The sequence below is a fragment of the Thalassotalea sp. 1_MG-2023 genome (genome assembly GCF_030546745.1).
Taxonomy (GTDB): Bacteria; Pseudomonadota; Gammaproteobacteria; order Enterobacterales; family Alteromonadaceae; genus Thalassotalea_C.
Map to the genome: position 1 here is coordinate 1 of NZ_JAUOPD010000022.1, position 57,076 is coordinate 57,076.

The window sequence follows — 57,076 nt, forward strand, 5'->3', positions numbered from 1 at the left end:
TTCGATGCTCAGAGACGGTGTAATGTGGGAAGCGCCAAAAGTGTAAAATTAACTATTGACGCCATAGTCTCTTGTTAAGCTAGCCACCTTGATAAAGAACGAGTAAAATACGCCCCCTGAAATTCTCTAGCATAAACTAGAATCAATTTTAATCGATAATAGGCATTTAAAAATGAGCAAGAAGTTATTCATCAAAACCTGGGGTTGCCAAATGAACGAGTATGACTCGCAGAAAATGGCAGATTTACTCGACTCAACACATGGCTTTTCACTAGCAGAAGAAGCTGAAGACGCCGATGTTATTCTTTTGAATACTTGCTCTATCCGAGAGAAAGCCCAAGAAAAAGTATTTCATCAACTTGGCCGATGGAAGAACCTTAAAGATCAGAAACCTGATTTAGTTATTGGCGTTGGTGGCTGTGTAGCCTCGCAAGAGGGTGATGCTATTCGTGCCCGTGCACCTTATGTTGACATGGTGTTTGGCCCGCAAACATTACACCGCTTGCCTGAAATGATCCAACAAGTAAAAGGTGAACGTAGCCCTGTTGTGGATGTAAGTTTTCCAGAAATCGAAAAGTTTGACCGTTTGCCTGAACCAAAAGCTGAAGGCCCTTCTGCATTCGTTTCTATTATGGAAGGTTGTAGTAAGTACTGTACTTTCTGTGTTGTTCCTTACACACGTGGTGAAGAAGTTAGCCGCCCGTTAGATGATGTATTATATGAAATCGCTCAACTTGCTGAACAGGGTGTGCGTGAAGTAAACCTACTTGGTCAGAATGTAAACGCCTACCGCGGTGATACCCACGATGGCAGCATTTGTCGCTTTTCTGATTTGATCCGCTTAATTGCAACAATCGATGGTATCGACCGCATTAGATATACCACTTCACATCCTGTTGAATTTACTGACGACATCATTGATGTTTATACCGATGTACCTGAGTTAGTAAGTCATCTTCATTTACCTGTTCAATCAGGCTCTGATCGAATACTCATGCAAATGAAACGCGCACATACGGCGTTGGAATATAAATCTAAAATTCGTCGTTTACGTAAGGCAAGACCAGATATTTGCATGTCTTCTGACTTTATTATTGGTTTTCCAGGTGAAACTAACGAAGATTTTGAAGCAACAATGAACTTAATCAAAGACATTGATTTTGATTTAAGCTTCAGCTTTATTTACAGTGCTCGTCCAGGTACACCAGCAGCTGATTTACCTGACGATATAACAGAAGACGTGAAAAAACAGCGCTTAGCGATTCTACAAGATCGTATTAATCAACAAGCTTTACGTATTGCACGCCAAATGTTAGATACTGAACAACGTATATTAGTTGAAGGACCCTCTAAGAAAAACCCGATGGAGCTACGTGGCCGTACTGAAAATAATCGTATCGTTAACTTTGAAGCACCGCATTCAGTAATCGGGCAGTTTGTTGACGTAAAAATTACCGATGTTTATGCCAACTCATTACGTGGCGAATTAGTGCGTATGGAAAAAGATATGGGCTTACGTATTGCACATTCACCTGCTGATATTTTGTCAAATAGTCACCATAAATCAACAAATACTACTAACACTCGTATTGATGAACTAGGTGTAGGTACTTTCGCACCATAATTTTCACAGATAATAGCAACAAATAGGATACTTTTTTGAGCAATATAGTTACCGAAAACCTCATATTAGAACCTGTTGATAACAGCAGGCAAGCTAACCTATGTGGGCCGATGGATGATAACCTTAAAGCCATTGAGCGCCGTTTAGGTGTGGAAATAAGTTACCGTAGCAATAACTTTAAAGTTGTTGGCGAGCCAAAAAGTGCTGAAGCCGTTATAAAGCTATTAAAAGATTTATATGTTGAAACAGAAACGGTAAAAGGTAAGCAACAAACCATCACTGATGAAATGGTACATTTAGCGATTGTTGACGCTAACGTATTAGAACAGGCACCATCAAAAATTGACGTTGACTACGAACAAATGGTGACGATTAAAACCAAACGCGGTTTAATTAAACCACGTAATAAAAATCAATCAGCTTATGTTCAAAATGTATTAACCAATGACATTAGTTTTGGTATTGGCCCTGCTGGTACCGGTAAAACATATTTAGCAGTTGCCTGTGCCGTTGACGCGCTTGAACGCCAAGAAGTAAGGCGTATTTTATTAACTCGCCCTGCCGTTGAAGCAGGTGAAAAATTAGGTTTTTTACCGGGTGATTTATCACAAAAAGTAGACCCTTACCTACGCCCGCTTTACGATGCATTATTTGAAATGCTGGGTTTTGAAAAAGTTGAAAAATTAATTGAACGTAGTGTTATTGAAATCGCTCCTCTTGCTTACATGCGCGGTAGAACATTAAACGACGCTTTTATCATTCTTGATGAAAGCCAAAATACCACCGTAGAACAAATGAAAATGTTCTTAACCCGTATTGGATTTAACTCTCGTGCGGTTATTACCGGTGATATTACCCAAGTCGACTTACCGAGAGGACAAAAATCAGGGTTAAGACACGCCATTGAGGTGCTCGATAACATACCCGGTGTTAGTTTCAACTTCTTTATGTCTAAAGATGTTGTCAGGCACCCTGTTGTCGCAAGAATTGTAGAAGCTTATGAAGCACACGAAACAAAAGTGAATCGTATTCGTGAGGCCAAAAAGCAACAAGCTGAGCTTGAAAAACAACAGCAAGCAACGCAGGATAAAAACGATTAAATGTCTCACCTTGTCGATTTACAAATAGCTTGCGATGAAAACAACCTACCTCTAACTACAGAGTTTCAAACTTGGGTTGATACCGCATTAAGTCATGTGAACAATAATTATGAACTCACCATTCGACTTGTTGATGAGGTAGAAAGTCAGCAATTAAATTACCAATATCGGGATAAAGATAAACCAACAAATGTTTTATCTTTTCCTTTTGAAGTGCCTGATGGCGTTGATATTAACTTACTTGGTGATCTTATTATTTGTACCTCTGTGGTTGAACATGAAGCTAAACAACAGCAAAAACCCTTAAACCATCATTGGGCACATATGGTGATTCATGGATGCTTGCATTTATTAGGCTTCGACCATATATCTACCGAAGAAGCCGAAGAAATGGAAGCAATAGAAATAGAAAAGCTTGCTACACTAGGTATTAACAACCCTTACATTATTAGCGAGTCATAAACTGTTATTAGCTATGCTGCACTTTAACATAGCGATGTAACATAAATTTTTCTTGAATTGTTTGCTAATTAAATAGACACTTAAAAACCGAGTTATATAAGGAATACAGATTGCTCTATGAGCGAAGATAGCCCCCACTCTAGTAACGGTTCTGCAAATAAATCGCTGATTGATAAATTCGTTCAGCTTTTTACTGGGGAACCGCAAAATAAAGAAGAATTGGTTGAGGTATTAAATGATGCCGAAGACCGTGAACTAATAAAGCCTGAAACCAAGCTTATGATCGAAGGCGTGTTAGAAGTTTCAGATATGCGCGTTAGGGATATAATGATCCCTCGTTCACAAATGATCACCCTCGATATTAACACCCCACTTAATGAATTACTCCCCGTTATTATCGATTCAGGACACTCTCGTTTTCCTGTCATAAATGAAGACATTGATCATATAGAGGGTATTTTATTAGCAAAAGACTTACTCGCTTATGGTTTCGAGCAACAAGCACCGTTAACCTCTTTACAAGAAGTGATCAGACAAGCGATTATCGTGCCTGAAAGCAAACGAGTAGAGCCCCTGTTAAAAGAGTTTCGTTCTCAGCGTTACCATATGGCAATTGTTGTTGATGAATATGGCGGTGTATCTGGTGTCGTTACCATTGAAGATATTCTTGAATTAATTGTTGGTGAAATAGAAGATGAAACCGACGATGAAATTGAAGAAGATATAAAATATTTAGCCGGTAATGTTTATCAAGTAAAAGCATTAACAGAGCTCGACGATTTTATGGAATACTTTAATTGCCAACTTGATGAAGGGGATTCTGACACCATCGGTGGTGTTGTACTTCATACCTTTGGACATATGCCTCGGAAAGGTGAAGAAGTGACAATCAACAAATTTGAATATAAAGTAACCTCTGCTGACAGTCGTCGTTTACAAACTTTGCAAGTTACTGTACCTAAAAACCATAAAGTAAATGGTAAACCCACCGAATAGCACCAATGCTTAAAACGTTTTTCAGCAAATTAGGTACCACACGCATTGGTGCCATGCTATCTAATATATCGCTTTGGATAAGCGCGCTACTTGGCGCTAGCTTGGTTTTTGCTTATGCGCCCTTTTCGCAATGGTGGTTAAGTTGGCTTGTTTTACCTATTTGGTTTCTTTATGTAAATAAACAGTGTACGAATAGCTCCACTTTCCTCAAAGATTGTACTAAACATGGTTTTGCTTTTGGTGTTGGTTGGTTTTCTGCTGGCATTAGTTGGGTGCACGTCAGTATTGCTGAATTTGGTGGTATGCCGTTAGTTGTCTCTGTCGCTATTATGTTTTTGCTTTGCTTATATTTAGCGATATACCCTGCTCTGGCGTTATTTCTCACGGCCAAAATATCAGTGCTGATACGTACACGTATTCAATGGTGGTTATTAGCACCCATTTGGTTATTTACAGAGTATTTACGCAGTGTAGTGCTCACAGGCTTTCCTTGGCTTTCTATTGGCTACACACAAATTGATGCTCCTGTTGCGACGCTCGCCCCCATGATAGGCGAAATAGGCCTATCATTTATTATTTTATTCGTCGCAGGGTTAACAGCAGATTTCATTACAGCAAAGAAAAAACAATATATTGTGCTGCCATCAGCTCTTTTAGCTATCGTTGTTTGGTATAGCCAGACCATTGAATGGGTCACTGTTACAGGTCAATCTAAGCGTGTTGCCTTAGTACAAGGAAATATTGCCCAATCAATAAAATGGGAACCAGAACAGCAATGGCCTACCATGCTTAAGTATTTAGATTTAAGTCGAAAGCATTATGAGGCAGAAATTATTATCTGGCCTGAATCTGCAATTCCAGCGATAGAAACCATGAGTAGTACGCAAGAATTCTTAGATATTGCCAATCAATCGGCAAGTATGAATAATGCGGCAATAATCACTGGGATTATTAATTATCATTTTGAATCAAAGCAATATTTTAATAGTTTAGTTGTGCTTGGCAATGAAGCGGCTAATGATCAACAAGGTGGTTATTATTACAATCACAAAAACCGTTACGATAAGAATCATTTATTACCCATTGGCGAATTTGTACCTTTTGGTGACTTACTCAGACCATTAGCACCTTTTTTTAACTTACCCATGTCATCATTTACCCGTGGCGATTATGTTCAACAAAATTTAATCGCACATGACACTCATTTACTGGCATTAATTTGTTTTGAAATTGCCTTTGCCGACCAGCTTCGTGCAAACTTTTCAGCAAACAGTGACTTTTTACTTACCGTTAGCAATGATGCATGGTTTGGCAATTCTCACGGTCCGCACCAACATATGGAAATAGCACGAATGCGCGCACTAGAATTTGGTCGCCCGTTACTTCGTTCAACAAATACAGGGATCACTGCAATCACTAACCATTTAGGTGAGATCACCAGCATATTACCGCAATTTACTCAAGACGTTTTAAAGCAAGATGTGGCATTAGTCACAGGATTAACGCCCTATAGTCGTTTTGGCAATACGCCACTTTATATAGTTTCTTTGCTAATAGTGCTATGTGCGCTGATACGAAATTTACGTATGAGTAAGTCATAACTGATCCCCACCACACTATAATTTCTGCTAATTCCTGTTAAGATAAAAAAACGCACTCTTACTATATATAATAAAAACATGAAATATACACAGTTAATCGCACTGAGTTTAACCTCTGTGTTAAGCACGTTTACATCTGCACAAACAACACTAATTACCAATATAAATGGCTATACCATCAATAATGATACCGTGACACGCTTTGCGGCTATAAAGTTTAAAGATGATACCATCGCACAAATTTATCAAAAAAATCATCAACCTATTAATTGTAACGGTTGCACCGTTATTGATGGAAAAGGCAAAACTATGCTACCTGGCTTAATTGATGCTCATGGGCATGTATTAAGTTATGGTGAAAGTTTAATGCAGGCAGACTTAACATCAGCAAAAAGCGAAAAAGAAGCTGCTGAAACTACGCTCGCCTATGCCAATAAGAATAAAAACTTAACGTGGATCAAAGGCAGAGGCTGGAACCAAACACAATGGTCAAAAAACGCTTTTCCAACCGCAGCATCATTAGATAAATTGTTTCCTAACAAACCTGTTTGGCTAAGACGTGTTGACGGACATGCTGGCTGGGCAAATAGTAAAGCAATGGAGTTAGCAGGCATTACTAAACAGACCAAAGCACCGCAAGGTGGTGAAATTATTCGCGATGAAAATGGTATTGCTACCGGTATTTTCATTGATAATGCCATGAAACTCATTGAAAAAAATATTGCGCCGTTGACCCTAGCTGAGCAAAAAACAATATTAGCAAATGCAATGAATTCACTCGCGGCACAAGGATTAACCAGCGTACATGATGCCGGCATTGATAGTAAAAACCTCGAAGCTTATTTGCAAATGTCAGGCAATAATAATATGGCAATTCGCATTAATGCCATGCTATACCTCCCTTCTCCTGATTGGCAACAAACACTAAAATACGGCACATTTAGCACTGACAATGATATGCTGCAATTTAATAGCGTAAAAATTCAAGCTGACGGTGCGCTGGGCAGTAGAGGGGCAGCACTAATTGAAGATTATTCAGATCAACATGGTCATCGCGGTCTGCTATTGCATACCCAAGAAGATTTCGAGCGGTATGTAAAAACTGCGATGAAAGAAGGTTTTCAAGTCAACACACATGCCATTGGTGATAATGCGAATAAAATTGTATTAGACTATTACGAAAAAAATATTGCTAACAGCAAAACTCAACATTTACGCCACCGCGTAGAGCACGCCCAAGTACTAAGATTAGTCGATATTCCACGTTTTGATGCGTTAAACGTTATCGCGTCCATGCAAGCAACACATGCAACCTCTGATAAAAATATGGCTGGCGACCGACTTGGCGAAGATAGAATTAAAGGCGCATACGCATGGCGAAAATTACTGAATGCTAATGCTATTATCGCCGCTGGTTCAGACTTTCCCGTTGAATCCCCTAACCCGTTTTTCGGCTTACACGCTTCAATTACCAGACAAGATAAGCAAAACTTACCCGAAGGTGGTTGGATAAAAGAAGAGAAGATGACGAGAGAAGAAGCATTACGAAGCTTTACCGTTGATGCTGCCTATTCAGGCCATCAAGAGGGTATCATTGGCTCACTAAGTAAAGGGAAAAAAGCCGACTTCATTATCATTGATAACGACTTCTTTACCATGCCAGAACAAGATATTTGGCAAATAAAAGTATTAGAAACCTGGGTTAACGGTAAAAAAGTCTACGCAGTTGATAGCAACTCAGATAAAATCTAACACACACATGCTTAAAAGAGAGTTACCTGATTCAATCAAAACATGAACAAAGGTAACTCTTTTATCAAGCATATATTAATTAGACTCTTACTTGTCCTGTTCCATTAACGAGAAACTTTTCAGTGGTAAGCGATTCAATACCCATTGGGCCGTAAGCATGAAGTTTAGTCGTAGCAATACCAATTTCAGCACCCAAACCTAGTTCAGAGCCATCAGAAAAACGAGAAGAAGCGTTAACCATAACAACTGAAGCATCAACTACTTGTTGGAATATAGCTGCTGTTTCGTTATTCTCGGTACAAATCACTTCTGTATGGTTACTGCCAAAGTCATCAATGTGCTTAATTGCCATTTCAAGACTATCAACAACTTTCACCGCAATTTCTAAGCTGAGATATTCTTCACCAAAGCCAGTATTTTCGATCGGTTTAAATGAACTAAAGTACTGGCTTATATTACTTTCTCCATTTACCGTAACCTGCTCTTTTTCGAAGATTTCATTTACCATTGGAAGAAAACGCTCTACGATATCTTTATGCACCACTAAACCTTCAAGGGCGTTACAAACGCCAGGTCGTTGAGTTTTACCATTAACAAGAATATTAAGCGCTTTTTCTAGATCCGCATCTTTATCAACATACAAATGGCAAACGCCTTTATAATGTTGAATAACGGGTATTTTACTGTTTTCGCTAACAAAATTAATTAACCCTTCACCGCCCCTTGGGATGACTAAATCAATATACTGATTTAAGGTTAATAATTCGTTTAACAGCGCTCTATTCGGATCAGGAATAACAGAGACAATAGACGTTGGTAGATCATACTTTTTCAACACACCTTGCAATGTATCAGCAATTGCTAAGCTAGAACTTAATGCTTCTTTACCACCACGTAAAATTACAGCATTACCTGATTTAATACATAATCCAGCTGCGTCAGCAGTCACATTTGGTCTAGCCTCGTAAATCATACATATTACGCCTAATGGTACGCGCATTTTTTGAATATCTATGCCATTCGGTCGCGTTTCTATCAGTCGAGTGCTGCCGACAACGTCTGGTAAATGAGCCACAGTTTCTAGCCCAACAGCCATATCTTCAATACGCTGAGCCGTTAACGTTAAACGGTCAACCATGGCTTCAGATAAACCATTTTCGCGTGCATTCGCTAAATCTTCACTGTTGGCGTTTAATATTTCATCTTGTCTTACTCTTAATGCATTAGCCATGTCACTGAGTAATGCTTTTTTTAGTTCTGAAGATTTAGTTGCAAGCACCTTTGCGCCGATTGCTGCTTGCTCGGCAATATTTGTAATTAAACTCATTATGCTCCTAATAACGTAATATATTGTTTGGAAAGTATCGGTTCATCAGTATTGTCTAATTGCTCCGAAATATGTTCGCTGTTTTGAGTAGCAACGAAATTAAGTAAACAACTACTGTAATTCGTTTTGACTTTAGCTAATTTATCGCCATTATCTTTTCTCACCAGCACTACATCGCCCGCTGAAAACTCACCGCTCACTTCTAAAAGATCTTGAGGTGAAAGTAGATCGCCCGTAGAGTCTTTCTCCATCATAAAGGCATCATCTACAACTAATTCACCTTGAATTTTAGTCGTATGCTTCATCCAATGATGTGTATCTTGCATGGGTTTTGTATGCGGATGAAAATGTGTACCAGGGCTGCTGCCAGCCAATAACTCATTAAAACTCGCTTCATTAAAGCCGTTAACGATATAGGTATCTATGCCATGAGAAACAGCTTTATCTGCGGCTTGAATTTTAGTTTTCATACCACCAGTACCAACATCACTCGTTACTCCACCCGCCATGTTATAGATACCGGCATTAATTTCATAAACATCGGTAATAAGCTGAGCGTTTGTATCTATTTTTGGGTTAGCATCGTAAAGGCCATCAACATCCGAGCAAATAACTAACGTATCAGCATTAGCAGCACTCGCAACCATAGCAGATAAGTTGTCATTATCACCTACTTTCAACCTATCTGTTGCTACGGTGTCATTTTCATTAATAATCGGCAGAATATTGTTGTCGAGCAATTCTTCGATAGTATCTCTAACACTAACATAGCGATCTCTGTTTTTAAGGTCAGCATGCGTTAACAATATTTGCGCGGTATTAAAATCAAATAATCTATCCCACGTTGCCATCATTTCTGATTGACCAGCGGCGGCCATAGCCTTCTTTATTGTAATGGGTGATGTATCAACCCCCTTGAATAAATGAGCACCCGCAGCTACTGAGCCAGAAGAAACCAGTACGACTTGGGTTCCTGACATGCGACAGCGAACGATAAAATTTGCAATGCTTAATAAATATTGGCTACTACAGCCATTTCTATTGGGAGCGATAAGCGCACTTCCAACTTTAATGACAATTCGTTGCCATGGTAATGATTTAGAATCTACATTCACTTTTTATACTCCATTGAGCTGTTATTCGTAGCAAAAAGCTACGCCTTGCCTGCTCTGTCGGCTGTTTTTTTTGACTATCAATAACAAGTAGTCACTAATTTAAGTGGGTGTTTTTACATGGCATTGAGCCTGTAAATATCAGTAGCACACATTGAAGAGCCATCGATTATTCGGTGTAAAAACGTACTAATAACAACGTATTTGATAACGCGCTGATATTAGATTTAGAGGGTTATGTTTTGTTTGCGAAGAGGGTGTTTAAGTTTTTGAAGCCTGAAGAAAGTAACGTCAGGCATAAGCCCAAACCTAGTATTAAATAGAAACATATATAATCAGAAATGTCGGTTTTCATAAACTCTTAAAATCAATTCGTATATTAATGGTTAGTACTCTAATCATTTTCACACTAATTATCAAGTTTAAATTTTGAGCAACAGTATAAAATTCACACTTGAAAACCGAATTTTGCACAACTTAAATTAGTAACACTTCAACTTCCATATTAATAATGTCTTTTGTTTTCAAACAAGTAACACAAATGTAAGCAGCACTTATTTCAGTAATCATTTATCACTAAAAACAATTAGTACAATAAGTAATTTATAAATAACAATAGTAAATAAAGAGCGGTTACCGTTGTAAATGAGTAAATAATGTCAACTAAATGTGATTTTGCTTAGATCCTCTAAGCAAAGGTGGGAAGACAGTAAATCAATACATCTCTACATTAAAGTGTTATATACAGTACTTGCATGTCCTAACAACAATATAACAAACCCATTCAGCCTGCATAAAGTCATGTAATTATTTGAAAAGTTATAGATTGGAATAAAAAAGTGGCTATGCAAAGTACATAGCCACAGTTGTTTTAGTTAGAATAGCGAATGTTCTGTCTGTGCATTTGTTATATTTCCCCTTAAGCTTAAAGGGCACACTGGCTTTATATTAATCGTCTACGCGAACGCCCCAAACATCGTGTTCATCAGCGTGAATGATTTGCACCCAAAGTTGGTCGCCAGGTTCAGCGTCATAATCATCAGACAGATACACTTTACCGTCAATCTCTGGTGCATCCATGTAAGAACGTCCTACAATTCCTAAGTCATTCACTTCATCAACAAGTATTAAATACTCTTGACCAATACGCGCTTGTAACTTCTCGGCGCTGATCCTTGCTTGAACCGCCATAAAACGTTGTAAGCGTTCTTCCATCACTTCTTCAGAAACATGATCAGGCAAATTATTCGCCGTAGCACCTTCAACCGGAGAGTATTTAAAACAACCGACACGGTCTAATTGCGCTTCAACTAAAAAGTCTAATAATTCTTGAAACTCTTCTTCAGTTTCACCAGGAAAACCAACGATGAAGGTTGAACGAATAACTAATTCAGGACAAATTTCTCGCCATTTTTTTATACGTTCAAGCACACGATCAGAACTACCAGGACGTTTCATTAACTTTAAGATACGCTTATTAGCATGTTGGAACGGAATATCTAAATACGGGAGTATTTTCCCTTCGGCCATTAAGGGGATAATTTTATCGACATGTGGATAAGGGTAAACATAATGCAAGCGCACCCAAACGCCCTGCTTTGCTAACTCTTCACAAAGTTGCTGCATATGTGTTTTAACCGGCATTCCTTCATAGAAATCAAGTTTATGTTTAACATCAACACCATAGGCAGATGTGTCTTGCGAAATTACCAATAATTCTTTAACGCCGGCATTCACCAGTCGGCTTGCTTCACCTAACACATCACCAACTGGACGAGAGTCTAAATCACCGCGCATAGAAGGAATAATGCAAAACGTACAACGATGATTACAGCCTTCAGATATTTTTAAATAAGCAAAATGTTTAGGGGTAAGCTTTACGCCTTGATCAGGAATTAAATCAACGAACGGGTTATGTTTCGGTTTTTCCAAATGTTCATGAACTTGGGTTAGCACTTCATCGTATGCATGTGGACCAGTTACCCCCAATACATTCGGATGCAATTCAATAATTTCATCTTTCTTTGCACCTAAACACCCTGTCACTAGCACTTTACCGTTTTCTTTAAGCGCTTCACCAATGGTATCTAAAGATTCCTGTACCGCTGAATCGATAAAGCCACAGGTATTCACAATCACCATATCGGCGTCGTTATAACTTGGTACTACGTCATAACCTTCGGTACGCAATTGCGTTAATATGCGTTCGGAATCTACAAGGTTCTTAGGACAGCCTAACGATACAAAACCAATGCGCGAGCCTTGCGTTTTACTATGATCAATATGACTAGCTTGCTCTTCTATCACCTTATTTGGTGTGTTTAAGGTAGTTGTTTCTTTTGCTATATCAATAGCTTGAGAAGAATTACTTGGATCAAATTGTTGAACAGTCATAAAACGCCTTGTATAAAACAGCAGTAATCAATAAAAATCACAGATGATTTTGGGTGCGCGAATTATACAGGATTCACTGGTGATAGTGAATTAAAGTGCCTATCTGGATATTTATATACTTAAAGTGAGTTTCAAATGCCTCGCTCTAAGAACTTCTACGTGCTTTAACGCTATTAATCGGTTCTAATTTTAAGGCGGTTATTCGTATCTCTACTATTTCTAATAAGTTCATCACCTTTATTAATACCAGACGATTTCGCTAACCGATCATAAAGAACAACATTCGCTGTTGCAGCTAAATTTAAGCAATCTTTTGTCGGTATATAAACAACATGATCAGCTTGATCAATGAGCGACTGGCTAATAGAACCATCTTCGGGGCCAAAAATGTACAAAGCGCGATCTGGGTGAGAAAACTCCGTCAGTGACGTTGCACCAAGGCACAGCTCAACACATACAACTTCCATATTTTCGGATTTTTTACTGATCAAGCAGTCTACTTGAGTAAAAGGAATTTTATTTCTGGATTTATGTGTATCGGTATTGGTTTTTACTTCATATTGGGCAGCCCGCGCATAACGGGTACCCGTGTATAATACTTCGTTTGCATTAAAGCACCCTGCTGCCCGCATTATTGTGCCGACATTACTTGGCCCTTTAGGGTTAACTAGGCCGATTATTACCTTTGACTGACTCATTTTATGAAGTTGATATTTAGGATCTGTTGATATTTCAAGATTAAATTTTGTTCGAACTAAACGCTTTTTGGTTAGCATACCTTAAAAAATGCTCTAGTAATAACACTAGAACACTAAATAACAATTTTACCTCGCTATCGGTAGAACGATAAGTGATAAAACAATGCATTTATTAAGCAAAGCTGATAACAGCAAGTTGATAGATATAACAATTAACGTTTAGCTTTCGGTACATAGTTTAAAACCGATATTGGAACGGTTTTTTTAACCGGAAACTCATCAAAAGTTTTCCGCGCAAGAACGTGCCCTAACCGACTTTCAATGGCACAAAGTTCACGAAAATTATCTTTTGATACTAAAGAAATAGCTTCGCCTCTTGCACCGGCTCGACCAGTTCGGCCTATTCTATGAATATATTCATCAGCTTGCGCTGGTAAATCGTAATTAATAACGCGTGTTAAATTACCAATGTCGATTCCTCGAGCAGCGATTCCTGTAGCGACCAACATTTGTATTTTACCGGCTTTAAAATCAGCTAAAATTTTCTCTCGTATTGCTTGCGTTCTACCACTATGAATACACTCAGCTTTAATATCACGTTTTGCCAATTGACTCACTAACTTAGCAGCACCATGCTTTGTTTCAATAAAAATAAGCGCTTGTTGCCATTGATACGTTTGAATTAAATGACTCAATAGCGCTGACTTTTTATCTTTATCTACTGTCACCAGCCATTGTGTTATTTTAGGTTTAGCGGTTTTATTTGACTCAATCGTGATTTCTGTCGGGTTTTCCATACTTCGCTTTGCTAAGCAGCGAATTTCATCAGAGATTGTTGCAGAAAAAAGTAAATTTTGTCGTTGTGTAGGTAACCGTTCAATGATTTTGTTAATATCATCAATAAAGCCCATATCAAGCATGCGGTCAGCTTCGTCAATGACTAACATGGTCAATTCATCAAAATGAAAAGCGCGCTGGTGCGCCATATCTAGAAGTCTACCCGGTGTTGCCACCAGTATATCAACGCCCCAAATTAATTGCTGTTTTTGCGTCTCAATATCTACACCACCATACATTGCCATGCTGGTTAGTGAAACATGCTTTGCATATTGTTGGATGCTTGCTTCTATTTGTATCGCGAGCTCACGCGTAGGTGCTAAAATAAGTGCACGAATTCGTTTACCTCGTACCGATTTACCATTATCAAGCAGTGCTAACATTGGTAAAACAAAGCTCGCTGTTTTTCCAGTACCAGTATGAGCAGCAGCCACCACATTTTTGCCTGATAAGATAACAGGAATGGCTTTTTTTTGTATCGTTGTTGCTGTGTGGTATCCCAGTTCATCAACGGCTTTAATAATTGATGCTGGTAATCCAAGTGTTGAAAATGACATACTTTACCTTTACCCCGCCTAAACTAGCCAAACACCGTTTATGCAATGAACTGCTTACTGTCGTTGGCCATCATACTTTTAGCATGAAGTTCCTGCTCGCTGGGCAAGTATTCATCCAAAGAACCTTGAAAGTTAATAATTTTTTTATCTTTAATATCAATGATCCGTGTAGCTAAACTTGAGACAAATGCTCGGTCATGACTGACAAAAATCAGCGTGCCTTCAAACGCTTTCAACGCATTATTAAGCGCATCGATAGCTTCAATATCCATATGGTTTGTTGGCTCGTCCATGATCAATACATTAATATCTTGCATCATCAACATGCCAAAAAGTAAGCGGTTTTTTTCGCCGCCTGAACAGTTGCGGGCTTTTTTATTGGCGTCGTCTTCAGTAAAAAGTAAACGCCCTAACATACCACGAACCATTAAATCATTATGACATGGTCTACGCCACTGAGACATCCAATCCATCAAGGTTAAATCATTATCAAAAAAGTGACCGCTATCTTGAGGACAATACCCTACTGAGGCATTTTCAGACCATTTCACAACACCGGCTTTTGGGGTGATTTCATTCATTAAACAGCGTAGAAAGGTGGTTTTACCTACACCGTTTTCTCCGATAACTGCGAGTTTTGCGCCCGCTTCTAATAATAAATCACCCTGTTCAAACAACATTTCATTATCAAAACTATGTGAAAGGTTTTCGAGCTCTAACGCTTGTCGGTGCATTTTTTTGCCCGATGTAAAAGCGAGATTTGGTGTGATACGACTTGAAGATTTAACTTCATCTAGTTTAATTTTGTCCATTTTCTTAGCACGAGAACTGGCTTGTTTGGCTTTAGATGCATTAGCACCAAATCGATTAACAAAATCTTGTAGTTCTTCAATTTCAGCTGCTTTCTTGGCATTTCCTGCTAATAATTGTTCTCGTAATAAACTAGATTGCGCGAGAAAGTATTCATAATTACCGGGATAAATGCGTAATTCACCATAATCTATATCTGCCATATGCGTACAAACTGCATTTAGAAAATGTCGATCATGGGAAATAATAATCATGGTACATTTGCGTTTATTTAGCTCGCCCTCTAACCAGTTAATCGTATGAATATCTAGGTTGTTGGTAGGTTCATCTAGCAATAAAATATCTGGGTTAGCAAACAATGCTTGGGCCAGCAAAACTCGAAGCTTCCAGCCCGGTGCAACCTGCTCCATTAAACCATAATGTAATGATTCTTCTATGCCTGCTTCTAATAAAATTTCACCGGCTCTGCTTTCAGCACTATATCCGTCCATTTCTGCAAACTGGCTTTCTAGATCACCAACACGCATGCCGTCTGCTTCGCTCATGTGCTCCTGTGCATAAATGGCATCTCTTTCTTGTTTTATTTTCCATAAAGCGACATCTCCCATGATCACAGTATCAATGACACTGTATTGCTCAAAAGCGAATTGATCTTGGCTTAAAGTACCTACTTTGTTGCCTGAAGCCACTGAAACATTACCCGATGTAGGCGTTAACTCACCGCTAAGAATTTTCATAAAAGTTGATTTTCCACAACCATTAGCACCGATCAAACCGTAACGGTTGCCGTTGCCAAATTTAGCAGAAATATTTTCAAATAACGGCTCGGCGCCAAATTGCATGGTAATATTTGATGTAGTGATCAAAAGGAACTTCCTAGAATAAACGAATAGAATTGAACGGCAGGCTGTAGATAAAAACGATAAACAAAGAACATGCTGACTCAAAATAATAAGGTCGCGCATTATACAGCATTAAACGCTTTCACCCTATTATTTTGCACCTTTTATTACCGTTTTTAGCTAAAACTCATAAATGGGGTCAGGTACATTAATCATCGTAGCGATGACTTCATTACTGCAACTAAAGCTGTTTTGTTAGTTCTGCTATATGTTCTAAATTAGCTTTATTGCTAAAGTTTGAAGTTCTGTAAACCACTTGATCATTCTTCAGCAAGATTAATGTAGGGTACTGTTTAACGTTATATTGATGAAATAAATGATTACTTTTATCAATTTTGATCAAATGTTTAATGTTATATTTTTTCTTGTATTCTTCTAAATCAGCTTTGCCTGTCCATAATCGTGAAACAATTCCGTGCCAATTAATCTTGGTAAACTTTTGAGAAAGCTGGTTCATATTTTTTTGTCCATCGATGCAGTTTTTAGATACTTCAGGACGAGTTTCAACAAGGTACCAATCACACCATGTTGCGGTAAAATATAACGCGTGTAATTGGCCATTGTCAGCGTCAATATCAATACTAATTTCAGTATTTTTAATGTTGTCCGAGGGTAGTTGCACTAAAGATGCTGATTGCGACAATAACGATAATTTATTATCAAGAGATTCATTTGCTTGGTGACCTACATGCACTAAATTCATTTGTTTATCAAAGAGTAAATGATATGGCGTACCAACAAAATTAAAGGCTTTAGCCAAATCACCGCTATCATCTATGGCTGTAGGCATTGTTAACGAAAACTTATCTATTAACGCTTTAACAGAGGCTTCATCATCATGTATTCCCAGATTAATTCCAATGGTTTTAATTGATGTGTTGTATTGTTGTTGAACATGTTGAAAGTGTGGCATTTCTTTCAAACACGGCTGACACCAAGTGGCCCAAAACTTTAAATACACAGCCTGTTTATCTTTATAGTCGATTAATGATATTTGCTCTCCAGATAATAGCGTTATCGGCATGTTCAATAATTTATCAGCCAAATTACTCGACCAAACGTTAAAGGCACTCAACATGAAAAATGACAAAAGAACTAACGTCAGACAATGTTTTCGCATTGACTTCTCCTTACTTGTAAAAATAAAAATATTGAGAGTTAAACCAGTAAACTAGCTAAACCGACCAAAGACACTAGAGAAAATAATGTCGTAGATGGAAATCTCAACGGGTGAATTTTTCCTTTCATTGCCACTGCTACACTCAAACACGCAAAGCAGCTATTTAATAGCGTTAGGAAGATCACTAATTCAATTTTATCCGGATTTAACGCAACAAAGGCATAACCACCAGACATCAAAAAGGTATAAATAGTGACGATATGCCAACAATAGTAATTCAACCATTTTGAAGCTAATGGCAACGTAGTATCTTCCAATAGAGGTGTTGCAACCCTACTGCCACCAACAAAGGTATGAATGACAAAAGTAACACCACTGATTAACACTGCAATCCATAATAAATCAACTTGCATCACCAACCTCTTTAAGCTTTTAAAATTGAATTAAATTCATAGTCTATAAAACTTTGCCTCATTATTATTCGCGTCAAAATAGTCAATTAACGTTTAAGACAACAATGTTAATACACTAATAAGCGTTAGTACTACCCAACCTGGGTGTTTACCTTTTGTTGCAAATAATACTAAAAGAGCACTGCAAAGCATGATTGCGGCAATGTTATAAGTAATCATGCCAATGACATCTACATGAGAAGAGCTTGCAAAAGCAATGGTCCATAATATTGCACCTAATGACCAACCAAATAACGTGACTAAATGCCAACTTGCCCACAATATTCTAAGTTGTCTAGCCGCGAGTAAACTGCCTCCCTGTGTAGGCACAACCGTTTTATGCCTAAGCTTTTTAAAAATAAGTAATTCACCTAAAATTGAATGTATTACCCCAAGTAAGATAGCAAAAACTCCTGCCGCAATAAGCATGCACATTCCCTCGTATTAATATTTCAAACGCTAAGTAATGAACTTGCCACTAGTATAACGGATAAATTATTTGCCAGAAGTGCCACTTGTTCATTATATTGATGAATATAATTCATATAAGGATAGTCATATGGATAAGTTCAGAGCAATGACGCTTTTTGCAACCACGACTAAAACAGAAAACTTTACTGAAACAGCAAAACTACATGCAACTGATCCATCCACCGTCAGTAAAGCAATAAAGCGCCTTGAGGAGCAGCTCGGACTGCAATTGTTTAATCGCTCAACTAGGCAATTAAAGCTAACCTCTGCAGGTAGCCGTTATGCTCAAATGGTTGAAGAGTTATTGTTAAAGCTTAAAGCGCATGAAGAAGAATTACGACAAGATTCTCGCGATATCAAAGGCACATTAAAAATCAATCTGCCAGTATCTTACGGCCGCCAATACGTATTACCCATGTTGTGTGAGTTTAGAGAAGCTTATCCGCAATTACAGTTAGATATAAATTTTAGTGACGAATATGTGGATATGATCAAAGAGTCAATTGATATCTCCATTAGAAGCGGCACCATAGCCGACAATCGACTTGTTGCTCAGAAACTCAGCCCGATCAAATTTGTACTTTGCATTGGCAGTAATGCAGATATTACGAATAATATTGAAATAACACAGGAATGTTTATCTTCTTATCCTTGGATACTGTTTCGATTTAAGCAAACAGGTAAAACCATGCCAATTGATTTTAATTATAAGGGTAAGCGCATCTCCTTAGAGCCAACACAAAAAACAATAGTAGATGATGGTGAAGCAATGGCAGAGCTCTGCGCCGCAAACGCTGGTATTGCCTTGATGCCCCATTTCATTGCAAAACAATGGGTAAAAACAAATAAGGTAAAAATTATTGCAACACTGGATGAATCACAATCTGTAGCATCTGGAGTTTATATTATCTACGCCAAGCGTGAGCATTTACCGAAAAGAAGAAGAGTTTTTATCGACTTTGTGAAAGCTTACTTAGTAAAACTGGGGGAATCTCCTCGTAAAACTTGGCTAGATTAGCCTTCAAAACTACTGATAAATGGGGTCAGGTACATTTTTACTTCTTGAAATTATCCATTGGCAAATACGTTAAAATGCAAAAATACAGTAGTTTATTTAAGGTTGATAAGTCTGGACGATTGCCACACGTCGTCCAGACTTTACTAATTTACTCGCCAAGCAGAAAGCCGTTTTTAATATTGCTCAATTAAGTTACCACTTATAATAAACGTTATTTAGCATTTTCTTTGATAAAGTGCTGATAATCCGCCACGTGAGGCTTGTCAATTAGCACTTTACTCATAGGGTCAATGATCACTAAATCATTAGGTAACACCTCTATCGTTTGAGGATGAGTCAAGTCGAGTGTTAGCATTTTTCCATTCACTGATACATCTAAAGGTAATGGGAAAGGCAAATCATTTGGCGTTTTCCACTGCAATGTTAAACGATTATCAGTTTTGGTTTGCATGATTTCAGGTAACTTAGCTTGATAGAAATAAACATCAAAAAACCATTTAAAATCTTTGCCCGTTAAGCGGTTAACAATACGAAGAAAGTCTTCAGTATCAGCAAGTACCGGTTTGAAATTACCAGGGGTTGGCTTTGCTGTGCCATACACTAGTTCAGTAGTTGCATTGAAAAAGTGTTCATCACCAATAATGTTACGTAAAGTATGTAATACCCAGGGTGCTTTCGCGTAAATATCTGCTCCTGGACCACCTTTTTCTTCTTGGTAAACACCTTCTACAGTTAATAATTTTTTACTCACTATCGGCGCTTTATTTCGTACTTTTAATCGCATATCAAACATGTGCGACATATAAGCAGTTTGACCATGTAAGTAATATTCGTATAACGGGTGCATATAAGCGCCAAAGCCCTCATGTAACCACATAGCATTGGCATTTTTATTGGTTAACTGATTTGCAAACCATTCATGAGCGAATTCATGAAACATCAACCAGTCAAAACCATATTTATCAGTTATGTAATTATTACCATAAGCATTAATCGTTTGATGTTCCATACCTAAATGAGGGGTATCAACAACACCTATTTTGTCTTGGCCAAATGGATAAGGGCCAATTTTACGTTCAAAGAACGTGGTTATGTCTAGCAACTCTTGTACTAGCTTTTTAGCACCTTCTTTGTTTTCTGGAAGGTGATAAAACTCAACTGGAATTTCATTGCCATACTGGCTGTTAAACGTTGTTTTAATGACTTCATAAGGGCCCACGTTTATAGCAACACCATACGTATTTAATTGTGATAATGCTTTCCAATGATAGGTATCTGTTGTTTCACCTTTAGTTACCGACTGCAGTGTACCATTTGCCGCGGCAACCAATCCTTTAGGAACAGTAATATGCATAGTTGTCGTTTTTGGCTCACCTATAGGGTTATCAATACATGGCCAAAATAAGTCACACCCTTCACCTTGAACAGCCGTAGCAATCCAGTCTTTACCACTCGATGTTTTCGCCCAAACAAAACCACCATCCCAAGGCGCTTTTACGGCTTCTCGAGGAACGTCCGAATAGTGTATTTCAACGGTAAATTTACCCTTTATTTTGTTAGGTAAATTGATTAAAAGTAACCCTTCTGGATTACTGTATTGGTTTTCATCAATGATTTTGCTGTTGATCAGCACTTTATTAATAGAAAAAAAGTTATCTAAATTGATACCAACGTTGTTCCTTGAATGGTCACTAACAAGGGTTAGTATGCCCGTGCCATTAATTGCTTTCTCTTTTGGCAATATGGTGAAATGAAGCTCTGCATGTTGCAACAAAAGCCCTTGCTGTGATGTTGGTAACGGGCCGTCACTTCCCATGGTGTATTGACTACGTTCAAAGGCAATCACACCACCCGATAAAACAAGCAAACTAACTAATATACTCGCGATCAAACATCTCATGATGTCGTCCTCAAAATGAAAAACTTTCATTAACTTAGCTTGTTATCGGTTATGGTAAAAGAAAATTGCGATTAACAACGAAAAGAACAGTATGAATTACATACAAGGTATCTATGAACTAAAAATTAAGCCGGAAAAAACTATCGAAAAATATACATCAATCGATATTTGACAAAAAATCATGATCAAATACACAAATAAACGCTACATTAATAGCGTATTGTCTATACGGGTAAAGTCGCTAGCAGCATTAATTAACGAGGCCGCTGTTAATTGCGCCACACCAAACACATGTGTTTGACATTGGTACTTATCAGCAACTTTTTCTAACAATAAATCAAAATCGCCATCGCCAGAAAGTAAGATTACTTTATCAACGTCTGGGGCTGCATCAAGCACATCAATTGCGATACCTACGTCCCAATCTCCTTTTGCCGAGCCATCACTTCGTTGTATAAATGGCTTTAATTTAACATCAAAGCCTATATGCTTTAACGCCGTTTGGAACTTATGTTGCTGATCATCATCACGCGCGATGGCATAAGCATTAGCCATTACAATATCACCCTGCTGGCTTATCTGCTGCCAAAACTGACGATAATTAAATTGCCTACCGAATGCCTGACGGGTGGTGTAGTAAATATTTTGAACATCAACAAAAATAGCGATTTTGCTCACGAAACAATCCTGAAAAAGTAAAAACATTCGCACTATATCACCTATGCTCTGATATAATCTAAACAATTCACATTAATAAGGTTTATCGATTGTCTGCTCTCTCTTTTTCTAACACTGTACTTAGCTCTGAACTAACAGAGAACTTAACACGATTAGGTTATTTAGAAATGACACCTATTCAAGAAAGAGCATTACCAAAAATACTGGCGGGCCAAGACATTATTGGTCAAGGTAAAACCGGTTCTGGTAAAACAGCTACGTTCTCATTAGGGCTATTACATAACTTAAACGTTAAACGTTTTCGAGTACAGTCACTTGTTTTATGTCCAACCCGAGAACTTGCAGACCAAGTTGCCAAAGAAATAAGAAAATTAGCTGCAGCTATTCACAATGTAAAAGTTTTAACATTGTGTGGTGGCACACCAATGGGCCCGCAAATTGGTTCACTTGAACATGGTGCGCATATTATTGTGGGCACACCAGGACGCATTGAAGATCACCTACGTAAAGGTCGGTTAGACTTATCAGAGCTCAATACTCTCGTGTTAGATGAAGCTGATAGAATGTTAGAAATGGGTTTTCAGCCGGCATTAGAGTTAATTTTTTCTCATTGCCCAACAGAAAGACAATCTTTACTTTTTAGCGCTACATTTCCCGACAAAATACAAGCCATGGCTAATCAGATCATGCAAAAGCCTGAACTGATAAAAGTTGAGAGTAGTCATAACCATTCAAGCATTGAGCAACACTTTTTTGAAGTAGACAACAATGATGGGCGTACCACAGCGGTCGCTTTATTATTACAACAATTTCAACCGAACTCTTGCGTGGTTTTTTGTAATACTAAATTAGAAACACAAGCATTGAGTGATTCGTTAATTCAACGTGGTTTTAGCTGCGCAGCATTACACGGAGACTTAGAACAGCGTGACCGTGATCAAACGTTAATTCGCTTTGCCAATAAAAGCGTTAACATTCTTGTTGCTACTGATGTAGCCGCTCGCGGTCTTGATATTGACAATATAACGATGGTGTTAAACTACCACATTGCTCACGATCCAGAAATTCACGTTCATCGCATTGGTCGTACTGGACGCGCCGGAAATACAGGCATCGCCTGTTCGTTAATGAGTAATAAAGAAGCACACAAAGTAATACGGTTAGAAGAATATTTAGCCTTAGAAATTCACGCAAAGCCTTTACCTAATAACGATGTATTAAATAATCCTATTTCAATGGCCCCTATGACAACTATTCAAATTGATGGCGGTAAAAAACAAAAGCTACGCCCTGGAGACATTCTTGGTGCTTTAACCGCTAACAATGCGATTGATGGTGATACCATAGGAAAAATACAAATGACCCCATTAAAGGCTTATGTTGCTGTAAAACGCACAGTTGCTAAAAAAGCATTAAAGGTTATTTCCGAAGGTAAAATGAAAGGACGGAATTTTCGTGCACGGATTATTAAGTAATAATGTTGTGCTGCCTTAAAACGCTAACGCATAACAATGTGTCTAAGATTTTTACAACAAGTATCGACATTAAAAACACAATAACCATAAGCATTTGAATATATGTAGAAAAATAATAACGGCGTGTTTTTTGCCTAGTTAAGTCTATAGGTTCATTAAATACACTCTCATTATAAAGAGAACAATATGACGTTAACAATTATTAAATCATCGTTAGTTTCCTTATTAGTATTAGCCACTAGTTACGCACATGGTACGCTAATAGATTTTGATACTGATGCAAATGGCAACGTTATTACTGCCAATACTGCAATAACCAACCAGTATCAAAACTGGGGAGTAACTTTTGCAGGCTTTGAAGACAACGCTTCAATAAATATCAACGCAGCACCTGATCCTGATGGCGTAACAGCACCCAGTGGCAGTAATGTATTAACTAATTGTGCTGTTGCAAGCTTAGGCTGCCCAGGCAATAGAGCTGATATCGTAGAAATATTATTTAGTGGTAGTAGCTCTAATATATCGCTTATGCTTGATACCCTAGGCTCAAGTTCAGTAACTTTTGAACTTTACGATATCAATAACTTACTTTTAGAAACTAAAACTGTTTCATCTAATACATCAACATATGTACCTGTAAGTTTTTCATCAGTGGGCGTGAGCAAAATTTTAGGCTTGCAGCCTAATGAAAGTTGGGCATGGGCGATGGACGATCTTTCATTTGACATGAATTTAAGCGCTGAGATACCTGAACCTTCAATCATCTTCATACTATCACTAGGACTATTAGCTTTACGCTTTTCTAGAGTAAAAAAATAACCTGATAAGTATAGTAAGACTAAGCGTGAATTTACGCGCTTAGTTTTACTGTCTAATAGATAGTTTTAAAACCGACAGACAAATATTTACTTAGCCTCGCGACTACATCAAACACTCCTTAACCTCTCATCAAGCACTTAACGCATCACAACGTAATCAATAAAATTACATAAGATAACATTTAACTACTTGTCGTTTTTAATGACTGCCTCTAACATCGAACACACTGATTTTTAGGCAACTTTAAGAAAAACATAATGAAACATTACCTTTCAGCACTCATCCTAACTTTAGGTCTTAGTGCCAATATTAGTCACGCAACTATAGTTGAATTTCAAACCTCTCATGGTAACTTCAAAGTCAACTTGCATGACGAAACCACGCCAAAAACCGTAGAGAATTTTCTCGCATACGTCAATGATGGCAAGTATGACAATACGATTATTCATCGTACAGTTGACGATTTCGTTGTTCAGGGCGGTGGAGCAAAATTTGAAGGTGAATTACCGCCAGAATGGATTGAAACAAATGGTACTATTGAAAACGAGCCTGTTTATTCAAACGTAACAGCAACAATATCCATGGCTAAACAAAAAGGAAAAATCAACAGTGCGAACAGCCAATGGTTTATTAACTTAAAAAACAACGCCTCTACTTTAGATCCTATTGACGTCTACGGTGGTGGTGCTTATGCTGTTTTTGGCGAGGTAATTGAAGATGGCATGGATGTTGTTAACGCAATTGCAGAAGTCCCGCGTTGTAACACTGGCCATGGTGGTTTCCAAGAGTTACCAATGCCCGATTATGAAGATCAATGTGGAGATACAAACGCAGTTCCTTCACAAGAAAATTTTGTGACTATTTATCAAGTTGTTATTTATGATGCAACCGTCAGTACTGATGCTGATTTAACCTCAACAAAAAACACACTTTATGAAAAAAGCTTAGAACAACCTAAATCTGGCGGCAGCAGTGGCGGCTCATTCGGCTGGCTTTCGTTAATGCTGTGCGCTCTCCCTTTGTTACGTAAAAAGTAACGCTCGCTTTCCGTGTTGCTAACCTACATAGGCTGATATTATTTATGTGGGTTAGCAACTCTTAATTTAACGGCAGTATAGTTAATAAACACGTTGAATTAACATCACTTTTCTTTTTGATTTTCAAGCCCCCAAATTACAGCTCATAGCAGTCTAACTTTTGCCGTTAAAATAAAAATAGAACAGAAAAATATTTACTCAAACGATAAAGTTAATATAGGATTTCGAAAAAATATCATTATAAGCAGTACAAGAGTAAAAATAATGGAACAACTGTTTCAATATTTAGAAATAATGACTTTTATCATCACCATTTTTCGGTGTACCTTCGGCAATCTACGCCTACATTAAAGAACAAAATAAACAAAGGCTAGAACGAGAATATGGTACATTTGATTCTTTAGATGAGAAATACATTGAAATTCAGCAACTTTGTATTGAGCATCCAGAACTAGATGTCTTTGATTCCCCGTATGCATCAACAAGGGATTTAACCGAAACACAACAAAAACAAGAAGAAGCTATTTTATTAATAAGAATAACCATATTCGAGCGTGCTTATTTGATGTATAACCGCGTAATCTTTGGTTCACAAACCGATCAGTGGCAAGGATGGGAACTCGAAATAAAAGAGTGGTTTTTAAGGAAAAACTTTCGTGAGGTCTGGGTCGTTCATGGTAAGTATTTTGATACTTCTTTTTTTAGGCATTTTGAAAAAGTTTATCATGCAACAAAATAACGACATTCTGTGTACGTTTGATTAATGGGTACTCCCTCAAACGTACAATCTTCTATTTTATCTTGCTCTACAAATTCCTAAAATGTTTGAACCCTATCAATTGTGGTTAATTCACATATACGTAATATATTGCTTGTTGTCATTTTATTCGTACAATAATGCACTGCTTAGAAAATAGCACAGGGGAATTACCGTTGTTTTATGAAGGTTCTGAAAAGAAAACAGAGTTAATTGTTGATTGTAAGCAATTAAACTTACTTACTGACATTGATACGTGTGTTTGGACAGATCTCGTAAACGCTTGCAATGCAAAAATTTTGTCTTCTATTGAAAACAAACATTGCCGCGCGTATTTATTGTCAGAGTCGAGCCTTTTTATTTGGAAAGACCGCTTATTAATTATCACCTGTGGTGTTACTCAACTGGTAAATTCAGCCATTTTTTTCTTCGAAAAATATGGCATCGACGTAGTAGAACATTTCATTTATCAACGAAAAAATGAATATTTTTCTCATGCACAATCAAGTAATTTTGGTCAAGACGCGAAGCGATTACAAGATTATGTGTCAGGAAATGCATTTCGCTTCGGTAACTTAGATAGTCATCACAATTATTTATTTCAGCTGACTAATAACCGCAAATGTACACCTAAAACTAAAACCTATGAACTGACCACCTACCAAATAAGTGATCGCGCATCAGAAATATTAACTAACCCTCAGCTTGCAGCAAAAGATGTGAGGAAATTTTTACAGCTTAACCGATTAATTCCAGGCTTTACGTTAGATGATTTTGTATTTGAGCCTTTTGGTTACTCTTTAAATGCTATTAAAGATGAATGGTATTTTACCATTCACGTAACTCCACAACGTGGCAGTAGTTATATCTCTTTTGAGTCAAATATCAACTTATTAGCCTTAGTGCCTATTATTCTTGAGGTATTAACACCTAATGCATTCGATTTACTGACCTTTAATGAGACTAATTTCGATACGTTTGCAGCAAAATATATCGATAATACCTATATATGTCAGTCGAATGTATCAAAACACATTGAACACAGTTACCAAGTTAACTTTGCCCATTATATCTTGCCACAATCACAACAAACTTCACCTGTTGAATTAGCGTTAGACAAAAGTTACTTCACGTTATAAATAAACAATCATTATCTATATTATCAATTCGCTCGACCATTTATATTGACTGCGCTACGATGGCTACTGCGAAAATCAAATAATAATGCATTTATGGACAAAGATATTTATTTAGTGTGTATGCCATACACCTCGTTAACGATTCCTTCAATGGCAATGGGAGTGCTTGAAACGTATATCACCGAATTTGGTTATAACGTTGAATCACTTTACGCCAACTTAGTTTTTGCGAAACAAATTGGTCTGATCGAATATAACTTCATCGATAACACCTTTAATGATTATTTAATTGGCGAGTGGACGTTTTCTAAAGCAGCGTTTCCTGACAAACCAGCTGATGATGACGGATTTTTTGCGCTTTTTACTGATTTGTCTGATGAAAATAAGCAAAAACTGTTAACCATCAGAGAAACAGCTGAACGCTACATCGACGCGCTTGCCCACGATATTGTCAGCAACAGTCCAAAAATTGTCGGTTGTACCTCTACCTTCCAGCAAAATTGTGCGTCAATTGCCTTGTTAAGAAAAATTAAAAGTCTTGATAGCAGTATTATTACATTAATGGGTGGCGCTAACTGTGAAGGCATTATGGGCCAAACTATCAATGAGAGCTTTTCATGGATTGATTATGTTTTTTCCGGCGAATGTGATGACGTGATAGGTCCTTTCATTGATAAGCTGATGAAAAATGAACCAATTAACTACCAAAATTTACCAAACGGCTTTATCAGTCAAAAACATAAATCACTTGCTGTTGATGCAGGGCAAGCACAAAAGCCACCTCGTGCCTATATTTCAGACATGAGAAAAGTTGGAGAACCTATTTTTGACAGCTACTTTCAATCATTAGAGAGTCTAAAAATCGGACAATACATCTCCCCAGGTTTAGTCGCTGAAACCTCTCGCGGTTGTTGGTGGGGAGCAAAACAACACTGCACTTTTTGCGGTTTAAATGGCGGTACTATGGATCACCGTTCAAAATCACCTGAAGCCGCATTAAGTGAATTTAAAAACTTATCGAGCAAATATAAGGTCGATAAATTTTTGGTTGTCGATAATATTTTACCCATTGAATACATGAAAACGGTGCTGCCAACATTAGCAGAAAACCCTGCCTATAATTTATTTTATGAAACCAAAGCTAACTTAAAACAACACCATGTTAAAGCACTAGCTGAAGCTGGAATAAAGTGGATACAACCAGGTATTGAAGGTTTACATGATGACTTTCTTAAAGCGATCAAAAAGGGTACTACCGCGATACAAAACTTGGCAGCGCTTAAATGGTGTCGTAGTTATGGCGTGCGAGTAACGTGGAATTTATTATGCGAAGCCCCAGGTGAACAAGCATCTTGGTACGATGAAATGGCAGAATGGCTGCCTTTAGTGACGCATTACCACCCGCCGTTTGATCAAATGGCCAAAATTTGTTATCACCGCTTTAGCCCGTATTTTAATACACCCGAAAAGTTTGGTTTAACATTAGAGCCAACCAAAAGTTATCAATACATTTATCCACTCGATAAACAAACGGTTTACAACCTTGCGTACTTCTTCATTCAGGCAAGCGAAAAAGAAACAGGAATATACACCTTAAATTTCACTTTCAAGCCGGCAACTAAAGCACATGCAAAAGTGCAGTCATTACTAGACAACTGGAGTGAAAGCTGGCTAAACGGCACTATCCCTATGTGCTGTATGACAGATCATGGCGATAACATTATTATTTTTGATACCCGCAAGATAGCGACTTCCTTTACACATTCACTTGAAGGATTAACGGCGGATATTTATCGTTTATGTGCAGAGCCCTTGCCAAAAGAAAGGTTAATCAAAAAGCTTAATGACCAACAAATATCAAAAAATATTCAGCAAATAGAAGAATCACTGCATTGGTTAACTGAAAACCATTTGATCATTCATTTAAGTAAATGTTTAATGGCTCTTGCATTTCCTCTGGCACAAGCTGATATGCCCAGTAATGAAGACTCACCGGGAGGCAATTTAAACATTGAAAAAATAGTGAATGAAAGGATTTCTTCTAACGTTTAGCTAAATCACTTATCGCAGGGGGAGAATAGCTTGAGTGACAAGTTTAACGAGTAATTTTATAAACATTCAAGCACAACTTGATTACGACCATTATTTTTTGCTTGATAGAGTAAACGATCTGCCGTTTCAAGTACTTGCTGTATATTGTAGGATTGTTCGCCGTTGACTAATACCGCACCAACACTCATGGTTAAGCATTTAGCAGCATCTGAATATTCATGTGCTATTTCTTTAGCAGCCAATGCCTTTACAATATTATTTAGTACTAGATTAGCCCCTTGTTCATTACAATCAGGCAAGATTACTGTGAATTCTTCTCCACCATAACGTGCAACGAAGTCTCTTGGTCGGTTAAGCACTTCACGAAATAAAGCGGCAATTTTTTTAAGCGCTATATCTCCAGCACCATGACCATAATGATCATTAAATTGCTTAAAATAATCAACATCAAGCATTGCCACCAATAACTGCTTTTTATCCCGCTTATTTGCGGCTAACTCATCAGTAAGTACTTTATCAAGCTTTCTTCGGTTTGAAATTCCGGTTAAAGCATCAACATGCGCTATACTATCAAGCATTTTACGTTGCTGAATAAGTTCAAGGTGGGTTGAAATTCGTGCAGAAACAATATTGGTATTAAAAGGTTTATAGATATAATCACAACCTCCTAATGCAAAGCCTTTTTCCTCATCATTGCAATTGGCCAAACCGGTAATAAATATCACTGACGTTGCCATAGTAACAGGATCATTTTTGATCACTTCTATGACCTCAAAACCTGATTTATCAGGCATCACTACGTCTAATAGTATTAAGTCAGGTACGTGTTTCTTAGCAAATTCAATGGCTTGTTCACCATTTTTAGCAAAGATAATTTTTGCTTGTTCTTGCAAAAGTTCTTTTAATATTTTGCGGTTCGCTTTTTCGTCATCAACAATTAATACTTTAAGGTTAAAGTTTTCAAGTTCCATACGATGATTATTCTTTATCATTATTATTATTTGAAACATTAGCGCCAGTTATTGTTGCTAATATCGCTTCTATATCATTAATTGCTTTTGCATATTCAATGTCGTCAATGTTGTCTGCTATTTTTTTAGCTAACTGCTCATGTTCACTTCCTTGAGTAATTGTTAGCAGTCGCGGTAATAAATCTTCTACTTGAGCATTTTCATCAACTAACAGCTCTTTTATCGATGATAACAAAGAGGCTAACTGTTTTTGATAATACTGAACATTAACTATAGCAGTATCAGGCTGCTCTGTATCAGCTAAATTAAACGGTAGACCTTCAAGTGCTATCAACACATTGTTCAACTCAATTGACGTTTCAGCAACCAGTAAATCAGCCGATTCTGGGTCACTTTTAAGTTGTGCCTCAAGTTGGGTAGCACGTTTTGCCAGCGTTAATGCACCAATATAATTTGCATTAGATTTTAAAGAATGCGCAACCCTATAAGCAGTCTCATAATCTTGTTGCTTGTATACCTCACTGAGAGAATCAACTGTATCTGTGTAGTTTTTAGCAAATTGCTGTACTAAATTTTGATATAAATGCTCACGTCCTCCCATGGTCTTAATCGCTGTTTTAGCATCAAGACATGGTAGCTTTTCTATCTCTGCTAACAGAGAAACTTCCTTCGTTTGATTGGATTGTGTATTTCGTTTTTGATGGTTTATTTTCTCTCGCGTTTCATCACTTTTTATCAGTGTTACTTGTTCATTCACTGCTTCATTATTTAACCATTTTGATAACAAGATATATAAAGCATTTGGATCTATAGGTTTAGTAAAATAATCATTCATCCCTACTTCTAAACAACGATCTAGTTCCTCTTGCATCGCATGAGCAGTCATTGCAATGATAGGTAAATTACTAAATTGATCGTTTGCACGAATAATTTTTGTTGCCGTTAAACCATCCATTATCGGCATTTGTAAATCCATAAACACTAAGTCGTAGCTTTCACTGTCTAATTTATCAATCGCAACTTGTCCATTTTCTGCGATATCAATATTGACACCTGTTTCTTCTAAAAATCCAAGAACCACCTGTTGGTTTAAAGCATTATCTTCCACAAGTAGTATTCGGCTATGAGATAAATCTAAAATACCTTTTTGTACTTGGTGATATTCTAAATGTTTTTGTTCAAGCTTTAAGGCATTCATCATCGCATCTAATAATAAAGATGCATCAACAGGCTTTTCTAAGAAGCCATCAATCCCAGCTTCATGCGACAAGGTCATTGCATCATTTTTGTCGAAAGCCGTCACCATTAATACTGCTGGTATGTCATGTTTTTCATTTAACTTGTTAATTCGGTGCGCAAGTTCAATACCGTCCATTTTTGGCATACGCCAATCAGTGATCACTAAATCAAAGGGTTGTTCAAGTAATATTGCATTATCAATAAGTTCAAGCGCTGTTATTGCACTTTCAGTTGTCGTGATTTTACAGCCAAACTGTTTTAACAAAGCATCTAACACATTTAGACAAAGTGCATTATCATCCACAACCAGTACATTTATTCCCTCAATCATCAGCGATTGTGCGGCAAGAAGTTCACTTTGCTCAACTTGCTCATAATGCACAGTAAAACCAAAGGTACTCCCCTCTCCTAATTGGCTGTCTACCCATATTTTTCCCCCCATAAGCGTGGTGAGTTGCTTACAAATCGATAAACCAAGCCCTGTACCACCAAAACGACGTGTTATAGAGGTATCAGCTTGATTAAATGAAGTAAAAAGGTTTTCCATCGTATTTTCATCTAAACCTATCCCCGTGTCTGACACTGAGAATTCAAGTGTGCTATTTTCAGTTGACTTAACCTCAATTAATACATGACCACTTTCAGTAAATTTGATTGCATTACTGGCAAGGTTCACCAATATCTGTTGCAATCTAATAGGATCAGATTTGATTTGTTTAGGTACATCAGGTGCAATTCTTACAACTAACTCCAATCCTTTGCTATGTGCTTTTAAGGCACATATATTAGCTGTTTTTTTAATCAGCGCTTCTATATTCATCACCACTGATTCTATCGTCATTTTACCTGCTTCAATCTTAGAAAAATCTAATATGTCGTTGATTAGCGCAAGCAACGCTTGTGAGGCGTCTTGAATTTTACCAATTAAATCTTTCTGGTGATTATCAAGTTTGGTTTTGAACGCTAAATGACTTAACCCTATAATAGCATTCATGGGGGTGCGAATTTCATGGCTCATTTTAGCAAGAAACTCACTTTTCGCCTGTGTAGCCTTTTCAAGCTCGGCTGTACGACTAGATACTTGATATTCAAGATGCCGATTGATATCAAGTAAACTTAAGTGATTTTCAACGCGGGTGAGTAACTCATGTTTAGAAATTGGCTTGGTTAAATAGTCATTTCCACCAACAGAAAAGCTTTCTACTAAATCAATTACTTGATTTTTTGCTGTGAGAAAAATTACAGGTAATTCATTTAACGAATACCATTCTCTTATTTGATTACATACCTCATAACCCGACATTTTTGGCATCATAATATCGAGTAATATTAAATCAAAAGGTCGAGCTTTTTGTTCGCTGTTATCTGTTGCATTTTCAATTAAAGACAATGCTTGTTTGCCACTAGCTGCTTCTGTTAACTGATACCCTTTCAAATTTAAATGGTTCAATAACACTTGACGATTAATTGGATCATCATCGACTACTAAGATGTGATAATTTTGGTAATTTAATTGCCTATTTTGCTGAGACATCAACTCATCTTCATCGATGCTGATGTACTCAATTTCATTATCAAGGTGCTGTAAACGATTGAGTTTCTGTTGATTAGTCGATTTAACAATATTTGTGACGTCAGTGATATGATCATTATCAATGGGCAATGTAAAACTAAAGCAACTCCCTTTACCTAATTCAGAAGTTACTGATATTTTACCTTCATGTAATTCAACAAGTTGTTTTGTAACCGTTAAGCCTAAGCCTGTCCCACTATGATCTCTATTGGTTTGACCTTTTAACTGTTCAAATGAGTTAAAAATAAGATGAAGTTGATCCGCTGCTATACCAATACCGGTGTCTTTTACCGAAATTTTAACGGCATTACCGCTTTGTTCAGCATCGATAGTTACTTCACCACTTTCGGTAAACTTTATTGCATTACCAATCAAGTTATACAAAATTTGTTCTAACCGGTTTTCATCTGCATTAACGATAGGTAACTCATTCGATACTCGATTTTTAAGAATAATATTTTTATCGCCAATTAACGGAGTAGACACCGTCATGACTACATCTGTTAAACTATGTAATTCAACCCCCGTTAAATTCAGCTTTAAGGTATGGTTTTTTAATTTTGAAAAGTCGAGAATATCATTAACCAAGTTTGATAAACGCTTACCACTAGCAACAACCATCGCCAGGTTTTTATTAGCAGACTCTGGTAGTTGTCCAGAAACACCATCAATTAATGACTCCGCTAAGCCAATAATTCCGTTAAGTGGAGTGCGTAACTCATGAGAGGTATTCGCTAAAAATTCATCCTTTAATCTGTCTGCACGTTTTAACTGCACATTTATCGCATGTTCTTTTAAACGCTGATAGTTTTGACGATATAAGATCAACCCAATGGTGCCGATGATCAAAATTAAATATATTGTATAAGCCCACCATGTCCGCCACAGAGGTGGTAGTACCGTTATCTTGAGTGATTTACCTGTTTCATTCCAGTACCCGTCTCCGTTGCTCGCCTTTACACGTAATGTATAATCACCTGACGGTAAACTGGTATAAGTTGCCCTTCTATTCTTGGCATCGGTATAAATCCACTGCTCATCAAAGCCTTCAAGTTTGTAGGCGTATTGATTATTCATAGGTTCTGCAAAATGCAGCGCAGCAAACTCAAAGGTAACCAGCTTCTCGTCGTAAGTTAATTCTAAATGTTCTAATTCATTAATATCAGAAGGAATCGTGAAAATAGCACTATTCACATTTCGCTTTTTCGCATTTTTGTTTTCACTTGATTGAATTTCAACATGTTTGTTATGTACTAGAAAGTCCGTCAATACTACATTAGGTATCGAAGTATCATCTTTGATGTCATCTGGAAAAAAACGATTAAAACCATTCACACCACCAAAAAATAATTCACCCGAATTAGTTTTATAATAACTCAAAGAGTTGAATTCATTGCCTTGTAAACCGTCACTGACACCATAGTTTTTAAACGATTCTGTTCGAGGATCAAAGCGTGATAGTCCATCATTAGAACTTAACCATAGATACCCATGTTCATCAGCTAAAACTCCATAGATTAATTCGGTTGGTAAACCATGATTTGTCGAATAATGAGTAAATATTTCACTCTTAGGTTCAAACTTGTTCAAACCACCAAAAGTTCCAACCCAAAGAACATCCTGTGCATCAACATAAATACTCGTTACCCAGTTGTTACTAATTGATCGTTTGCTTATTGAACTTCCATAATGAGTAAAACTTTCAGTACTAGGGTCAAACTTATTTAACCCCCCATTTTGTGTACCAACCCAAATATTTCCGGCTCCATCTTTTGTAAGAGCCCAAACACTGTTATCTGATATAGAGTTTTGATTTTCAGGTTGGTGAATAAATCGTTTAAAGGTGCCTAACGCATAATTATATTTAAGTAATCCTCCCCCCCATGTGCCAATCCAGATGAAATCACCTTCACCTTTTAGTATTCTTAGTACTGTATTCTCTCCTATACTACTGCTAACATCATCGGTGATCTTAATCCTTTTAAAGGTCTTATTTGGAAGGTTAAATAGGTTTAACCCTCCACCTATAGTGCCAACCCAAACTGATTCATTTTTATGCTTAGCAAGTGCAGCTATACCACTTGATGAAATTGATAATTGATTTTTATCATCATGAACAAAATGACTATATAAATTAGTTTTAGAATTATAAAAATTAAGGCCAGACTCATAAGTTCCAATTAATAAATTTTCACTATCGAGCTCTAAAAAAGATGTAATGGTATTTCCAGACAACGTGGTTTTATCGGCGATATTCTGTTCAACATGTTTAAATTGTTCATTTGAAGTATCATATTTTTCGACTCCTAGTACATAAGTGCCAATCCAAACGCCATCATAATTATCAGAGGTAATATCGGTTATTTGATTATGACCTAAACTGTTTGGATCTTTATCATTGGCTATATAATTCTCTACGATTGACGTATCTCTATCAACTTTAAATACACCTGAGCTGTTCGTACCTATCCAAATATTATTATTTTCCTGGTGTATTACTGTTATATTGACGTTTGATAATTGTGATGATAGTTCTGTCTTTATTTGCTCACCACTTTCAGCATCAATAATCACTAACCCATTTAAAGTACCAAGCCATATTTCTTTTTCAAAAACGATAATTGAATTAGTTACATCAAAACCACTAAAAATTGTTTTAAAACTCGTATCAGCGAAGTAGCCTAAATGGCCGTTAGTGAAGCTAGCCCACAACATTCCTTTTGCTTTAAATAAGGCGCTAATTTTTCCTGTCAGTTGATTAGCAATATTTATTTCTGCTATATGTTGTGACCGTTTGTTAAAAATGAATCCACCTTTATCCGTAGCAAATATAATAATATTTTCAGAGACATTCTCAATTTCAAAAACTTTTGAATCAGTTTTACTTAAATATTTATTAATAACTTCGACGGTATCGAAAGTATTTAATTTTCTATTAAAAGTATTAACGCCTGAAATGGTTGCTACCCAAAGAGTTCCATCATTATCTTGATAGAGCGTAGTAATATTACTATCTAAAATAGATTTTTTTTGATTGTCGTTTGCTTTAAATACTTCAAAATCATAGCCATTAAATCTATTTAGACCATCATTTGTTCCAACCCACAAAAAGCCATCTTTATCAACTAATAAACTACTAACGGTCGCTTGAGATAAACCTTTTTCTCGATAGAAATGTTCAAATTTATTCGCAAGTGCACTTACAATTAGTAAATGACTAATAAAGAGAATGAGTAAGCTCTTAAGTATAATGGATTGCATGCTTTATTATTCTAAGCCTAATAATTGTATATAAGCTTAAAGTCATTACGAATAGAGAACAAGTAACAATTTTAATTAGGTATTTCATATTTTACCTTGACTTAAATTTCCAAAAGAAACTATTCTAGCCTTGCAACATTAATGTTGCTTAATAATTTAGTCTAAAAGGAAATATAGAATGTCTACAAAATCAAATACAGAACATTTGCACGAAGAAGGCGTGATCAACAAGGAAGAATTAACAAAAGAACATGTTAAAGCTATTGACGGTCTATCAAAGGATGAAGTTGAGCAACTAAAATCTATTAATAAGTCAGTTAAAAAAGTTAGCCCTGGCGTCGGTATAATGTTGTAAGGTGCTCGCAATGACAACTCATTTTGAACGATTAACTAAAAGCATGAGTTTAATGGCTTTAAATGCTAGAGCTATAGGCAATCAATACTATGAGTTGTCTTGTAACCCAGAGGTTGTCAAAGAGCATATTTGGGTTAATCAGATGGTGGCTAGGGCTACTGTCCCATTAATGCGCGAAGTTATTACGTGCATGGAAGATTACCCTAAAGACGATTTGAGTAACATTTTGACCAGTTATATGCGTAGACATATCGCTGAAGAAACTGATCATGATGAATGGTACGTCAACGATTTAGAGCTTTTAGGCCTAACTAGAGAGGAAATATTCTCTCGTCCTCCTCCACCTAATGTGGCATCATTAAGCGGCTCTCAGTACTATTGGATAAAGCATCACCACCCTGTTGCATTTATGGGATATTTAGGGTGCTTAGAAGTTTACCATCCAACGGTAGAATATGTTGAAGGGTTAATCAAAAACTCAGGGTTACCTGTTAAAGCGTTTAGTACTGTTATGGAACATGCAGTAATAGATGCTCAGCATAAAGAAGATATCATTGAAACTATTAATAGTTTACCGTTAACAGAAGAACAGTATCAAACAATTGAATTAAGTGCCTTCCAAACCTTTAGATACGTAGCCAAAGTGATGGAAGATATTTGTCGTGTAGCACCGAAACAGGTAATATCAGCATAAAGAAGGTAATTGAAGTTACCTTCTTTCTTCACTTCACCTGAGCTCTTGATAATTAGTTTTTTATAATGTTTGTCTTGTAGAAGATATTGCCTCATTCAACGCAGCTAAACACAAAGCTATATTTTCTTTTCGTGCACCATAGCCCATTAAACCAATGCGCCATGCTTTTCCTGCAAACTGCCCTAACCCAGCACCAATTTCAAGATTGTACTCATTAAGTAAAAAATTTCTAACTTTTGCATCATCAACCCCATCTGGAATATACACTGTATTAAGTTGAGCCAATCGTTCGTTCTCTGGAACAACAAAATCTAAGCCTAATTCGGCTAACCCCTTTGCTAATAAATCATGCATGTTTTGATGACGTTGCCATGCATTTTCTAATCCTTCATTTTTTAACGAAAGCAAGGCTTCATGTAACGCATACAATGAATTTACCGGTGCAGTATGATGGTAAGCACGCTTACCATTACCTGACCAATACCCCATCACTAATGATTGATCGAGGAACCAACTTTGTATCGGAACGTCTCTGTTTTTAATCACATCCACTGCTTGTTTACTAAAGCTGATGGGCGAAATACCCGGTACACAAGATAAGCACTTTTGACTGCCAGAATAAATGGCATCAATACCCCATTCATCAACTTTTAATTCACAACCACCCAGCGACGTTACAGCATCAACAATGGTTAAACAATGATACTTCTGCGCAATTTCACACAGCACTTTAGCATCTGAACGAGCGCCAGTTGATGTTTCAGCGTGCACAAAAGCAACAAACGCTGCCTCAGGGTGTTGCGACAATGCATCATCAAGCGATGCGGGGTCAACTGCTCTTCCCCACTCTCCTTCAACAAGTACGAGTGTTGCCCCAATACGCCTTACGTTTTCTGCCATTCTTGAGCCAAAAACACCATTTTGGCAAACGACTACGGTGTCATCAGGTGTAATTAAATTAACGAAGCAAGCTTCCATACCTGCAGAGCCTGGTGCAGATAACGCAATTGTCATTTCATTGTCTGTTTGAAAAGCATATTGCAGCAAGCTTTTTACTTCATCCATCATGCCAACAAATAAAGGATCTAAATGCCCGATGGTCGGTCTTGCAAGTGCGGAGAGTACTTGTTGGCTTACATCAGATGGGCCTGGCCCCATTAAGGTTCGCTGCGGCGGAATAAAAGAAGAATAAGTCATCACAGTTCTCATCGGTTAATATTAACGAAAATGTATCACTGATAGTGAGTATTCGCTAAATTAATTCACTTTATCTCAACTATTCACTGAATAAATAGCTTCGATATTTCAAAGCTAAGGCGTATCATAGACAAAATACCTTATCGATAATCGCCATGGCGCTTAAATCAACCATTTACAAAACAACGATTCATTTATCTGACATGGATCGCAACTATTACGATACCTTAAATCTTACCATTGCACGGCACCCTTCTGAAACATTGATTCGTATGGGCGCGAGAATACTTGCATATGTTTTAAATGCCGACCCTGCACTTACCTTTGGCAAAGGAGTGAGTGATGAAGATGAGCCTGTATTATGGCAACAAACACTTACCGAAGACATTACCTTATGGGTTGAACTTGGCCAACCCGACGAAAAACGTGTAAAACGAGCAAGCAATAAAGCAGATAAAGTCATTATTTATGGATACCACTCGCCCTTCGACGTATGGTGGCAACAACAAGAAAAAAAACTAACGCTTTTTAAAAATGTTCAAATAACACGTTTTGATTATCAAGCATTAGCAAAGTTTTCTGAGTTAATTGACCGTACAACTGAAATTCAAGCAAGTATTCAAGATGGTCAGTTATGGCTTACTATTGGCGATAAAAGCCTGCTTATTGAACACCAAACGTTACAAACAAGCCGCACTTAACTTCAATGAGTTACTTGCAATAAAATAGCGAATAATAAATAGTAACCTTTTACCTGTAGGGACTTTTCATGATAACAATAACAAAAAGTGCGCTAGCTCTCGCAGCCTCTGTTGCCTTGAGCACAACTGTCAGCTTTACCACACACGCTGACAACACATCATTAAAGACAATAACTAAAGACATCACCTTTTTAGCGAGCGACGAATTAAAAGGCAGAGGCAATTTCAGCAAAGAAATAGACCAAGCTGCTGATTATATTAGCCAACGCTTTAGTGAGATTGGTTTAGTGCCCATGCAAGGTGAAAAAACCTTTAAACAGTCATTTACAGTTACAACCATAAAACCTGAATCTATCGCTGTTACGTTAAATGGAAATACTATTGAATCAGCACATCTAGGCATGGCAAGTACTATTGAAGAAATTAAGTGGCAAAGCACTGAAGATTTTACCCTTCATTCGATAGGCAAAAATGACAACATGCGCCAGGTGATCAGTAAGATTAATCAGCAAGGTGGTAAACACCTAGTGTTAATTAACCCTGCCCACAAAAAAATGTTCACCGGTTATAGTGGCTATTTTGCTAGAGGCTTGAATAAACTTTCACTCGATCACCAAGGTGCGATAGTGATGGTCATGACCGAAGATTCATCAATAGAGACTATCAAGGTACATGCTAAAACGAGCATTGCTAAGCAAACTTTAACCAATGTGGTTGGCGTTTTACCTGGTAACGAACAAAAAGATGAAATTGTATTGTACTCAGCCCATTATGATCATTTAGGTGCCTCAGCAGACGGAGAAGGTGATGTAATTTACAATGGTGCAGATGATGACGCTTCAGGCACTACAGCAATTATAAACCTTGCCGAGTATTTTTCTCGTAAAGGTGAAAATGCTAGAACACTGATGTTCTCAGCCTTTACTGCAGAAGAAATTGGCGGATTTGGTTCTCGATATTTCTCTCAACAACTTAACCCTGATGATGTCGTTGCCATGATCAATATTGAAATGATTGGTAAGCCCTCTAAGTTTGGTTCAGGAAAAGTTTGGATGACCGGTATGGAACGTTCTTCTTTAGGTGAAGAATTAAATACAGCGCTTGATAACCAAGCATTTAAAATTCACAAAGACCCTTACCCTAAACAAAACTTGTTCTATCGTTCTGATAATGCAACGTTAGCCCGCCTGGGTGTACCTGCGCATAGTTTTAGTAGTACACAACTTGATACAGATCAGCATTACCATAAAGTAACTGATGATTTAGCGAGTTTAGATTTAAAGTCAATGCACCAAGTTATTGAAGGTTTGTCAATTGCAACGCAAGGGTTAGTCGATGGGAAAATAACTCCTACCCGTGTTGATGTAAACAAAGTAAAAAGTCGCGGTAAAATTTATTAATTATTGATAACGTTAACGAGGACGTGTTGAACGTTTAAATGCGAATTAAACGTATCCGAAGAACAACGTCCTTGTCTTTTTCTATCGTGTTTTCACTTATTTATCGGGCTCCACTCAAAAAAAGTTAAGCCTAGTACCAACACAAAATATAACGCTACAAAAGTGTAAAACAAACATCAACACGTGCTAATGAGGGAAGCTTATATGCCAATAACCAGTAAGCACGATTTTTAACGTTTATTTCAGTAAACGACATGTCATTGGCTTTGCATTATAGCCCCATACAATTCGCGCCTGTCCTTGATGTTCCCAAAAAGATTCATTTCGACCTTGGTATTTTGCCCCACTTGCACTTGGCTGTTGAAACATTATCGACTCTGTCTCGTTATACTTAGCAATGAGTGTCGCAGGTGTAGTTTGATAAAATACTACTTCTACTTTGCTTACCGCTGCATTATCACAATAAAAATTGAAAGGCCCTGTAGATGGAACCAATTGGTACTTGGCTTGTAATGTTGCAATACGATCAACATATATTTTTTTTACACAACGTTGCTGAGCGTCTGATTTCCAACAATCATTTCTGCCTTTTCGCCAACCATGCTGCATTGCTCTTAATCTACTTATTTGATTTTCCGACAATGAAAATTTTGCTTGTTGATAAACTTGCGATAATCTTCTATCGAGTAGTGCTAAATCATCATGACTACAAATTAAATCTTCCACACTGCCAAGTTGGCTCTCAGTACATGCAAAAGACGGTGAAAGTTGCTCTGCAGTTTCAACCTTTTTACGACTAGTGTTTGATTGCTCTAGCGTGGTGTTGTTTATCTCGTTGAATATATAACGACACCATTGATCGCTTGTACGAGCCGGTGTTGCTGGTTCACCACGGATACCAAGCTTGTATTCAATAACGGACTTCCATTCGTCGCTACCCAAATCAGGGCCATGACCTAGCCCATCACCTGTTTGGACATGATTAGCGATCAGCTGATAATGTTGTAAAGAACAAGACGAGGATCCATCTGCCAACTTGTGTTCATTATTCGAACTACATGAACTGACAGAAATCAGAAACAATATAACTAAAAAACTTACCTTCATTAACTATTCCATCGTGTTAATTAATTGATTAAATGCCTGTAAACCGTGTTCTACTAAATACAGGCTTAGTATAAATACTAGCGTAACAACGTGTAAAAGGTGAATAATGAATGCAGAATAACATCAGTAAAAATACCGCAAAACATCCATGTTTGCGGTATTCAATTTAGCTCAATGGTAATATTTATTGGCAGCGTGCAAGAATGTATTAATCGCGACGCGGCTTAATTTTTCGACTGGAAGTTACAGACGATTGTTTACCATGTGAGCTTCTAGTCACTCGTGTATATGCTTTATTGTTACTTGAGTGACCTCCCTTGGTTGATTGAGTCTGTCTTACTTTTATTGGTTTATTTAGATGAGGCTTCCTCACCTGCGTTTTAGTCATTTTCTGATAAGTAGGTTGCTTAACGCTCGTTACTTTGGTTTTTGAGTGATAAGTGTTTACTTTCTCAACACGATGATGTTTTTGCTCTATGCGTCTATCATGTCTCTTTATAGACTTCGTTTGCCCAATGCTACGGTTTTTATGATGTAATTGATTAGCAGCAGGTTTATTCTTGGCACTTACCTGCTTTCTAAAACCTTTATCTGTCACACGTTTATTACCATGCTCTCGCAATTTTTTGCTTACTACATGGTGCTTTTTAACTGCTTTACCATGAGTATCAAATGCACGAGCTCTTTTTATTGGTTTGCTGACGAGGCGATGTGAAGCATAACGCTTTTTAACATCATGACTACGATAAGCTACGCCTTTTCTACGATGTGGATTATGCTGCCAACGTTTAACACGATGACTAGTGGTTACTCGCTTTTTACTATGGTAACTGCGGTAATACTTCGGCGAATGATGAATGACATGTCGATTATGCCAATGTAAACCAACAAAGAAAAAATCTAGTGATAAGTGCACACCCGAACGCCAATAAAAAGGTCCATTATGATAGCTATAGTAAACAGGACGATGCCAATAAACTGGAGGTCGATGTGACCAATGCCAACGGCCATATACACTACGAGTGTCGTAATAAGGAACATAAATGATTTCTGGTTGCTCAGGTTGGATGACAATGGTTTTCTGCTCACGAATAACTTGAACATTATCCATTTTTGCCAAATTTCCAGCTTCATCAGCTTGCTGTCTAAGTTGTTGGATACTCGCCAACACTTGTTCTTCATCTGCCAAGAAGGCATCACCTAATTGACGCATCCAGGTTAAGTCTTCACTCAGCTTTTCCAGTACCTGTGGAAAAGCTAATAAGGCGGTAACACTGGGATCCCAATCTTTATCTTCTGCCATTGTTTGTAACTTATCACTACTGGCATGTTTATTACTTTTAACAAACCTTTCAGCATCAATGACTTCAATAGGATAAGTTGACGCAATTAATATATGAGTTAACAAGGTGTCTGGGTACAGCGCAATGGGAGCAAGCATTTGAGCTAATTCCGCTTGTGATATTGACGATTGCTCAACCGTTACTTGAGCTTGATTAACGGCTGCAAAGCTCGTTTGAGCGCTGGTTATAGCACTTGCTACGATTATGCTAGAGATTAACTGGTGGTATATTTTCATCTTTCCCGCCTTAACCTAATTTGTATTGTTAAAGCTAATTTACGCTAAGTAAACTGAATGAAGGCTGAATACGTTTTTTAACTGAACATGTTGCCAAATTAAAAAAATCATTGATTAAATGATAATGTAAAACATGCTCCGCCATAGGTAGTTGAATGAGTAATAGCGAGTGTTCCTTTATAGCTATCTACCAAATCACGCACTATTGCTAAACCAATACCATGTCCTTGTTGATAGGTATCAGCGCGTTTTCCACGTTTTAAGATCTTAGCAACATCTGTTTTAGCAATGCCTTTGCCATCATCTTCAACGTTAATGACAAGCTTATTATTAAGACTTAATACCTCAATGGATACGATTGATTTTGCCGCTTTACAGGCGTTATCCAATAAGTTACCTAATATTTCGAGTAAATCAGCTTCATCGCCTTTAAACATCAATTGCTCGTCACACTGGCTATCAATAATAAGTGACTTTTCACGGTATATTTTTTCTAGGCTATTGATTAATTTTTGTAAACAAGGTGCAACCGTTACTCCTAAATACCAGGCAGCATGCCCGGCACTTTGTGCTCGTTTTAATTGATGTTCAATCATCAAATTCATGACATCAATTTGCTCTTGCACATTCGCCGTATTATTCGTGTTTACATCCCCCTGAATAACCGCAAGTGGGGTTTTTAAACTATGCGCAAGATCAGAAAGCGCATTTCGATAGCGCGTACGTTGCATTTTTTCAGTATCAAGTAGATTATTCAGCTGCTCAGTTACTTGCTGTAACTCAAGTGGATAACGTGAAGAAAGTTGCTTACTTTTACCCTGTTCTATTGCTGAAATTTCGGCTGTTAAACGTGATAACGGTTGTAAGCTCCAACGTAACCACACATATTGTAATAACAATAGAACGGCCATTAATATCAACAACCCTAACCATAATTGTTGCTTGAATTCAGCCATTAACACTAAAAAGCTCGATTGATCTTTAATAAGGTGTAACGTTACAGCATGTTCACCTGTTAGATCAGAAAACAGTACAGAGAAACTGTAAATAAAGTGCTCTTTGTCATCAATAATAATTGTGGTGAAACGTTCATTACCTACCGCGGGCGATGGCACTTGTTCAGGTAATGCAGTAGCAAGTAAAGATTGCGACTGCCAGAGAAGTTGATCAGTATTTTTATCCGAAATTGCGGCATATAAGCCAGATTGAACGATATTAAACCGATTCTCTGCCAGTATTTCTGGCATTTGTAGCTGTCCTTGTTCATATTCAGCGACAGTTAGTAAGCTATATGAGTAAGCAGTTAATTCATTATTAACACCCGATTCCATATGGCCTTGATACGCTTTTATAATGGTTATACCAACGATGGGTAAAAGCACAACCACCATAAAAACAGCGCTGACTAATAATCGAGATTTAAGCGAGTTGAACCAATTATTTAGTTGAACCATCTGGCGTAAGCTCAACTATTGTTCAAATTGTTTGAGGCGATAACCTTGGCCACGTAACGTTTCAATAAATTGCAAGCTACTATCAGGATCAAGCTTTTTACGTAACCGCCTTACAAACACTTCAATCACATTAGAATCAAGATCAAAATCTTGATCATAGATATGCTCGGTTAATTGTGTTTTAGAAATAACATGCCCCATATGTAACATCATATATTCAAACACTTTATATTCGTAACTACTCAATGGAACAGGTTCTTTGTTAACACTAACGACCATACTCGTGGTATCAATTGAAAATGGGCCATTCGTGATAACAGGACTTGCTTGCCCTACACTACGACGGATCAACGCGTTTAACCTTGCAAGTAACTCTTCCACTTGGAAAGGCTTCGTCAAATAATCATCAGCGCCAGCATCTAAGCCTTCAACTTTATCTTGCCATCTATCTCGGGCAGTTAAGACAATAATAGGATACTTAATATCTTGTGCGCGTATTTTTTCAATTAATGACTTACCGTCAAGTTTAGGTAGGCCTAGATCAATAATGGCCGCATCATATTGGTATTCTGTTGCCTGAAATAAACCAATTTCACCATCATCAGCACAATCAACACTATACTTCGCGTTTTCTAACTGATCTTTTAATTGCGTTTGCAAGGTAATATCGTCTTCAACAAGTAATAACCGCATCGTTTAATTTCCTACTATTTTTCCACTTACCGCATCAACTTTTACCGACACTACGTGGCCTTTATTAGTTAGCACTTTAACCCTGTAGCCTAGATTACCTTTTACGTTGGTACGTTGAACTTTCAAAATTTTGCCGCCAATACGCGCTTTTACCAAACGAGCTGCTTGTTGTGCATTTGCTACCCGATAAGTTTTTCCAGCTTCAAGAGGCTGAGCATAAACAGGGGTATAGCTGTTAAGTGAAAACAACATAACGATTAAAATAATGGAGCGAACTACCGTGCAAAAATTCATTTAAAATACCGTGTCAATGATAACAACCCTGTCAGTGTAAAAGTAATCGAGTTTGATGACAATCTATCAAGTAGAAACTGAATACGAACTGAACAAAAAACTTCCAATAAACCAAATAAAAACAAAATTATACCGTTCAGGAAACATTCAGAATAAACACGTTTTAATAAAGCATACTTTTATTTCGAGGACAGCTTATGACTCACACTATCACAACTATTGCTATATTAAGCGTACTATTGACGTTACCAGTAAATGCAGCTTCGCAAACGGCAGCAAGTAAAAGCATCTCTGCCTCCAAAGCAACATGGGATACTTCAACCGCTCTAAGTCAACTAAAAGATGGTGAACAGTTGGAAAATCCATTAGTAGGTCTATCTAGAGAGCAAGTAAAGCAACAAAAATCTGCAAAAAAACTTCTGACTACAAACAACCAAAAGTCGGCATTACGCGCTTACCACAGTTTCTCTATTTATCAAGGTTATGCCCAGCTTATTGAAGATTACGACCAAGATGGCTTTTTCCAAACCTTTAGTGTGACATTTGATGCTGATGTGTATAGTTATGATCACATCAATTCAGCGAAGGTTTATGCCGAACTGTATTTAAGTAAGAATGGCGGTGATTGGATCCACTATTATACCACTGAAGACTTTATAATTTATGGTGAGAATGAAAATGATGAATATGAAGTTTATACGACGTTAAATCAGGGCTATATTCCTGAATATTATGATGTATTAATTGATTTATATGAAGTTGGTTACCCTGATATTGTTGCGACTTATAGTGCAAACGATACGAACGATTTATACGCTCTCCCTCTTGAAAGTACCGATTATGATCCAGATTACGTCGAAGTTGTTTATGAAAGCGAAAGTCATGGTCACGGTGGTAGTATTTATACATTGCTAGCACTATTAGCGACGATAGGTTTACTAAAAATAAGACGTTAAAATAATGGCTTAACACAGTTAAATCTGTGTTAAGCCAACAAACCCCAGCGTTATTGTTTTAAGGGTTTTTCTTGAGCTTGGCTATCAAGCTTATTTTGTAAAAACTCAGGAGATTGAGTATTTTTCGCTAAAGCATAATACGCCGCAGGAATAATAAATAAGGTTAATAGCGTAGCAACTATTACACCAGTAAACACCACAACACCTATAACCATTCGGCTTTCAGCGCCAGGACCTGATGCCAATACAAGTGGTACTGAGCTCATTACCGTTGTTAATGATGTCATAATGATCGGACGTAAACGTTGCGCTGCTGCTTGCACAATAGCCTCTTTAAACTCAACGCCTTTATCGCGTAGTTGATTGGTAAACTCAACGATGAGTATGCCATTTTTCGCACTTAACCCAATCAACATAACAATACCAATTTGACTATAAATATTAATAGTTAACCCTGTAGACCATAAACCAAATAAAGCGCCAACTAAGCCTAACGGTACCGTTAACATGATCACAAACGGATGAACAAAACTTTCAAATTGTGCCGCTAACACTAAAAACGTTACGGTAAGTGCTAGAATGAACACGTAAGTCATCGCAGATGCACCTTCATAGAAAAGTTGTGACTCACCTTTGTAATCTATAGCACCATCAATGTCATTTTCTTCAGCAGCAACTTGATTAAGAAAGTTTAGCGCTTCTTCTAACGTATAACCGTCAGCTAAATTAGCGCTTAACGTGATTGCTCGCATACGATTATAACGATTAAGCCTTGAGGCGGTTGCCTCTTCCGTTAACGTTATTAAACTATCTAACGGGACCAACTCACTACTACGCGATTTTAAATAAATATTGGAAATGTCGGTTGGGTTGGTAAAGTCTTTTTTCGTACCTTTTAGAATAACATCATATTCTTCACCACGATCAATAAACGTAGTTGCTCGGCGTTGACCTAACATAGTTTCTAAGGTTCTGCCTATTTCTGAGACAGAAACACCTAAATCAGCCGCTTTATTCTTGTCAATATTAACAAGAAACTGTGGAAATGTTTCTTTGTAATCATGGTCGATACGAACCAAACCTGGGTTAGTTTCAGCACGCTTGATAATACGATCACGCCAATCAGCAAGCTGTGCGTAATCATTACCTTGTAACACAAACTCTATTGGACGAGAAGAACCACCGCCACCGATGCCACGTCGCATAATTGCAAAAGCACGAACGTCAGTAACTTCTTGCATTTTACCGCTTATTTCATCCATTACTTCCCATGTAGAGCGTTTACGCTCATCCCAATCAGCCATACCAACTATAGCTACACCACCTCTTCCGCCCCAGCCTGGCACACGAATTAACACACGACTTAACTCGCCAGATTCAGAATAAGGCATTAGTCTTTCTTCAATTTTTGCCATATTTGCTGCGTTATTCTCATAACTTGCGCCTTCTGGGCCATTCATCATTAAGAAAAAAGTACCACGATCTTCTTTTGGTGTTAGCTCGGAGGGCACTTGTTGATAAAGCGAATAACTTGCAAATCCAGTTAATATCATCGTGACGATTAAACTCCACTTTCGTAACATATTTGAACGAATTGAGTTTTTATACGCTTCTTCAATACGGTGAAACGTTTTATCCATCCATTGGCTAAATTTGCTTTCTTTTTCTGAAGCTTTCAATACTTTTGAACAAAGCGCAGGAGATAATGTTAACGCGGTAATACTAGAGAAAAATACCGCTGCACTTACTGCCATAGCAAACTCTGTAAATAACGCACCTATGCGACCATCCATAAATACCAACGGTACGAAGACGGAAATCAATACTAACGTTGTCGCGATAATAGCAAAGCCAACCTCTCTTGCACCTCGGTAAGCTGCTAATAAAGGAGGTTCGCCTAACTCAATTCGGCGGTGAATGTTTTCAAGCATCACAATAGCATCATCAACCACTAAGCCAATAGCGAGTACTAAGGCCAATAATGTTAATAAATTTATCGAGTAGTCCATCGCGAGTAAAAACATAAAACTACCGATCAAAGCAACAGGTACAGTAACAGCAGGGATCAATGTTGCGCGAATATTTCCTAAAAACAAATAAATCACCAGCACAACCAATGCCATAGATATGGCTAACGTTCGGTAAACTTCATCAATAGATTCTTTAATGAAAATAGACGAGTCATAGCTATCACCTATGGTGGTACCTTCAGGCAAATTACGTTTGATGTTTTCAAGTTCTGCTCGCGCATTATCAACAACGGTTAATGTATTAGCTTTTGCTTGTTTAACAATGCCTAAGCCAATCATGTTGCGGCCATTGCCTCTAAATAAGCTTTCATCGTCAGCCGCTTCAAGATGTACATCGGCAACTTCACCGAGGCGCACTAAATAGCCATCTTCACCGCGTTTAATAACGAGATTTCTAAAGTCCGTTTGATCTTTATAACTTCTTGCCGTGCGAACAGTAAAATCTCGATCTACAGATTCAATTTCACCGGCTGGAAGTTCAACATTTTCGCTTCTTAATGTGTTTTCAATATCACTACTTGTAATGCCACGCGCAGCCATAGCTTTGCGATTAAGCCACACCTTCATGGCGTATTTTCGCTCACCACCGACACGAACATTTGATACACCATCTACAACGGCTAATCGGTCAACAATAAAACGTTGCGCATAATCAGACAATTGTAATGAATTCATGGTGGTGCTGTTTAGAACAAACCAAGCTATTGGACTTTCATCACTGTTAGACTTTGACACCTCTGGCGGGTTAACTTGCTCAGGTAAGCTATCTAACGCTCGTGCAACACGTTCACGCACATCATTAGATGCAGCATCAATGTCTCGACTAATATTAAATTCAATCGTGATATTAGAGCGGCCATTGCGACTGGAAGAGTTAATACTTTTGATCCCTTCTATGCCCGAAATTCTATTTTCTAATACTTGAGTGATTTTGGTTTCAATGATTTCAGCACTTGCCCCAGTATAGCTGGTGCTAACACTGACGATTGGCGATTCAATATCAGGATACTCTCGCAATGGCAGCATGGTAAAAGCCACAATACCAAACGTTAATAACAACAAATTTATAACAATGGCAAAGACTGGACGCTTTACGCTTGTATCGGTAATTTTCATTTCAATTACCCCTTAATACTAACTTTGCTGCCAGAACGTATTTTAATTAGCCCTTCCGTTACAATTTGTTGTCCATCAGTTAAGCCTTCATCAATAGCAACCCAGCCATCATGGCGGCTAACAACATGCACTTCTACTTTGTTAGCAATTCCGTTTTCAATTGCATAAACAAAATGTTGATTTTTTAGTGGGATCACCGCTTTTTCTGGGATCATTATCGCCTGAGCTGAACTGAGTTGTAATGATGTCTCTAATAGCATTCCTGGTCTAAGCAAACCTTGTTCATTTGCAAAACTCGCGGTAACTTCCACACTTCGTGTTGCAACATCAATGCGAGAACTAATGTGCGTAACTTCACCAGTAAAAGTATGTTCAGGGTATGCATCATTTTTGGTCACAACTTTCATCCCTAACTGCAATTGCGCTAAATATTTTTCAGGTACTTTAAAATCAACTTTAATCACACTGATATCATCTAAGGTTGTGATGTTTGTCGCCGTATTCACAAAGCTACCAATCGAAACTTCACGCTTTCCCAATAGTCCGCTAAATGGTGCTGTTATTGTCATTTCGGCTAGTTTAGTTTTCGCACTTTCTAGTTGCGCTTTCGTTGCTTCCACCATGGAAACTTGCTCTTCTAACATTGATTTAGCTGTTGCTTGCGAGCGCGAAAGCTCCTTTAGCCGATTTAATTGGCGCTGTTCTTCATCTAAATTAATGCTTAACTCTTTTACGGCAATTTTTTCTTCTTCAGATTGTAATTGCACAAGCTTTTGGCCTTTAACAACAAAGTCACCATCATCAAAGAAAATATCGATAAGGTAATCACTTTGGGCACTTTTTATGTAAATCGCTTGATTAGCACGCGCACTTCCAATCGCCTCAATGAGCACTGCATTTTCTTGTAAGGTCGCTTTATGTGCCATAACTTGTGTTGCCGTACCCGCCATTGCGTTTTTTTCACCTTGGCTAGTCGGTAAATATAAATAAATACATAACCCTACCAAAAGGGTAATTATAAAAGGAAATAAGGCTTTACCTGATTGTGTTGAATACATCTTGGTCACACTCAAAAAATACATGAATATAGTATACAAAAGAATTAAAGTTAACGGAGGTCAGGTATCTCAGATAATTGTACATTTATCTTAAAAGTTCGACTCTTAATGGTTTATTGCTGCTTTAAAATACTTTATTTTAGTTTTTAACACGGTAAACTCAGTATTAAAGCAGTGTTCAATAAAAGGATTTTCTATGTTTACGCAGTATATAAAAAGCATACTTAGCTTTCATCGCGCACAACCCAAAGCACCCAACTTCTTCCTCGTATACGCACTTATTTGGCTTGCCCTGCATAACCAATTTTTTGTCACCTTTATTTCTACTTCAGGTAGTTTAAATAGCAAAATCAGTGCGGCCACTGCTAGCATTGAACATCAATACTTACTATCACTTTTATTCACTATCACATTTTTTGCGTTACGGTTGACTTATTTGTATTTCGTTACCAAAGCGAATGAAATTGCGGACGAAGACGCACCTATAGAAGACAAACTTGGTCATGACCAAGTATTTACAGAAAACAAAGACGTTATGCGTTTAGTTGTGCTGCTCGATGAAACTAAAGCCAAGCTTGCTTCAGCGAATAAAAAAGAAACTGAGTTATTGGAAGAAAAACAAGCCGTAATTCAAAAATCACGTGAATTGCAAACAGAGCTTGAGGAAGTTAAGGCAGATTTAGCCATTATGACCCAACAAAACGAAGTTCTTAAAAGTGAATTAACTCGAACCGCATAGGTTTTAGTTAGAGTATCCAACATCATTTTTACAATACTTGACTAATTTCATACGTACAATACAAACGGCCAGCATTACTCTTTTTATTATAGCTCGTCATTGGTATAAGTTGATAACCTTGCAATTCACCACCATTAATTTTACGTGAGAAAGCTGTGCGCTCAAAAATTAAGGTGTAGTCTATTTTCGGGCTATCGAGAAAAATAAATTTTTCTTCTTTAAGATGCCAAATTCCTTTAAACACATGCTCATTGTACAGTTTTTTTGATGCATCCCATATGTCTTCTTCAATACGAAATTGGCCATTTTTTTGTAATATTAACGTAGTTGAGTTTTGACAATCTCGTGCTGCGTATTCATTGAATAGAGGGATATCATACTCTTGTTCGATATGTATAGCGTTACGAGCAACGATATCATCGGGAACAATATATAACCCCATATTATTTGCACTAAAACTATGATTACTTGCAAGAATAAGCCCCGTATTATCAATCACAATACCTAGTTGGTTCAACAAGTTCATTACCTTTTCAGCTTGTTGTTTACTCCCCTTACTAGGCGCATAAATTAAGGTATTGTCACCTATTGTGTTTGGAAAGGGTAAGCGATTTACCTCTACTAACATTTCAGCTTGTGTTAACGAGTTTTTGATTTTATCTATCTCAGCTTGCTTTAAGAACTTACCATATAAATGCACTGTAGAAGGTGAGCTACAGCCAACAGTTAAAAACAGCAAACAACAGAGGAAAATTACAGGTAACTTCATGGTTTTAATTATAATTTTTAAATAGATGAACAGCATATTACATCATAAAGTAACATTCAAAGTATTAATTTTTTCAAAATGTAACTACACTGATGAAGACAACACCAATTCGATCAATCAACATAATTGGCCCTATTGGAATAAAAATAATAATCAATATAAATAAGCAGGTAACTATGAATCAACAGACTCCACCAGCAATACCAAAATGGTTTTTAATTGTCAGTATTATCGCTCTGATATGGAATATATTAGGGTTAATGGCATTTATCAGCCATGTAATGATGACACCTGAAATGATTAGCGAATTACCAAGTGCTGAACAAGCACTTTATCAAAATATGCCTATGTGGGCGACAATCGCTTTTGCCACCGCTGTAATCGCAGGTTCGCTAGGTAGTGCACTTTTATTACTGAAAAAATCAATCGCTAAACCGGTGTTTATTGTCTCTTTAATTGGCGTATTAGTGCAAAATTATCACAGTTTTTTTGTCATAGATTCAATGGCCGTTTACGGTAGCGCCAGCATTATCATGCCATTACTGGTTATCGTAATTGGCATCTTACTTATTGCTTTGTCAAATCATGCTATTGCAAAAGGTTGGTTAAAATAGCCTTACGCAAATAAGGGCTGTTCATGACATAACATTCATACAGCCCTTTCTCAGCTAATTTTATCTGCTTACTTATTTAACCAGGATACAAGTTCAGGAAAATGATCTTGTACTGCATTAGCATCGGTCAAAATATCAATATGATCGTAATCTTTTAAGTTACCTGCTTGCTTACTTAATAGTGACACTTTAGCCACTGGGTTGGTTTCTTCAACGAAAGCTTTCACATCGTCTATATGACCTAATAAATCATCATTAATACCAGTTAAGTGCCAAGTCTCAGGCCATTCAATGGTGTTTGCAGCATTACCATATTTATATTGATCAACGGGATCATGCCATGGATTTATCTTTACCCAATAAGTACACTCTTTCAAAAAGCGTCTTGTTTCATTATCTGCACCAAATTTGAGCTTAACAGCGTCAATGAAACCTTTTCGTTTAGCTAATAAAGGTGCTATACGGTTAAATAACACATCAACTTTCCAAAACTTATTGAAGGTCTTACGGTATACGCTTCGTTTCGTGCCGAAGCACACCAGCTTAGACACGTGGCTGTGTAAGGCCGGAAATCGAGCAAAGCTACTACAAAAAACAACGCCTCCCCATGAATGACAAATAACATGCATTTGCTTTCCGGTTTTTTCTGCCACGAAATTAACCAATGCGGGTATATCTGCAACGATCATTTCATGCTGGCCATGCTCCGTTGTTTCATGCAACGTCGGTATACTTAGACCTTTACCGCGCAGATCAGGTACGTATACATCAAAGCCTTGTTTAGCCAGATAACAAGCCAACCCCTTACCTGACTTGGTATAAAAAATTTTGCCGTTTTCAATGGTGCCATGTAGCATTAAAATTGGCATGCCACCTTCTTGTTGATAAATATGACGTACATGCAATTGATGCTCATCGCTTTTTACAAACAAAGACTGTTGTTTCATTAGTATCAACCCACATTTAAAAAGCTACAAAGCCTTCAGAAAAGGCAAATAGCTTACACAACAAGAGGTCTGACCTCAAGACTAGCGCTCACTTTAAAACAACAAAGTGTTCTCTATTTACGTGTGATTGTCATCCAAGTACCTACCCCTGCTAATACAACTATGAGTAACAGCCCGAATACGCCAAGGTATTGATCAAAGGTTTTATAACCCGTCCAACGCAAATAGTGAATATCATACATGGTGTTAATGAAGTCAGTATCTTGTCCTTGTTGTCTTAGTGATAATTGTGGCCAATTTAAAGTGATTGCTACGTTGGTTGTGGTTAGAATGTTGTTATTGGTGACAGACTTTATCTTGCCATAGCGAGTTTTGTTTACACTAATGGCATCAGCGACCAAGGCATTAACTTGTTTGTTAGATAAGGTATCAATAGCTTGCCAACTTGGCATAATGAAATGATGCCATTGCTCTTTATCTTTTAACATAACATGTTGGCCTAATACGGTATTTAACTGTTTTGTTTCAAGCCACTCACCTTTAGGTAGCTTTTCAACATAAGCTAACGGATATGTTTTAACATTAAGGGTTTGGTAAGCCTCTTGATATCCAGGTTTAAAGAAGAAGTAAGTACCCGTTATTGCCCAAGCAATAATAGGTAGTAACATGATCAACCCTAAAATTTTATGTATTTTACGCACAGAAACTCCTTTTATTTATGTAAATATTAACCTATTGATCTAGTTAGAATAAAGAAAATAAAGGTGAGAAGCAGAAAATGTAATAGATCGTTTTATCTTAAAAACCATATAATGTAATCGTTCACTTTTAACTTTATGAAACAACACACCATGAAATTAACCACGGCTACTCAACAACATATTCCGACAATAATGGCTTGGTTTCCTGATGAGCAAGCACTGTCTCTTTGGTCTGGCCCTGGTTTTCGTTACCCTTTCACCGAACGAACTTTTATAGATGATCTGAAGTTATCGACGTTATCGTCTTATGCCTTAATAAATGAAAACGGTGAGATAGTCGCGTTCGGCCAATTTTACTTACGCATGAATCGATGCCACTTAGGTCGCTTAGTTGTCAAACCAAGCGAAAGGGGCAAAGGTATAGCAACTATGCTCATTCAACAATTAAGTGAAATTGGCTGCAAGGTATTAAATACAAGTGAACTATCTTTATTTGTATTTACACACAACACATCAGCAACTCGAGCGTATCAAAAGCTTGGTTTTGTTTTAGCACAATATTCAGAGCCCATGCCAATTGAAAATTGTGTATACATGATCAAAAAAAATTAACATTGTTTATACTCTTCTAATACTAAACAAACGACGCTTGTTACCATGAAAATACTTTACTCGTCGCGTTGTTTTTATCACACTACCAATAGCATTAAAAAGATAAAAATATAATCACCATGGATTTATTGTTCACCGTTATTGTTTTAACACTTCTTTCCGGTTTAGCGATGCCTTTTGGTGCTTTGTTAGCAAAGATTGAACATATACACCCTTCATGGCTAAAAAGTGAATTACGCCATAGTGTAATTGCATTAGGGGCTGGGGCGCTATTATCTGCAGTAGCGTTAGTACTGGTGCCGGAAGGCACTTCCAACTTATCGCCACTTTCTGCCTGCTTAGCTTTTACCTTAGGTGGCGTAGGCTTTATGTTGTTAGATATTTTACTGAAAAAAATTAATACGCCAGCAAGCCAATTAGTTGCCATGCTGGCAGATTTTATTCCAGAATCCATCGCACTAGGGGCAGCGTTTGCCACAGGTAGCTCTAGTGCCTATTTAATTGCTCTGTTGATAGCCCTTCAAAACTTACCAGAAGGGTTTAATGCTTATCGAGAGCTCAAAGATGGTTCATCAATGAAATCTATCAGCATTATTTCATCTTTTATTGGATTAGCATTATTAGGCTCGCTATCGGGGATTTTAGGCTATACTTTCTTATATGACTTACCTAAAGTTCTGTCAGTGATCATGCTGTTGGCCTCAGGTGGTATTTTATATTCTATTTTTCAAGATATCGCTCCGCAGGTAAAATTAGAAAAACACTGGTCTCCACCATTATGGGCTGTCTTTGGGTTTATGTTTGGTATGCTCGGTCATATGTTAATGCATTAATAGTAATGCGCTGTACTAGAAAGGATTAACTATTATCACTATGTTGTTGCGATATGTAAGCTTACTTCTGCTCACCTTGAGCAGCTTCCACGTTTATTCTTGTACCGTTACAATGGGGTACCGCACTAATAATAAACTACCTCTTATTGAAAAAGCTCCCAATAATAACGGTGTTTATCAGCTTTTATTTTCCAAAGCGCTCGCCAAAATTAATTGTAAGTTAACAGTAATACGCGCGCCTAAAAAACGCATCCTGTATATGCTTCAAAAAGGAGAAATAGATTTTTACCCTGGCCTTGGCTTTAATAACGAAAGAGCTGAATTTACCCATTATTTTGAAAATGGTCTTCATTATCGTGCTGCTACCATTTCAAGATCAGATGTTGATGATTTAACCAGTTTTTCAGATATGCGTGGCAAAACTATTTTGATATCACAAGGCGCCAATTATGATAAAAAGGAACTTGAAGGCGTATATATTCGCTATGTTTATGACTTATCAATTGGTAAAGCTATTGAATTAATCTCACTAGAGCAAGCTGACTTTTACGCATATAACGAAGACGTCATGTTATATTACTTATCAAAATATCCGACAAAAGAAATCAAAGTACATCAGTGCTGTAGTAAAGATCACCCAATGTATTTAGGCTTTTCATTACACTCTAAGCACATCGATATAACACCGAACCCTACATTTAATGAGCAAGAGGTTTTGTCGGTCACAAACCAAAAACAACAATTAACACCTTCAAGCATTGCATATCAATTTCAACAAGCATTAAAAACCTTAGATATGAACGGCGACACGGCAAAAATTTGGCAACAATATAGTACAGTCAATATGCACGAAGGGACGGTATTAAACAGTACAAAAGATAATTAAACTCATGTCGCTTGTGCTCAAATAGACGAGCTAACCTCATGAGGAGCCAAGAAAGAATTGTTGATGAAAAAGTATAAAACTAGAGAATACTTTAAAACGATACAACGGCAACTCTAAGCAGTAATGTAACTAGAGCGTGTTGATCTTTGCTGTTTAAGTTTTGTTCAAGGTAAACGCCTTCTGATCGCGGCACTTGGATTCTTGCAT

46 protein-coding genes are annotated in these 57,076 nt (G+C 37.4%); 22 read left to right on the forward strand and 24 right to left on the reverse strand.

Annotation, left to right across the window (positions count from 1 at the left end):
• The first annotated feature begins 172 nt into the window (after positions 1 to 172).
• The 6 genes from miaB (at position 173) to Q4489_RS14610 (ending at position 7,535) form a co-directional block, all read left to right on the forward strand.
• Positions 173 to 1,624, forward strand: coding sequence for a tRNA (N6-isopentenyl adenosine(37)-C2)-methylthiotransferase MiaB (miaB, locus tag Q4489_RS14585; protein WP_303481557.1), 1,452 nt, complete (start codon positions 173 to 175; stop codon positions 1,622 to 1,624).
• 35 nt (positions 1,625 to 1,659) lie between these two features.
• On the forward strand, positions 1,660 to 2,724 hold the full coding sequence (locus Q4489_RS14590; RefSeq protein WP_303481559.1) for a PhoH family protein: 1,065 nt from the start codon (positions 1,660 to 1,662) through the stop codon (positions 2,722 to 2,724).
• Positions 2,725 to 3,186 (forward strand): rRNA maturation RNase YbeY, encoded by a 462-nt coding sequence (gene ybeY, locus Q4489_RS14595; RefSeq protein WP_303481560.1) that lies wholly within the window; start codon positions 2,725 to 2,727, stop codon positions 3,184 to 3,186. It abuts the gene before it with no gap.
• Positions 3,187 to 3,303: 117 nt separating this feature from the next.
• Positions 3,304 to 4,182, forward strand: a complete 879-nt coding sequence (locus Q4489_RS14600) for an HlyC/CorC family transporter (RefSeq protein WP_303481562.1) — start codon at positions 3,304 to 3,306, stop codon at positions 4,180 to 4,182.
• Positions 4,183 to 4,187: 5 nt separating this feature from the next.
• Positions 4,188 to 5,783 carry an apolipoprotein N-acyltransferase gene (lnt, locus tag Q4489_RS14605; RefSeq protein WP_303481564.1) on the forward strand — a complete coding sequence of 532 codons (1,596 nt, stop codon included), beginning with the start codon at positions 4,188 to 4,190 and terminating at the stop codon, positions 5,781 to 5,783.
• Between the two features lie 78 nt (positions 5,784 to 5,861).
• Complete coding sequence (locus tag Q4489_RS14610; protein WP_303481567.1) at positions 5,862 to 7,535, forward strand: amidohydrolase; 1,674 nt, start codon at positions 5,862 to 5,864, stop codon at positions 7,533 to 7,535.
• A gap of 79 nt (positions 7,536 to 7,614) precedes the next feature.
• Here Q4489_RS14610 and Q4489_RS14615 read toward each other — a convergent pair whose 3' ends face one another.
• From Q4489_RS14615 to Q4489_RS14655, 9 genes are all read right to left on the reverse strand, one after another.
• Positions 7,615 to 8,862, reverse strand: a complete 1,248-nt coding sequence (locus tag Q4489_RS14615; RefSeq protein WP_303481570.1) for a glutamate-5-semialdehyde dehydrogenase — start codon at positions 8,860 to 8,862, stop codon at positions 7,615 to 7,617.
• On the reverse strand, positions 8,862 to 9,977 hold the full coding sequence (proB, locus tag Q4489_RS14620) for a glutamate 5-kinase (RefSeq protein ID WP_303481572.1): 1,116 nt from the start codon (positions 9,975 to 9,977) through the stop codon (positions 8,862 to 8,864). Before proB ends, Q4489_RS14615 begins: the two co-directional genes overlap by 1 nt.
• 945 nt (positions 9,978 to 10,922) lie before the next feature.
• Positions 10,923 to 12,368 (reverse strand): 30S ribosomal protein S12 methylthiotransferase RimO, encoded by a 1,446-nt coding sequence (rimO, locus tag Q4489_RS14625; RefSeq protein WP_303481574.1) that lies wholly within the window; start codon positions 12,366 to 12,368, stop codon positions 10,923 to 10,925.
• 173 nt (positions 12,369 to 12,541) lie between these two features.
• Positions 12,542 to 13,144 carry an RNA methyltransferase gene (locus Q4489_RS14630; RefSeq protein WP_368389611.1) on the reverse strand — a complete coding sequence of 201 codons (603 nt, stop codon included), beginning with the start codon at positions 13,142 to 13,144 and terminating at the stop codon, positions 12,542 to 12,544.
• Positions 13,145 to 13,278: 134 nt separating this feature from the next.
• Positions 13,279 to 14,460, reverse strand: coding sequence for a DEAD/DEAH box helicase (locus Q4489_RS14635; protein ID WP_303481576.1), 1,182 nt, complete (start codon positions 14,458 to 14,460; stop codon positions 13,279 to 13,281).
• Positions 14,461 to 14,498: 38 nt separating this feature from the next.
• Positions 14,499 to 16,136 carry an ABC-F family ATPase gene (locus Q4489_RS14640; protein ID WP_303481579.1) on the reverse strand — a complete coding sequence of 546 codons (1,638 nt, stop codon included), beginning with the start codon at positions 16,134 to 16,136 and terminating at the stop codon, positions 14,499 to 14,501.
• 217 nt (positions 16,137 to 16,353) lie between these two features.
• Positions 16,354 to 17,292, reverse strand: a complete 939-nt coding sequence (locus Q4489_RS14645; protein WP_303481582.1) for a thioredoxin family protein — start codon at positions 17,290 to 17,292, stop codon at positions 16,354 to 16,356.
• Positions 17,293 to 17,330: 38 nt separating this feature from the next.
• Positions 17,331 to 17,705 (reverse strand): hypothetical protein, encoded by a 375-nt coding sequence (locus Q4489_RS14650; protein WP_303481585.1) that lies wholly within the window; start codon positions 17,703 to 17,705, stop codon positions 17,331 to 17,333.
• A gap of 93 nt (positions 17,706 to 17,798) precedes the next feature.
• On the reverse strand, positions 17,799 to 18,173 hold the full coding sequence (locus tag Q4489_RS14655) for a hypothetical protein (RefSeq protein WP_303481588.1): 375 nt from the start codon (positions 18,171 to 18,173) through the stop codon (positions 17,799 to 17,801).
• Between the two features lie 130 nt (positions 18,174 to 18,303).
• Between Q4489_RS14655 and Q4489_RS14660 the strand changes: the two genes are divergently transcribed.
• Positions 18,304 to 19,233 carry a LysR family transcriptional regulator gene (locus Q4489_RS14660; RefSeq protein WP_303481589.1) on the forward strand — a complete coding sequence of 310 codons (930 nt, stop codon included), beginning with the start codon at positions 18,304 to 18,306 and terminating at the stop codon, positions 19,231 to 19,233.
• Between the two features lie 211 nt (positions 19,234 to 19,444).
• Here Q4489_RS14660 and Q4489_RS14665 read toward each other — a convergent pair whose 3' ends face one another.
• Entirely contained in the window at positions 19,445 to 21,133 is a 1,689-nt protein-coding gene (locus tag Q4489_RS14665) for a M1 family metallopeptidase (RefSeq protein WP_303481591.1), read from the reverse strand.
• A gap of 204 nt (positions 21,134 to 21,337) precedes the next feature.
• Positions 21,338 to 21,811 (reverse strand): NYN domain-containing protein, encoded by a 474-nt coding sequence (locus Q4489_RS14670; protein ID WP_303481593.1) that lies wholly within the window; start codon positions 21,809 to 21,811, stop codon positions 21,338 to 21,340.
• 89 nt (positions 21,812 to 21,900) lie between these two features.
• Between Q4489_RS14670 and dbpA the strand changes: the two genes are divergently transcribed.
• The 5 genes from dbpA to Q4489_RS14695 all read left to right on the forward strand — a co-directional run bounded on the left by dbpA (position 21,901) and on the right by Q4489_RS14695 (position 29,090).
• Positions 21,901 to 23,286 carry an ATP-dependent RNA helicase DbpA gene (gene dbpA, locus Q4489_RS14675; protein ID WP_303481596.1) on the forward strand — a complete coding sequence of 462 codons (1,386 nt, stop codon included), beginning with the start codon at positions 21,901 to 21,903 and terminating at the stop codon, positions 23,284 to 23,286.
• Positions 23,287 to 23,472: 186 nt separating this feature from the next.
• Positions 23,473 to 24,105 (forward strand): PEP-CTERM sorting domain-containing protein, encoded by a 633-nt coding sequence (locus Q4489_RS14680; RefSeq protein ID WP_303481599.1) that lies wholly within the window; start codon positions 23,473 to 23,475, stop codon positions 24,103 to 24,105.
• A gap of 257 nt (positions 24,106 to 24,362) precedes the next feature.
• Entirely contained in the window at positions 24,363 to 25,142 is a 780-nt protein-coding gene (locus Q4489_RS14685; protein WP_303481602.1) for a peptidylprolyl isomerase, read from the forward strand.
• A gap of 897 nt (positions 25,143 to 26,039) precedes the next feature.
• The gene (locus tag Q4489_RS14690; protein WP_303481604.1) at positions 26,040 to 27,038 is read left to right on the forward strand and encodes an adenosylmethionine decarboxylase; all 999 of its coding nucleotides are present in this window, start codon (positions 26,040 to 26,042) and stop codon (positions 27,036 to 27,038) included.
• Between the two features lie 93 nt (positions 27,039 to 27,131).
• The gene (locus Q4489_RS14695; protein ID WP_303481606.1) at positions 27,132 to 29,090 is read left to right on the forward strand and encodes a RiPP maturation radical SAM C-methyltransferase; all 1,959 of its coding nucleotides are present in this window, start codon (positions 27,132 to 27,134) and stop codon (positions 29,088 to 29,090) included.
• A 56-nt stretch (positions 29,091 to 29,146) separates the two neighbouring features.
• Here Q4489_RS14695 and Q4489_RS14700 read toward each other — a convergent pair whose 3' ends face one another.
• Together Q4489_RS14700 and Q4489_RS14705 are read right to left on the reverse strand one after the other, a co-directional pair.
• Positions 29,147 to 30,082 (reverse strand): diguanylate cyclase, encoded by a 936-nt coding sequence (locus Q4489_RS14700; protein ID WP_303481609.1) that lies wholly within the window; start codon positions 30,080 to 30,082, stop codon positions 29,147 to 29,149.
• The gene (locus tag Q4489_RS14705; protein WP_303481611.1) at positions 30,069 to 36,134 is read right to left on the reverse strand and encodes a response regulator; all 6,066 of its coding nucleotides are present in this window, start codon (positions 36,132 to 36,134) and stop codon (positions 30,069 to 30,071) included. The genes Q4489_RS14700 and Q4489_RS14705 overlap by 14 nt, the downstream gene beginning before the upstream one ends.
• A 178-nt stretch (positions 36,135 to 36,312) precedes the next feature.
• Between Q4489_RS14705 and Q4489_RS14710 the strand changes: the two genes are divergently transcribed.
• Positions 36,313 to 36,489 (forward strand): hypothetical protein, encoded by a 177-nt coding sequence (locus Q4489_RS14710; RefSeq protein ID WP_303481613.1) that lies wholly within the window; start codon positions 36,313 to 36,315, stop codon positions 36,487 to 36,489.
• A gap of 10 nt (positions 36,490 to 36,499) precedes the next feature.
• Positions 36,500 to 37,183, forward strand: coding sequence for an iron-containing redox enzyme family protein (locus Q4489_RS14715; protein WP_303481615.1), 684 nt, complete (start codon positions 36,500 to 36,502; stop codon positions 37,181 to 37,183).
• A gap of 60 nt (positions 37,184 to 37,243) precedes the next feature.
• Here Q4489_RS14715 and Q4489_RS14720 read toward each other — a convergent pair whose 3' ends face one another.
• A complete protein-coding gene (locus Q4489_RS14720) occupies positions 37,244 to 38,380 on the reverse strand; it encodes an alanine--glyoxylate aminotransferase family protein (protein WP_303481616.1) in 1,137 nt (378 codons plus the stop codon).
• A gap of 155 nt (positions 38,381 to 38,535) precedes the next feature.
• On the opposite strand from Q4489_RS14720, the gene Q4489_RS14725 reads away from it, so the two are divergent.
• The gene (locus tag Q4489_RS14725; RefSeq protein WP_303481618.1) at positions 38,536 to 39,081 is read left to right on the forward strand and encodes a YaeQ family protein; all 546 of its coding nucleotides are present in this window, start codon (positions 38,536 to 38,538) and stop codon (positions 39,079 to 39,081) included.
• Positions 39,082 to 39,149: 68 nt separating this feature from the next.
• Positions 39,150 to 40,481, forward strand: coding sequence for a M20/M25/M40 family metallo-hydrolase (locus Q4489_RS14730; protein ID WP_303481621.1), 1,332 nt, complete (start codon positions 39,150 to 39,152; stop codon positions 40,479 to 40,481).
• 237 nt (positions 40,482 to 40,718) lie between these two features.
• On the opposite strand, the gene Q4489_RS14735 is transcribed toward Q4489_RS14730, so the two are convergent.
• From Q4489_RS14735 to Q4489_RS14755, 5 genes are all read right to left on the reverse strand, one after another.
• The gene (locus Q4489_RS14735; RefSeq protein ID WP_303481624.1) at positions 40,719 to 41,516 is read right to left on the reverse strand and encodes an MliC family protein; all 798 of its coding nucleotides are present in this window, start codon (positions 41,514 to 41,516) and stop codon (positions 40,719 to 40,721) included.
• A gap of 280 nt (positions 41,517 to 41,796) precedes the next feature.
• The gene (locus Q4489_RS14740; protein ID WP_303481629.1) at positions 41,797 to 43,167 is read right to left on the reverse strand and encodes a DUF3300 domain-containing protein; all 1,371 of its coding nucleotides are present in this window, start codon (positions 43,165 to 43,167) and stop codon (positions 41,797 to 41,799) included.
• Between the two features lie 107 nt (positions 43,168 to 43,274).
• The gene (locus Q4489_RS14745; protein WP_303481630.1) at positions 43,275 to 44,621 is read right to left on the reverse strand and encodes an ATP-binding protein; all 1,347 of its coding nucleotides are present in this window, start codon (positions 44,619 to 44,621) and stop codon (positions 43,275 to 43,277) included.
• 15 nt (positions 44,622 to 44,636) lie between these two features.
• Positions 44,637 to 45,314, reverse strand: a complete 678-nt coding sequence (locus tag Q4489_RS14750) for a response regulator transcription factor (RefSeq protein ID WP_303481635.1) — start codon at positions 45,312 to 45,314, stop codon at positions 44,637 to 44,639.
• Between the two features lie 3 nt (positions 45,315 to 45,317).
• Positions 45,318 to 45,608, reverse strand: a complete 291-nt coding sequence (locus Q4489_RS14755) for a PepSY domain-containing protein (RefSeq protein ID WP_303481638.1) — start codon at positions 45,606 to 45,608, stop codon at positions 45,318 to 45,320.
• A 197-nt stretch (positions 45,609 to 45,805) separates the two neighbouring features.
• On the opposite strand from Q4489_RS14755, the gene Q4489_RS14760 reads away from it, so the two are divergent.
• A complete protein-coding gene (locus Q4489_RS14760; protein WP_303481641.1) occupies positions 45,806 to 46,564 on the forward strand; it encodes a choice-of-anchor H family protein in 759 nt (252 codons plus the stop codon).
• Between the two features lie 50 nt (positions 46,565 to 46,614).
• Here Q4489_RS14760 and Q4489_RS14765 read toward each other — a convergent pair whose 3' ends face one another.
• The gene (locus tag Q4489_RS14765) at positions 46,615 to 49,710 is read right to left on the reverse strand and encodes an efflux RND transporter permease subunit (RefSeq protein WP_303481643.1); all 3,096 of its coding nucleotides are present in this window, start codon (positions 49,708 to 49,710) and stop codon (positions 46,615 to 46,617) included.
• A 5-nt stretch (positions 49,711 to 49,715) separates the two neighbouring features.
• Positions 49,716 to 50,768: an efflux RND transporter periplasmic adaptor subunit gene (locus Q4489_RS14770; RefSeq protein WP_303481645.1), complete on the reverse strand. Its 1,053-nt coding sequence runs from the start codon at positions 50,766 to 50,768 to the stop codon at positions 49,716 to 49,718.
• A 196-nt stretch (positions 50,769 to 50,964) separates the two neighbouring features.
• Between Q4489_RS14770 and Q4489_RS14775 the strand changes: the two genes are divergently transcribed.
• Entirely contained in the window at positions 50,965 to 51,507 is a 543-nt protein-coding gene (locus Q4489_RS14775; protein WP_303481648.1) for a hypothetical protein, read from the forward strand.
• Between the two features lie 28 nt (positions 51,508 to 51,535).
• On the opposite strand, the gene Q4489_RS14780 is transcribed toward Q4489_RS14775, so the two are convergent.
• Complete coding sequence (locus tag Q4489_RS14780; protein ID WP_303481649.1) at positions 51,536 to 52,276, reverse strand: hypothetical protein; 741 nt, start codon at positions 52,274 to 52,276, stop codon at positions 51,536 to 51,538.
• Positions 52,277 to 52,452: 176 nt separating this feature from the next.
• Here Q4489_RS14780 and Q4489_RS14785 point away from each other — a divergent pair, with 176 nt between their 5' ends.
• Positions 52,453 to 52,890 (forward strand): hypothetical protein, encoded by a 438-nt coding sequence (locus Q4489_RS14785; RefSeq protein ID WP_303481651.1) that lies wholly within the window; start codon positions 52,453 to 52,455, stop codon positions 52,888 to 52,890.
• 68 nt (positions 52,891 to 52,958) lie between these two features.
• On the opposite strand, the gene Q4489_RS14790 is transcribed toward Q4489_RS14785, so the two are convergent.
• Together Q4489_RS14790 and Q4489_RS14795 are read right to left on the reverse strand one after the other, a co-directional pair.
• Positions 52,959 to 53,837: an alpha/beta fold hydrolase gene (locus tag Q4489_RS14790; RefSeq protein WP_303481654.1), complete on the reverse strand. Its 879-nt coding sequence runs from the start codon at positions 53,835 to 53,837 to the stop codon at positions 52,959 to 52,961.
• A gap of 113 nt (positions 53,838 to 53,950) precedes the next feature.
• The gene (locus tag Q4489_RS14795) at positions 53,951 to 54,538 is read right to left on the reverse strand and encodes a PepSY domain-containing protein (protein ID WP_303481656.1); all 588 of its coding nucleotides are present in this window, start codon (positions 54,536 to 54,538) and stop codon (positions 53,951 to 53,953) included.
• A gap of 150 nt (positions 54,539 to 54,688) precedes the next feature.
• Between Q4489_RS14795 and Q4489_RS14800 the strand changes: the two genes are divergently transcribed.
• The 3 genes from Q4489_RS14800 (at position 54,689) to Q4489_RS14810 (ending at position 56,869) form a co-directional block, all read left to right on the forward strand.
• Entirely contained in the window at positions 54,689 to 55,150 is a 462-nt protein-coding gene (locus Q4489_RS14800) for a GNAT family N-acetyltransferase (protein ID WP_303481659.1), read from the forward strand.
• Positions 55,151 to 55,269: 119 nt separating this feature from the next.
• The gene (locus tag Q4489_RS14805) at positions 55,270 to 55,983 is read left to right on the forward strand and encodes a ZIP family metal transporter (RefSeq protein WP_303481661.1); all 714 of its coding nucleotides are present in this window, start codon (positions 55,270 to 55,272) and stop codon (positions 55,981 to 55,983) included.
• Positions 55,984 to 56,095: 112 nt separating this feature from the next.
• Positions 56,096 to 56,869 (forward strand): ABC transporter substrate-binding protein, encoded by a 774-nt coding sequence (locus Q4489_RS14810; RefSeq protein ID WP_303481664.1) that lies wholly within the window; start codon positions 56,096 to 56,098, stop codon positions 56,867 to 56,869.
• Positions 56,870 to 57,076: the final 207 nt, after the last annotated feature.

Coding starts and splice junctions, on each gene's coding strand:
- Q4489_RS14770 (WP_303481645.1), bottom strand. CDS start 50,768: ATGTATTCAACACAATCAGGTAAAGCCTTATTTCCTTTTATAATTACC.
- Q4489_RS14755 (WP_303481638.1), bottom strand. CDS start 45,608: ATGAATTTTTGCACGGTAGTTCGCTCCATTATTTTAATCGTTATGTTG.
- Q4489_RS14725 (WP_303481618.1), top strand. CDS start 38,536: ATGGCGCTTAAATCAACCATTTACAAAACAACGATTCATTTATCTGAC.
- Q4489_RS14810 (WP_303481664.1), top strand. CDS start 56,096: ATGGGGTACCGCACTAATAATAAACTACCTCTTATTGAAAAAGCTCCC.
- Q4489_RS14665 (WP_303481591.1), bottom strand. CDS start 21,133: ATGAGATGTTTGATCGCGAGTATATTAGTTAGTTTGCTTGTTTTATCG.
- Q4489_RS14615 (WP_303481570.1), bottom strand. CDS start 8,862: ATGAGTTTAATTACAAATATTGCCGAGCAAGCAGCAATCGGCGCAAAG.
- Q4489_RS14805 (WP_303481661.1), top strand. CDS start 55,270: ATGGATTTATTGTTCACCGTTATTGTTTTAACACTTCTTTCCGGTTTA.
- Q4489_RS14700 (WP_303481609.1), bottom strand. CDS start 30,082: ATGATAAAGAATAATCATCGTATGGAACTTGAAAACTTTAACCTTAAA.
- Q4489_RS14775 (WP_303481648.1), top strand. CDS start 50,965: ATGTTTACGCAGTATATAAAAAGCATACTTAGCTTTCATCGCGCACAA.
- Q4489_RS14800 (WP_303481659.1), top strand. CDS start 54,689: ATGAAATTAACCACGGCTACTCAACAACATATTCCGACAATAATGGCT.
- Q4489_RS14745 (WP_303481630.1), bottom strand. CDS start 44,621: ATGGTTCAACTAAATAATTGGTTCAACTCGCTTAAATCTCGATTATTA.
- miaB (WP_303481557.1), top strand. CDS start 173: ATGAGCAAGAAGTTATTCATCAAAACCTGGGGTTGCCAAATGAACGAG.
- Q4489_RS14650 (WP_303481585.1), bottom strand. CDS start 17,705: ATGCAAGTTGATTTATTATGGATTGCAGTGTTAATCAGTGGTGTTACT.
- Q4489_RS14740 (WP_303481629.1), bottom strand. CDS start 43,167: ATGAAAATATACCACCAGTTAATCTCTAGCATAATCGTAGCAAGTGCT.
- Q4489_RS14765 (WP_303481643.1), bottom strand. CDS start 49,710: ATGAAAATTACCGATACAAGCGTAAAGCGTCCAGTCTTTGCCATTGTT.
- Q4489_RS14630 (WP_368389611.1), bottom strand. CDS start 13,144: ATGCTAACCAAAAAGCGTTTAGTTCGAACAAAATTTAATCTTGAAATA.
- Q4489_RS14685 (WP_303481602.1), top strand. CDS start 24,363: ATGAAACATTACCTTTCAGCACTCATCCTAACTTTAGGTCTTAGTGCC.
- Q4489_RS14610 (WP_303481567.1), top strand. CDS start 5,862: ATGAAATATACACAGTTAATCGCACTGAGTTTAACCTCTGTGTTAAGC.
- Q4489_RS14760 (WP_303481641.1), top strand. CDS start 45,806: ATGACTCACACTATCACAACTATTGCTATATTAAGCGTACTATTGACG.
- Q4489_RS14750 (WP_303481635.1), bottom strand. CDS start 45,314: ATGCGGTTATTACTTGTTGAAGACGATATTACCTTGCAAACGCAATTA.
- Q4489_RS14645 (WP_303481582.1), bottom strand. CDS start 17,292: ATGCGAAAACATTGTCTGACGTTAGTTCTTTTGTCATTTTTCATGTTG.
- Q4489_RS14690 (WP_303481604.1), top strand. CDS start 26,040: ATGCACTGCTTAGAAAATAGCACAGGGGAATTACCGTTGTTTTATGAA.
- Q4489_RS14780 (WP_303481649.1), bottom strand. CDS start 52,276: ATGAAGTTACCTGTAATTTTCCTCTGTTGTTTGCTGTTTTTAACTGTT.
- rimO (WP_303481574.1), bottom strand. CDS start 12,368: ATGACTGTTCAACAATTTGATCCAAGTAATTCTTCTCAAGCTATTGAT.
- Q4489_RS14600 (WP_303481562.1), top strand. CDS start 3,304: ATGAGCGAAGATAGCCCCCACTCTAGTAACGGTTCTGCAAATAAATCG.
- Q4489_RS14785 (WP_303481651.1), top strand. CDS start 52,453: ATGAATCAACAGACTCCACCAGCAATACCAAAATGGTTTTTAATTGTC.
- Q4489_RS14680 (WP_303481599.1), top strand. CDS start 23,473: ATGACGTTAACAATTATTAAATCATCGTTAGTTTCCTTATTAGTATTA.
- Q4489_RS14635 (WP_303481576.1), bottom strand. CDS start 14,460: ATGTCATTTTCAACACTTGGATTACCAGCATCAATTATTAAAGCCGTT.
- Q4489_RS14715 (WP_303481615.1), top strand. CDS start 36,500: ATGACAACTCATTTTGAACGATTAACTAAAAGCATGAGTTTAATGGCT.
- Q4489_RS14695 (WP_303481606.1), top strand. CDS start 27,132: ATGGACAAAGATATTTATTTAGTGTGTATGCCATACACCTCGTTAACG.
- Q4489_RS14705 (WP_303481611.1), bottom strand. CDS start 36,134: ATGCAATCCATTATACTTAAGAGCTTACTCATTCTCTTTATTAGTCAT.
- Q4489_RS14730 (WP_303481621.1), top strand. CDS start 39,150: ATGATAACAATAACAAAAAGTGCGCTAGCTCTCGCAGCCTCTGTTGCC.
- Q4489_RS14655 (WP_303481588.1), bottom strand. CDS start 18,173: ATGCTTATTGCGGCAGGAGTTTTTGCTATCTTACTTGGGGTAATACAT.
- Q4489_RS14720 (WP_303481616.1), bottom strand. CDS start 38,380: ATGACTTATTCTTCTTTTATTCCGCCGCAGCGAACCTTAATGGGGCCA.
- Q4489_RS14790 (WP_303481654.1), bottom strand. CDS start 53,837: ATGAAACAACAGTCTTTGTTTGTAAAAAGCGATGAGCATCAATTGCAT.
- Q4489_RS14710 (WP_303481613.1), top strand. CDS start 36,313: ATGTCTACAAAATCAAATACAGAACATTTGCACGAAGAAGGCGTGATC.
- lnt (WP_303481564.1), top strand. CDS start 4,188: ATGCTTAAAACGTTTTTCAGCAAATTAGGTACCACACGCATTGGTGCC.
- ybeY (WP_303481560.1), top strand. CDS start 2,725: ATGTCTCACCTTGTCGATTTACAAATAGCTTGCGATGAAAACAACCTA.
- Q4489_RS14660 (WP_303481589.1), top strand. CDS start 18,304: ATGGATAAGTTCAGAGCAATGACGCTTTTTGCAACCACGACTAAAACA.